This is a genomic window from Aquibium sp. A9E412 (genome assembly GCF_030398335.1).
In the GTDB taxonomy this organism is placed as follows: Bacteria; Pseudomonadota; Alphaproteobacteria; order Rhizobiales; family Rhizobiaceae; genus A9E412.
Map to the genome: position 1 here is coordinate 1 of NZ_JAOAOP010000029.1, position 41,584 is coordinate 41,584.

Here is a 41,584-nt window from a genome sequence, read left to right on the forward strand (position 1 = left end):
GGCGTGCGGCATCGGGCGCTTCGGCGCGCGGCGCTGCCTGCCCGCCGGTCGACTGCGCCGCGCGGCCTGCCGCCGGGGAAAGCGTCTTGCTCTCGGCCGTCCGTGGCGCATCCGCCGGGCGCGGCGTCAGCGTCTCGGCGGGCTCTGCCGGCGCCGTCTCCGACGCCGGTGTGCCGGCGGCGCTCTGGTCGACGAAGGCGTTGCCGGCGAGCGCGATCTCGACCGCGCCGCCGCCGGCGACCTCCACCGTCTCGCCATCGGGCAGCAGCAGCAGCGCGGCGCCGGCATGCGCGGCGAGCGACAGCGCGGCGGCCACGGCCCACTGTCGGGCGGCGATCCTCATGGCCGCCGCCGCTCCGTCACCACCGCGATGTCGGCGATGCCGGCCGCGCGCAGCTCGGCGATCAGCTCGACCAGTGCGACGGCGGGCAGGGCGCGGTCGGGCACCAGCCGGACCGGCGTTTCGCCGTCGCCCGCGCCGCCATGCGCCGCCGCGACCGCGGCGACCGTGGTCGGCCGGCCGCCGATGCGCAGCGCGCCCTCGCGCGTCACGAACAGCGCGTCGGGCGGCCCGGCCGGAGCGGCGTCGGCGGTGTGCGCCGGCTGCACCTCGGGGTCGAGCGGCGGCGCCAGCGTGCCGGCGATCAGGAAGAAGATCAGCATCAGGAAGACGATGTTGATGAGCGCGACGGTGCTCTCGCGCCGCCGGGCGGGCTGCGGGCGCGTGATGCGCATCATGGCGGCTACCGCGCCAGCGACAGCGCGAGGCCGGTCTCGCGCCGCACCGCCTCGATGGCCTCGATCATCGCCTGCGTCGTCACGCCCTCGCGCACCATCAGCACGGCGCTTTGCGCACCGTCGCCCTCGAGCGTGGCGAGCCGGTCGAGCGCGGCGGCGCGCTCGAGGCGGGCGCCGTTCACCTGCCAGCGCCCCGCCTCGAGCACGATCAGCACGTCCGGCGTGGCGGCCGCCGCGCCGCTGCCGGCATGGCCGGCGGCGATCTCGATCTCGGCGAAGCGGGTGAAGGTCGACGACAGCATGAAGAACAGCAGCAGCAGGAAGATGACGTCGATCAGCGGCGTCAGCGACAGCGGCCGGCGGACCGCGCGGGCGCGCTCAAGCCGCATGGCCGGCCGCCTCGCGCTGCGGCGCGGCCGCGGCCTCGGCCGCGCCGGGAACGGCCGTCGCCGACGGCCGGCGGGCCAGCGCCGCGCCCGTCGTTGTCTCGATGGCGACGCGCTCGTTCTCGATGCGCGTCTCGAACACGGTGACCGCCAGCGACACCGGCATCGCCACGCCGAGGCCGACCGCGGTCGTCAGCAGCGCCACCCAGATGCCGCCGGCCAGCATCGACGGATCGACGACGCTGCCGGCCGACTGCAGCGCCTGGAAGGCGTCGATCATGCCGAGCACGGTGCCGAACAGGCCGAGCAGCGGCGCCGTCTGGGCGATCGCGTCGAGCGCCCGCAGGCCGCGCTGCAGGGCGTGCAGCCGGACGGTGGCGAGCCGCGCGGCCTCCTCCTCGATCGCCTGGCGGTCGGCGTCGGCCGCGCCCATGCGCGCAAACACCAGCGCCAAGGCGGCGCCGGCGGGCGAGGGGTCGCGCTCGACGAGGGCGCGCGCCTCGCCGTCGCGCCGCTGCGCCCAGGCGTCGAGCGCGCGCTCGGTCCGGCCGCCGGCGCCGACGCGCTCGCGCAGGAACTGGCCGGCCTTGAGCAGGATCATCGCCAGCGCGAACACCGACAGAAGCACCAGGATGGCGACCACCGGGCCGCCCAGGGCGAAGAGGTTGCCGACGGCGTCGGCCAGGCGGTCGGTCATGGCGGGCTCCCCTGTCAGGCGCCGAAGGCGATGTCGGTGCGGTTTTCGGCGGCCAGCCCGCGGATGCAGGCGTCGGGCGCCAGCCCGTCGCCGTCGCAGGCGGTGGCGTCGTTGATCAGCACGCGGCCGATGCCGCCGCAGTCGAGCTCGGCGAGGTCGAACTGGCGCACCCGCGTGCGCTCGTGCGGCAGGTCGCGGAAGTCGAGCACCATCAGGCGCTCGACCAGGCCGGCCGTGTCGAACAGCGCGACCTCGAAGGCCGCCTTGGCGATGTCGGTGCCGAGCCGGTTGGTCGCGACGAAGGTCAGCCGGCAGCCCGCCGCCGTGCCCTCGAGCGCGTTGAGCTCGAGGGTCAGGCCGGCCGGCGGCCCGCTGTCGGTCGTCGCGTCGGATGCCGCCTCCTGGGCGGCGACGGCGGTCAGCGCCGTCGCCATGGCGGCGAGGGCGGCGAGGAGCCGGCTGGCGTGGCGGGCGGGCATCGCGCTATCCTCCGAACTGCCGCGCCAGCGTGAGCTTGAAGGTCCGGCCTGGCGCGGTGTCGCCGGACAGGTGCTCGCGGTAGGTCGTGTCGAAGACGTTCTCGATTCCGAACTGCACGTCGAGTCCCGCAAGCGGTCCGTCGCTCGGCGTCCAGCTCGCCTGCAGATCGTGCACCATATAGCCGCCGGTCGGGGCGCCGTCACCCCACACCGTGACGGAGGGGTCGGCGACGCGCCGCTGCGGCGCGGCGAAGGTGCCGGTCCAGCTCATCTCGAGATCGCGCTCGGGCAGCCGCGTGCCGAGCGTCAGCACCAGCTCGTCGGCCGGGATCGTGTCGAGATAGGTGCCCGTCCACAGCTCGCCGCGGATCAGGCTGTAGGCGGCGCGCCCGAACAGCCGGTCGCCCTCATAGGCCGCCTCGACCTCGACGCCGCGGTAGTCGGCGTGCGGGGCGTTGAAGTACGGATCGCCGTCATCGGCGCGGTAGATCAGGTCGTTGATGCGGTTGGCGAAGCCGGTGACCTTGAACTGCAGCACGTCGCCGACGGCCGCCACATCGTAGAGCGAGACCGCCGCGCCGAGCTCGAAGCTGTTGGAGCGCTCCGGCTTCAGCCCGACATGGCCGTCGACGTCGTAGAGCTCGTCGAGCACCGGCGCGCGCTGCGTCTGCGCGGCCGAGCCGAACACGGCGAGCCAGTCGTTGAGCTGGGCGTGCGCGGCCAGCTTGGGCGAGAACAGCGTGTAGCGGTTGGCGCGTTCGCCGACGGCGGCCGGCACGTTGTCGCCCGCCGACATGCGGAAGTGGTCGACGCGGGCGCCGGGAATCACCGTCAGCCAGCCGTCATGGACGAACTCCGACTGCACGAAGGCGCCGAAGCTGGTCGCCCGGCCGCTCGGATGCGAGCCGATCGGGTAGGGGCCGGCGATGCCGGGCGGGAAGAAGGGCGGGCCGACGAACTGCGCGTCGGAGACCCGATCCTGCGTCTGCGCCTGGGCGCCGACGGTGAGGAAGTTCTCCCAGCGGTCGCCGGTCATCGTCGCGGTGTTTTCGGCGCGCAGCTGCCAGGTGTCGTAGGCGATGTCCCAGCGGTCGCCGAAGGCGAAGCGCAGGCCCGGCGAGACGTCCGACTGCTCGACGAGGCTGCTCGCATAGCCGCCGGTCAGCGAGAAGTCGATCCACGGATTGTCGATCGGCGTGTAGCTGTAGGCGAAGGTGGCGGTCTGGTCGTTGACAACCCGGTCGGCGGTGCCGAACGCCGTCAGGACGCCGCCCGACAGGCCGGACTGCGAGTAGGGCGCGTCGTCGACGTCGCTGAACCAGCGCGAGTAGCTCGCCTCGAGCCGGTGCTCGCCGAGCGGGCCGAGCGTGAAGACGCCCTTGGCCAGCCCCGACCAGGTGGAAAAGTCGGTGCCGTCGACGGTGTTGCCGCTGCCGTCGACGAAGGCGTCGCTCTGCCGGTGCGTGCCGTTGAGCAGGAAGGCGGCCTGCGCGCCGGCGCGCCAGGCGAGCGTCGAGGAGGTGAGGAAGCCCGCGCCGCCGCCGTTCAGCGTGCCGCCGAGCTTCTGGCGCAGCGCCCAGGTCTGGCCGTCGGTCAGAAAGTCGGCGGGATCCTTGGTGGTCAGGTTGATGACGCCGGCCAGTGCGCCCGCGCCGTAGAGCGTCGAGGACGCCGGTCCGCGCAGCACCTCGATGCGCTTGTAGAGCTCGGGATCGCTGAAGAACGAGCCCATGCGGTACTGCTCGTAGAACTTCGGCGCGCCGTCGACATTGACGATCAGCCGCGGCTCGTCCGACGCGGCGGAGGCGCCGATGCCGCGGATGTTGAAGCTCTCGCCGAGCACGCGCTGCGAGCCGATCGCCTTGACGCCGGGCAACGCGTCGATCGCGTCGCCCACGGTCTCCGGCTGCTCGGCGTCGAGCGCCTCCTGGTCGACGACCGACACCGCCTGCGGCGTCTCGATCGCCACCTTGTCGGCGCCGGCGCCGACGACCAGGCGCTGCAGCAGCGTCACGCGCCCCTGCTTGTCCGCCTCGTTGGTTTCCTGCGCGGCCGCCAACTGCGACCCGACGAGCGCGAGCGTCGCCACGCCGCACAGCAGCCGGCCCCCGTTGCGCATCTTGACCCCCACCATGTCCACACTCCTGACGATCGGGATGTGTGCTGGCTGGCGGGCGGCTCGCTGGCACCGGTTGAACGCTGCGGAGCGGCGAAAAAACATGACACGCCAACTCCGGTATTGCGCTCCCTAATTAACCTGATTAGGACTGTCAAGAAATCGCAGTCACACACCGTCGCCCAGCCAGCCGATGCGAGCCAGGCATCCCAAGGAGGGCACCGTCTCGTGAACAGCCAGAGCTTCATCAACCGCAGCGGGGCGCGGGGGCAAACGGCCGCCGGCGCCATCCGGCCGGCCGAGGCCGGCCCGCGCGTCTACTCCAGCCGCGAGCTCTTCGGCCAGGCGCAGGAGATCACCATCGAGCATGGCGGGCAGGCCTACCGGCTGAAGATCACCCGCCAGGGCAAGCTGATTCTCAACAAGTAGGTGGCGCGATGACGAGCGAGAGCATGTCCGGCCCCGCGGCCATCCGCGCGGCGCGCGCCGCCGATCCCGAGCCGCGCGAGCGCGACTTCGCCGCCCGGCACGGCATCAGCGAGGCCGAGCTGGTCGCCGCCCATTGCGGGCAGGGCGTCACGCGCCTTGAGCCGCGCGTCGACGCCATGCTGAGCGGCCTTGCGGCCGTCGGCACCGTGATGGCGCTGACGCGCAACGACAGCGCCGTGCACGAGAAGATCGGCGTCTACGAGAAGACCGTCTCCGGCAGCGCGGGCACGCTGGTGCTCGGTCCGCAGATCGACCTGCGCGTCTTTCCCAAGGCCTGGGTGCACGCCTTCGCCGTGGAAAAGCGCGTCGAGGGCGCCGTGCGGCACAGCCTGCAGGTCTTCGACGCCGCCGGGACGGCCGTGCACAAGGTGCATCTGCGGCCCGAATCCGACGGCGCCGCCTATCGCCGGCTGGTCGAGACGCTGGCCGCCGCCGACCAGAGCCAGACGCTCGCCGTCGCGCCGGTGCCCGCGCCGAAGCCGGCGCCGGAGCCGTCGGCCGACGTCGCCGTCCTGCGCGCGCGCTGGGAGGCGATGACCGACGTGCACCAGTTCGTCGCCATCCTGCGCGACATGAAGCTGACGCGCCGCCAGGCGGTCGGCCTCGTCGGCGCCGACTTCGCCTGGCGCGTCGAGACCGGCGCGCTGCGCGCCATGATGGAAGGCGCGGTCGAGGCCGCAACGCCGATCATGTGCTTCATCGGCAATCACGGCTGCATCCAGATCCATTCCGGGCCGATCGCCAATGTCCGGCCGATGGGGCCGTGGCTCAACGTCATGGACCCGACCTTCCACATGCATCTGCGGCAGGACCACATCCGCGAGCTGTGGGCGGTGCGCAAGCCGACCGACAAGGGCCACGTCACCTCGCTCGAGGGCTACGACGCGGCCGGGCGCATGGCCATCCAGTTCTTCGGCCAGCGCCAGGAGGGTCAGGACGAACGCGTGCCCTGGCGCCGGCTGGTCGAGGCGCTGCCGCGTTCCGCCGGCTCCGCGGCGGCATGATGGAGGGGCCAGCCATGACCATGACGCAGACCGTCCGCCATGCGCTCCGCCGGCTTTGCGCCGCCGTCGCCGGCGCCGCTCTCGCGACCGGCCTGGCGCTGGCGCCGGCCGCGGCCGAGGAGCCGGCCGTGCCGTTCGCCGACCCTTCGCGGCTGGTGACGATCGGCGGCGCGCTGACGGAGATCGTCTATGCGCTCGGCCGCCAGGAGCTGCTGGTCGCGCGCGACACGACGAGCACCTTTCCCGAGGCCGCCGCGACGCTGCCCGACGTCGGCTACATGCGCGCGCTGTCGCCGGAGGGCGTGCTGTCGGTCGACCCGACGGCGATCCTGGCGCTGGAGGGCAGCGGCCCGCCCGAGACCGTCGCCGTGCTCGAGCAGGCGCGCGTGCCGCTGCGGCTGGTGGCCGAGCGCTACGACCGGGCCGGCATCCTCGACAAGATCCGCATCGTCGGCGCGGCGATCGGTGCCGAGGACGCCGCGGCGGCGCTGGCCGGCGAGGTCGGCCGCGCGCTCGACGCCGCGCGCGCCATGACGACCGGCCTCGACGAGCGACGCAGCGTGCTGTTCGTGCTCAGCCTGCAGGGCGGCAAGGTGCTCGCCGCCGGCAGCGGCACAGCCGCCGACGGCATGATCCGCCTCGCCGGCGCGCAGAACGCGATCACCGGCTTTGCCGGCTACAAGCCGCTCACCGACGAGGCGGTCGTCACCGCCGCGCCGGACGCGATTCTGATGATGGCGCGCGGCGACGGCGAGGGCGTGACGCGCGACGCGGTGCTGGCGCATCCCGCACTTGCCGCCACGCCGGCCGCCGCGGCGGGCCGCATCCTGCGCATGGACGGGCTCTACCTGCTCGGCTTCGGGCCGCGCAGCGGCGCCGCCGCCGCCGAGCTTGCCGCAAGGCTCTACGGCGACGCGCTGGCAGCGCCGGCGGACGGCGGGGCGGCGACCCGATGAGTGGTCATGCGACGCTGCGGCGCTGCCGCGTGCCGACGGCCGCGCCGACCGATCCCGTGGCAGGACGATCCTGCGATGCACGGTAGCCTGCCGCGCCCGGCGCGCACGACGCGCCGGCGGTCCGCCGCCGGCGCCGGCGACCGCTCGGCCCGTGCCCGCTTGACGCTCGTCGTGCTCGTCGCGCTGCTGGCGGCGAGCGCGCTGCTCGGTCTCGGCCAGGGCGCCTCGGGCGCCTCGGCGCTGCGCGTGCTGGTCGATGCGCTCGCCCCCGGCGGCATGCCGGTCGCCGCGCAGGACCGCGTGATCGTGCTCGACATCCGTCTGCCGCGCGTCGCGCTCGGCATGCTGGTCGGCGCCGCGCTCGCCGTGTCCGGCGCGGTGATGCAGGGCCTGTTCCGCAACCCGCTGGCCGATCCCGGCCTGGTCGGCGTGTCGGCCGGCGCCGGGCTCGGCGCCATTCTCATGATCGTGCTGGGCGGCGGCGTCCTGGCGCCGGTCGCGGCCCTGCTCGGCCTCTATGCGCTGCCGCTCGCCGCCTTCGCCGGCGGCCTCGGCACCACGGTGCTGCTCTACCGCGTCGCCACGCGGCGCGGCCAGACCTCGATCGCCACCATGCTCCTGGCCGGCATCGCGCTGGCCGCCCTGGCCGGCGCGTTCTCCGGCATGCTCGTCTATCTGGCCGACGACCGCGAGCTGCGCGACCTCACCTTCTGGGGGCTCGGCTCGCTCGCCGGCGCGACGTGGAGCAAGCTGGCGGCGGCCGCGCCGGTCGTGCTGCCGGCGCTCCTCGCCGCGCCGTTCCTGGCCCGCGGCCTCAACGCGCTGGCGCTCGGCGAGCCGGCCGCGCACCATCTCGGCGTGCCGGTGCAGCGTCTCAAGAACGCCGCGGTGGTGGCCGTGGCCGCCGCGACCGGCGCGGCGGTCGCCGTTTCCGGCGGCATCGGCTTCGTCGGCATCGTCGTGCCGCATCTGCTGCGCCTGTTGATCGGCCCCGACCACCGCTACCTGCTGCCGGCCTCCGCGCTGCTCGGCGCCAGCCTGCTGGTCGCCGCCGACACGGTGAGCCGCACCGTCGTGGCGCCGGCCGAACTGCCGATCGGCATCGTCACGGCGGCGCTCGGCGCGCCGTTCTTCCTGTGGATCCTGCTGCGCCGGCGCGGCGTGCTCGACCTGTGAGAGGGCGATGATCGAGACCCGCGACCTTGCGGTGACCATGGGCCGCGCACGCATCCTGTCGGGCGTCGATTTTGCCGCAAAGGCCGGTGCGGTGACGGCGGTCGTCGGGCCCAACGGGTCCGGCAAGACGACGCTGCTGCGCGCCCTGTCGGGCGACGTCGCGCACACCGGCACGGTGACCATCAACGGCCGCGCGCTCGCCGCGCTGAAGCCCTGGCAGGCGGCCGCGCTGCGCGCCGTGCTGCCGCAGCACACGCCGCTCGCCTTTCCCTTCACCGTCGGCGAGGTCGTGCGCCTCGGGCTGACCGGCGGCGACGCCGGCGCGGCCGGCGCGGCGCTGCCCGAACGGGCGCTCGCCCGCGTCGATCTCGCCGGCTATGCCGGCCGGCTCTACCAGGAGCTGTCGGGCGGCGAGCAGCAGCGCGTGCAGCTCGCCCGGGTGCTGTGCCAGGTCTGGCAGCCGGTCGCCGGCGGCGCGCCGCGCTGGTTGCTGCTCGACGAGCCGGTCTCCAGCCTCGACATGCGCCACCAGCTCCTGGTGATGCGCATCGCCGCCGACTTCGCCGCCGCCGGCGGCGGCGTCGTCGCCGTGCTGCACGACCTCAACCTGGCGGCCATGTTCGCCGGCCATATCGTGATGATGAAGCAGGGCGCCCCGGCCGCCGCCGGCCCGCCGCGCACGGTGCTCTGCGACGCGGTCCTGGCGCGCGTCTTCGACTGTCCGCTGGCCGTCGGCCGGGTACCCGACGACGGCACCCCCTTCGTGCTGCCGCAGGCGGCCGGCTGAGGCACGCTGCGGCCGGGCGTGCTCGCCCGGCCTCAGGCGCGCGCGTCGGGCTCGATGCGCACCGGCACGGCCTTGCCGGCCGGCGTCTTCGACAGCTTGTCGTGGTGGCCGATCGGCACCAGCACGTTGCATTCGGGAAAATACGACACCACGGTGCCGCGCGGCAGGTCGTAGGGGATGACCTTCATGCCGCTCAGGCGCCGGTCGCGGCCGTCGTCGAAGTCGCAGACCAGGGTCACGCTCTGGTCGCGTTCGAGCCCGGCCTCGGCGATGTCGGCCTCGTTCATCAGCACCACCTCGCGCGTGCCCTCGACGCCGCGGAAGCGGTCGGAATAGCCGTAGACGGTGGTGTTGAACTGGTCGTTCGAGCGCACGGTGACGAGCCGGTAGCGGCCCGGCCGGTCGCCGAAGTCGAGCGCGTCGAGGCGCTCGGGCGTCGTGAAGACGGCCTTGCCGCTGTCGGTGTTCCACTTGCGGTAGTGGGCGCCGATCTCGCGATAGAAGCCGCCGGGCTGGTGCAGCCGTTCGTTGAAGTCCCTGAAGTCGTCCGGGTAGGTCTGCTCGATCAGCGCGCGCACCGTGCCGTAGTCGGCGGTCCACGCGTCCCACGTCACCCTGGGGTTCGGCTTCAGCGTCGCCTTGGCCATGCCGGCGACGATCGCCAGCTCGCTCTTCAGCGTGTCGGCGGCCGGCGTGCGGTGGCCGATCGAGCCGTGGATCATCGCGAAGCTGTCCTCGATGCTCACCGCCTGCGGGCCGCTCTCCTGGATGTCCTCCTCCGCGCGGCTCAGGCACGGCAGGATGTAGGCCGCCTTGCCGGGAAACAGGTGCGAGCGGTTGAGCTTGGTCGAGATCATCACCGTCAGCTCCTGTCGCGGCCAGGCGCGCTCCATCAGGTCGCGGTCGGGCACCGCGCGCAGCAGGTTGCCGCCGAGGCTGATCGTCGCCTTGACGCGGCCGTCGGCCATGCCCTCGACCGCGTCGACGATGTGCATGCCGTCCTTTTGCGGCGGCTCGAAGTCGAACAGCGCGCGCAGCCGGTCCATCGGGATCAGCGCCGTCTTCTCGGCGATGCCGACGGTGCGCTGGCCCTGCACGTTGGAATGGCCGCGCACCGGCGTGATGCCGGCGCCCTTGCGGCCGATATTGCCGCGCATCAGCATCAGATTGGTCAGAAGCGCGATGTTGAGCCAGCCATGCGCCTGCTGCGTCAGGCCCATGCCGTAGGCGGCGATCACCTTGTCGGTCGACATGTAGGCGCGCGCGGCCTCGCGGATCGCCGCCTCGCCGAGCCCCGAGGTGCGTTCGATGTCGGCCCAGTCGGTCTCGCGCAGCTCGGCCGCGAAACCCTCGAAGCCGGTGGTGTGCTCGGCGATGAAGGCGGCGTCGAGCACCCGCGCGCCGCCGTCCCGCCGCGCCGCGTCGTCGGCCTCGAGCACCGCCTTGCACAGCCCCATCAGCGCGCCGATGTCGCCGCCGGCCTTCACCTGGTGGTACTGGTCCGAGATCACCGTCTCGTCGCCGGTCACCATGGCGCTCAGGTCCTGCGGGTCGACGAACGACACCAGGCCCTGCTCGCGCATCGGGTTGAAGGTGATGATGCTGCCGCCGCGGTCCTTGAGCGCCTTCATCGGGTGCAGGAAGCGCGGCGAGTTGGTGCCGGGGTTCTGGCCGAAGAACATGATGAGCTCGGTCTCGTCCAGGTCCTCCCACACGATGGTGCCGACCGGCGAGCCGATCACCCGCTTGAGCCCGACGCTCGTCGTCTCGTGGCACATGTTGGAGCTCTGCGGCAGGTTGTTGGTGCCGTAGAGCCGGGCGAACAGCGCATAGAGATAGGACGCCTCGAGCCCGGCATGGCCGGAGGAATAGAACACCGCGCTGTCCGGCTCGATCCGGTTGAGCGCCGCGGCGATGCCGGAGAACGCCTCCTCCCAGCCGATCTCGACATAGCGGTCGGTGTCGGGATCGTAGCGCATCGGCGCGGTCAGCCGGCCTTGCGCCTCGAGCTCGTGGTCGGTGCGCTCGCGCAGCGCGCTCACCGTGTGCTCGGCCAGGAAGGCGGGCGTGCAGCGGTGGCTGGTCAGCTCCCACAGCGTCATCTTGGCGCCGTTCTCGCAGAACTCGAAGGGGTGGTAGTTGGCCGGTTTCGGCCAGGCGCAGGACATGCACATCAGGCCGCCGGGCTTGTTCTGGCGGCGCAGCGTGTCGAGCGCGCCGGGCGCGGCCGCCGCGTTGCGCGCGATGCGGCCGATGCCGCGCAGGGACCCCCAGCCTCCGGCAGGGCCCGATTCCTTGGGCAGGTCGCTGGTGCTCATGGCGTTCGCCTTCCGTGCGGGTGGGCAGCGTGAAGACGAACAACCGGGGCGGCGGCCGAATGTTCCTGGGCGCGCGGCCTGCCGGGCGGTTTTTTCGACCGGCCGGCGGCCCGCGCCGGCGGCTTGGAGCCGCTCTGCTTTTCGCGGAATCGCAGAACGGCTCCGGCTTACTGTCTTGACGCGTCTGCGAAAGGCGAAGCGGTTTCCGCTTCGCCTGGAACGCGTCAGCGGCCGAGCGCCAGCAGCAGCCCGGCGGTCAGCCGGCCGCGCTCGGCCAGGCTGGAGGCGAGGATGTGCTCGTCGAGCGTGTGCATGCCGGCGCCCGCCGCACCGAGCGAGCACAGCGAGGCGATGCCGAGCGCGCCGGTGAAGTTGGCGTCCGAGCCGCCGCCCGAGGAGTGGGCCGACAGCGGCTGGCCGAGCGCCGTGGCGATGCCGCGCGCGGTCTCGAACAGCGCCATCGTCTCCGGCCGGCCGTTGGCCCACAGCGGCCGGGCGACGGTCTGCCGCACGGCGAAGGCGACGCCGTCGCGGGTCCCGGCGGCCGCCAGCAGGGCCTGGCTGCCGCGCGCCAGCGCCGCCTCGGTCTTGGCCATGCTGAGCACCTGGGCGCTGGCCTGCGCCGGCACGCAGTTGACCCAGCGGCCCGACGACAGGTCGTTGACGGAAAAGGTGCACTCCTCGTCGGTCATCGCCTCGATCTCGAGGATGCGGCGGCACATCTCGCGCACCGCCGAGGCGCCGTCCTGCGGCTTGATGCCGGCGTGCGTCGGCGTGCCGCGCGTCTCGATGGCGTAGCGCGCGATCGCGTAGCGCCCGGTGGTCACGCCGTTGCCGGCGAGCGCCGGCTCGGGGCACAGCACGTAGCGGTGGCGCAGCGCCTCCGCCTCGATCAGTGCGCGCGAGGTCGGCGAGCCGAGCTCCTCGTCGGGCGTGAACAGCACGGTGACGGGCAGCGGCGTGCGGTGGCCGGCCGCGGCGAGCTGGCGCAGCGCCTCGAGCGCGATGTAGTTGCCCGCCTTCATGTCGAGGATGCCCGGCCCGTAGACGCGGTCGGCCTCGCGGCGGAACGGGTTGCGCGCCAGCGTGCCGACGGGATGCACCGTGTCGAAATGGCCGGAGATCAGGACGCCGGGCGCGCCGGCGTCCGGGTGCGGCAGGCGGGCGCGGACCGAGGGGCCCATGCCGTCGCGACCCGGCACCATCTCGACCTGGGCGCCCATCACCGCCAGCTCGTGCGCGACCAGGCGCATCATGCGCGCCACCGCTTCGGCGTCGAGCGAGGGGCTCTCGCAGCGCACCCAGGGCTCGATCCCCGCCACCATCGCCTCGGTGTCGAAGGGCAGGGCGGCCGCGATGTCCGCGGCGCTGCCGGCCGCCGGCGCCGCTGCGGGAGAACTCGCCATCGTGTCTTACTCCGTCTTTGTGGTGGTGTTGGTTGCCGTCCGCGGCTCGTCGCCGCTATCGGGCACGCGCCGCGGATCGTGGCTGCTCAGCCGCTCCATGGCGTCGGCGATGTTGAGCTGCTGCGACAGCGCCGGGTCGAACAGCGCCCGGTGGAAGCTCAGTTCCATGTCCTGCACGTATTCGCCCGCCTCGCGCACATGCTCGCGCATCAGATGCACGGCCTGCTCGGCGTCGCGGCGCTCGAGGGCGGCGACGATCTCCTCGTGCGCGTGGATCACGTGGTCGGCGAACGGCTCCATCTTGCCGTGCGCCACCGCCTTCGGCGTCACCATCGAGTAGAGCGCGTGGTTCATGAACACGCAGAAGAAGCGGAAGAAGGCGTTCGGCACGCGATGGGCGATGATCTGGTGGAACTGGATCTCGGCCGCCCGGTGGCTGGCCGCGTCGACGGCGCCGCTGCGGCCGTGGTCGCACACCGCGATCGTGCGGCGCATGGCGGCGAAGTCGGCGGGCGTCAGATGGTCGATCGCCGCGCGCACCATCAGCGGCTCGAGCATCAGGCGCACCTCGTAGATCGCCCGCGCGTCGAGCTTCTGGAAGCAGAAATAGGTGGTGAGAAGCCGCATCGCCCGGTCTTCCGGCACCTCGGTCAGCCGCGCGCCGCCCTTCGGCCCGGTCACCATGGTCACCAGCCCCTGCACCTCGAGCGACTTCAGCGCCTCGCGCAGCGTGCCGCGCGAGCAGCCGAAGATCTCCAGCAGCTCCTTTTCCTGCGGCAGGCGGTCGCCCGGCTGCTTGCCGGTCAGCAGGATCCAGCGCAGCAGCTCCTCGGCGATCAGGTCCGACCGCTTCGCCTTGTGCCGTGCCGATGCGAGTGCGCGGGGCGCTGTGCCCATGAATCCGGTCTCCTTTCGCGGCCGACGCCTGGCCCACGCTAGCCGCCTCGTGCCGGCAAAGAAAGCCTCTCCCTCATATTAATCCTATTTATTATAATAAATGTTGACTCGGCGCCCGCTCGCAGGTCAACATTCGCGGCGTTCGGAAAGGCGGGAGGAGCCGGGCCAGGCATGCATGACGGGCGGCGCAAACAGGACGCGACGGGTGTGCGCATCGACGGCGTCAGCAAGGCCTTCGGGTCGCGCGCCGTGCTGCGCGACTGCTCGCTCGACATCGAGGCGGGCACCTTCGTGACGCTTCTCGGCGCGTCCGGCAGCGGCAAGACCACCCTGTTGCGCATCATCGCCGGCTTCCTGTCGGCAGACCGCGGCGACATCCTGTTCGACGGCCGCTCCATGCGCGGCGTGCCGACCCATAGGCGCCGCCTCGGCATGATGTTCCAGAGCTACGCGCTGTTTCCGCACATGAGCGTCTTCGACAACGTCGCCTATGCGCTGCGCATGCGCGGCGACACCGATCGGCTGGCGGCGCGGGTGGGCGAGGCGCTCGAGCTCGTGCGGCTCGAGGGCTATGCGCAGCAGCGGCCCGACCGGCTCTCCGGCGGCCAGCGCCAGCGCGTCGCCATGGCCCGCGCCGTGGTCGCCAATCCGCCGCTTCTGCTGCTCGACGAGCCGCTGTCGGCGCTCGACAAGGAGCTGCGCGAGCAGTTGCAGGTCGAGATCAAGACGATCCATCGAAGTGCCGGAACCACCTTCATCAACGTCACGCACGACCAGGGCGAGGCGCTCGGCATGTCGGACTCCGTCGTCGTCATGGGCAACGGCGTCATCCAGCAGGCGGCGAGCCCGCAGGAGCTGTGGAACCGGCCGGTGAGCGCCTTCGTGGCGCGCTTCCTCGGCGGCTCGAACCTGCTGCGCGCCGAACGCCGCGGCGCCGAGGCCCGGCTCGCCGACGGCACGGTCATGAAGGTGCACGGACCCGCGCCCGACGGGCCGGTCGAGCTCGCCGTGCGGCCCGAGCTGGTGACGATCGGCGAGGGGGCCGACGACGGCGCCAACGCGGTGCCGGCCACGGTGCGCGAGACGATCTTTCTCGGCGAGGCGATCAAGATCGTCGCCGATGTCGCCGGCCACACGCTCGAGGCGCGCGTGCCGGTGGCGCGGGCCGAGGCGGCCCGGCCGGGCGCGCGCCTGGTCTTGCGCTGGCGGCCGGAGGACACGCTCGCCCTGCCGGCCGAGGCGGGCGGGAAGGACGGCGCGGCATGACCGGCCGGCGCGAAGAAAGGTGGATCGTCTTCGCGCTGCTGCTGCCGGCGCTCGTGCTCTACGGCGCGTGCTTCATCTGGCCGACCGGCGTTCTCCTGTCGCGCAGCGTGACAGAGGCCGGCGAGCTCTCGCTCGTCAACTACCGGGAGCTGTTGGAAACCCCGCTCTATCTCGGCGTGATCTGGACCACGCTGCGCATCTCCGTCGTCACGACGGTCGTCTGTCTGGTGATCGGCTATCCGGTGGCGATGCTGATGGAGCGGGCCGGCCCGCGGGCGCGCATCCTGCTCCTGCTCGCGGTCACGGTGCCCTACTGGCTCGACTACATCGTGCGCACCTATTCCTGGATGGTGCTGCTCGGCCGCTACGGCTTCGTCAACCAGGTCCTGATGTGGCTCGGTCTGGTCGACGTGCCCTATTCGCATCTCAGCTCCGAGCTCGCGGTGCTGGTCGGCACGATCCAGGTCATGCTGCCGCTGATGATCCTGGCGCTGTTCGCCGCCATGACGCGGATCGACCGCACGCTGATGGACGCGGCCGCCGCGCACGGCGCCTCGGCATGGCGCGCCTTCCGCACGGTCTACCTGCCGCTGTCGATGCCCGGCGTCATCGCCGGCGCGCTGCTCACCTTCGTCAACACGGTGGGCTTCTACATCACGCCGGCGCTGCTCGGCGGGCCGCGCCAGACGATGATCTCGCAGAGCATCGAGACGCTGGCCGCCAAGCTGTTCGACTGGCCGATGGCGGCGACCGTCTCGGTCGTGCTGCTCGTCATCAGCCTGGCGATCCTGGTGGTCTTCAACCGGTTCTTCGGCCTCGAGCGGCTGGCGGGAGGCGACCGGTGATCTCGCGCACCGAAGCCCGCGTGCTGTGGTTCTGCGCCACGGTGGCGCTGTTCTACCTGCTGTTCCCGGTCGTCGTGGTGATGACCGTGTCGTTCAGCTCGAGCAAGTTCCTCGACTTTCCGCCGCCCGGCTACTCGCTGCAGTGGTACCGGGCGCTGCTCGACGAGGGCTGGCTGTCGTCCTACTGGATCACCTTTCAGGTCGGCACGCTGACGGCGCTGTTCTCGACCCTGGTCGGCGTTCCCGCCGCCTTCGCGCTCGCCCGCTACGATTTTCCCTTCCGGCGCAGCTTCGAGGCGCTGCTGCTGGCGGCCATCATCGTGCCGCCGATCATCAAGGCGATCTCGCTCTATCTCTTCTTCGCGCCCATCGGGCTGGCGAACACGGTGCTCGGCCTGGTGCTCGGCCACACCGTCACCGGCGTTCCCTACGTGGTGATCAACCTGCTGGCCACGCTCAAGGGCTACGACCGCGACCTTGAGCGCGCCGCCCAGGCGCACGGCGCCACGCCCCTGCAGGCGATCCGCACGGTGACGCTGCCGGTGCTGGCGCCCTCGGTGCTGGTCGGCGCCGTCTTCGCCTTCCTGCAGTCGGCCCAGGAGCTGCTGGTCGCCCTCTTCCTGCTCGGCACCGTGGAGAAGCCGCTTGCGGTGCGCATGTGGGAGGGCGTGCGCATCTCGCTCTCGCCGACCATCGCGGCGGCGTCGGGAACCCTCGTCGTGCTGGCGCTCGCCGCGCTGGCCGTCGTCGCGCTCGCGCTGCGCAGCCGCCGCCGGGCGCCCGCATAACCATAAGCTGGAAGCAACCGAAAGGAGTGGACGATGCTGGACAGAAAGGAACAGGAGCGGGCCGCGCGCACCCTGCGCAAGGTGCTCGACGACACGCGCGGCCAGTCGCGCAGGCAGTTTCTCGCGAGCCTCGGCAAGGCGGCGGCCGGCTCGGCGCTGCTGACGACCTTCCACGGCATGCTCGCCACGCGCGCGGCCGCGCAGGAGACCGCGCCCGTCACCACCATGGGCTGGGGCGGCGAGTGGGACGAGCGCATCGCCGCCGCCTACTACGAGCCGTTCACCGAACGGTCGGGCACGCCGGTCCGGGTCATCCCCTATTCCACGCCCAAGGTGCTGGCCATGCACGAGGCGGGCGCGATGGAGATCGACTTCCTGCTCGGCGCCGGGCTCGACACGCCGATGCTGATCGAGCGCGGCGTCACCGAGCCGATCGACTGGAGCGTCGTCGACAAGAGCGCGCTGACGCCGAACCAGCTCGCCTATGGCGACCACGCCATCGGCGGCAGCACGCTGTCCTACGTGATGGCCTACAACACCCGCCGCTGGCCGGGCGACGACCATCCGAAGAGCTGGGCCGACTTCTGGGACGTCGAGCGGTTCCCCGGGCCGCGCGCGCTCGGCCGCTACACCGCCTATCCGACGCTCGAATTCGCGCTGCTCGCCGACGGCGTGCCGAAGGAGGAGCTCTATCCGCTCGACCTCGACCGCGCGTTCGCCAGCCTCGACCGCATCAAGCCGCACATCTCGAGCTGGTGGGAGACCGGCGGCCAGCAGCAGCAGCTCATGGAGGACATGGAGGTCGACCTTCTCTATGTCTGGAACGGCCGCGGCACGGTCACCATCCGCGACAACGGCGCGCCGTTCGCCTTCATGTGGACCGACGCGGCCTATCAGGGCGAGGTCGAGGCCTGGCTCGCCATGAAGGGCGGACCGAACCCGAAGGGCGCCATGCGCATCCTCGACTGGCTCGGCCGCGCCGAGCCGCAGGCGGCGTTCGCGCGGGTGATGTACTACGGACCGACGAACCTCAAGGCCTACGACCTGCTGGAGCCCGATCTGGCGGCGATCCTGCCGTCGTCGCCGCAGAACCTGCCGCAGCAGTTCGCGATCGACTGGGGCTGGTGGGGCGAGAACTTCGACACCGCCCAGCGCCGCTTCGAGGAGTGGCTGCAGGCCTGACCGCGGTTCTGCGTGCGGCGCCTCCCGGCGGCCTCGCACGCAGCGCTTGCTTGCCGGCCGCGCGCCCCTGCCGCGGCCGGTCCTTCCCCCGAACACGGATGACTGGACGATGCGCTCGACCGACTACAACGGCCTGGCTCCCGGCGCCTTCGAGGCGATGGTGGAGGGCGAGCGCCAGCTCGCCTTCGCGCCCGCAGAATACGCCGACCGGCTCGCCCGCGTGCGCCGCCTGATGGCGGATGCGGGCGTCGACATGCTCTGGATCACCACGCCGGAGCACATCTGCTGGCTGCACGGCTTCTTCGCGAGCTGGTACAAGGCCAACGCGCCGATGCGCTATCCGCAGTGCTACGGCACCGCGGTGCATGTCGACCACGACCACGTCATCCATTTCGACAATCCGACCGAGATGCCGGTGCTGTCGCGCGTCTCGGTGTGCGAGGACGCCGTGTGGTTCCGCTCGCGCACGGCGCGCGACAACATCCCGCTGGTGATGGGCGAGCTGGCCGCGCGCGGCTGGCTCGGCGGCACGGTGGCGATGGAGAAGTGGAGCTACCTGCCCAACCCGACCGTCTCGACCATGTTCGAGGGGGCGTTCGCCGCCCAGGGGGCGCGCGTCGTCGACGGCAGCGCCATCGTGCGCCGGGCGCGGCGGGTGAAGTCGCCGGCCGAGATCGCCAAGCACGAGCAGGCCGCGCGCTACGCCGACATCGGCATCGAGACGATCCGCCGCGAGCTCAGGCCGGGCATGACCGAGCTCGAGCTGTTCGGTCTGGTGACGGCGCAGATGATGAAGGCGGGCAGCGAGTTCCCGGCCCTCATCCCGATCTTCAACGCGCTGCCGGTGCGCGACGGGCGGCCGGTCTCCTCCGGTCACTCGATGGCCGGACGCGCGACGATCGAGAAGGGCCAGTTCCTCTGCGCCGACCTGTGCGGCGTGCACGACCGCTACCACACCAACGTCATGCGCGGCGTCTATCTCGGCGATCCGCCGGCGGCGATGGTGCGGCAGTACGAGAAGGCGGCGAAGGTGTTCGACCTGTTCCGCAGCGAGGTGCGCGCCGGCATGACCGTCGGCGCGGTCAACGCGCTGGTCCGCGAGGCGCTCGGCGGGCTTGGGCTCGACGGCGCCGAGGGCTGGGTGCTCGGCTACGAGCTCGGCCTGTCGCTGCCGCCCGACTGGGTCGGCGAGTTCTACTTCCACTACCAGGACGACGCCCATCTCGACCGCGTCTTCGAGGCCAACATGGTCACCAATCTGGAAAGCCTGTTCAACACCTGGCTGATCGACACGCTGGTCTACGAGCCGGATGGCTGCCGGGTGCTGTCTAAGACGCCGATCGAGCTGATGGCGACCGGCTGAGGCCGGCCGCGCCGGCCGGTCAGCCCGCCGCGGCGATGCGCTGGCCGTCCCCGTCGAACAGGTGGCAGGCCGCGCCGTCGAAGGCGAGGCGCACGGCCGCGCCCGGCGCGATCGCCGTGTGCCCGGTCTTCACCAGGACCGGCGCCGGCAGCGCCGCGCTGGTGCAGTAGACCAGCGTCTCGGCGCCGAGATGCTCGACCACGTCGACCTTCGCCGCGATGCCGTCCTCGCCGGAGACGAGCGCCACGTTCTCCGGCCGCACGCCGAGCCGGACCGGCGCGCCGGCCGCTGCCCGGTGCGCCGGGATGGCGACCGTCGCGCCGCCGTCGAGCGCCACCGCGGTCGTCGCCGCGTCGCTCGCCGCCGCGTCGCTCGCCGCCACCTGTCCGGCGAAGATGTTGATGCGCGGCGCGCCGATGAATTCGGCGACGAACTGCGAGGCGGGCCGGCTGTACAGCTCCATCGGCGCGCCCATCTGCATGATGCGGCCGTCCTTGAGCACGACGATGGTGTCGGCCATCGTCATCGCCTCGATCTGGTCGTGCGTGACGTAGATCATCGTGCTGCCGAGCGACTGGTGCAGCTTGGCGAGCTCGACGCGCATCTCCGCGCGCAGCGCGGCGTCGAGATTGGACAGCGGCTCGTCGAACAGAAAGACCTCGGGCTGGCGCATCAGCGCGCGGCCGATGGCGACGCGCTGGCGCTGGCCGCCGGACAGCTGGCCGGGCTTGCGGTCGAGCAGCTCGTCGAGCTGCAGCATGGCGGCGACCTCGGCCGCCCTGGCGCGCCGCTCCGCGCGGCCGACGCCGCGCAGCCGCAGGCTGAACGACATGTTCTCCCACACGCTCATGTGCGGATAGAGCGCGTAGGACTGGAACACCATCGCCGCGCCGCGGTCGGGCGCGGGCACCTCGTTCATGCGCCGCGCGCCGAAGCGGATCTCGCCGGCGTTGACCGCCTCGAGCCCGGCGATCACGCGCAGCAGCGTGGACTTGCCGCAGCCCGACGGTCCGACGAAGGCGACGAACGCCTTGTCGGCGATCTCGAGCGAGATGTCCTTCAGCACCTCGTGGGCGCCGAAGCTCTTGCGGATGCCGTCGAGCGTGACGCTCACCATGATGCCGCCGCCCGCCTCACCTGACCGCCACGATCTGGATCTCGATGAGATCCGTCGGCTCGGCCAGCCGCGCCTCCACGCAGGCGCGCGCCGGCGCGGCCCCCTCGGGCACCCAGGCGTCCCAGACCGCGTTGACCGCGTGCCGGTTGCGGATGTCCGACAGCCAGATCATCGCCGAGACGATGCGGCTGCGGTCGGAGCCGGCCTCGGCGAGCAGCGCATCGAGCTTGTCGAGGATGTTGCGGGTCTGGCCCTCGAGATCGAGCGTCCGGTCGGACGCGATCTGGCCGGCGAAATAGAGCATCGTCGCGCCGGCCGGCGCCTCGACGACCTGGCTCATGCGCTTTCCGGTCTGGTGGCGTTTCAGCACGCATTTCCTCCTGGCTTGGCTGCGGACGGCACGGACCCGCTCACGACGCCGCCCCGGCGGCCGGCGTCAGCCCCTCGGCGCGCATGATGTCGGCCACCTTCTGCGACAGCACCGCGACGGTCCGGTCGCGCGCCGCCCGGCCGGCCTCGAGATCGGCCTTGCTCGGCTCGCCGTTGATGCCGCCGGACTGCGGATGGATGGCGTGGCGCGAGCGCAGCTTGTACCAGGGCTTGTCGATCTTGAAGTCGACGGCACGCTCGGGGTGGTAGACCGCGCCGGTCACCGCGGCGACCTCCGTCTCGCCCTTGTCGGCGTGGTGGATGCCGGCGATGCCGGCCTCGGTCCACCAGTTCCAGCAGGCCAGCCGCGCCTCGGGATAGCGTTCCCAGATGGTCCAGAACGCCGCTTCGCAGGGCGCCTTGTTGGCGCCGTGGCCGCTCAGGAAGATCAGCCGCTGGAAGCCATGCAAGCAGAACATGCCGCCGAGCTCGGCGATCACCGTGGTGAAGGTCGACGGGCTGAGGCCGATGGTGCCGGGATAGTCACGCATCTCGTCGGCGAAGCCGTAGGGCAGCCCGGGCGCCAGGACGGCGCCGGTGCGCTCGGCGATGGCGCGCGAGAAGTACTCCGCGGTGTCGATGTCGACGCTGAGCGACAGATGCGGGCCGTGCGCCTCGATCAGGCCGATCGGCACGATGACCGGCAGCCGCCGGTCGAGCGCGTCGACCTCGTGGTTCGTGAGACGTTTCCATTCGATCATGGGGCGGGTCTCCGTTTGCACTTTTGTGCTTTCGTATCTACACAAGTTGACATCATGCCGCATCACCGCGCGGCCGCCCCGCACCGGCCTTGCCGGCGCGCGCCAGCACGGCGCGCATCGTCGCCTCGTCGGTAACCAGCACGTGCGGCAGACCGGTGCGCAGCGCGCCGGTGATCACGTCCACCTTGCCGGCCCCGCCCGAGGCCAGGACCAGCGACTTCATCGCCCGCAGATCGGCCAGGCCGGGGCCGACGAGCTGGCGGTTGACCGGGTGGTCGACCGGCGCGCCGTCGATGTCGATGAACGTTCCGAGCAGGTCGCCGACCGCGCCCGCGGCCGTCAGCTCGGCGGCGCTCACGCCGCGCGGCAGCGCGTGCCGCACGAGCAGCGACGCGGGGCTCATGTCGCCGGCGGCGAAGCAGGCGACGTCGGCGCTGAGGATCAGCTCCAGCACCGCGGCGAAGAACTGCTGGCCGGTCAGCACGTAGCGCGCCTCCGGCGTGTCGGCGTAGATCGGCGCCGTCATGTAGTACCGTTCTGCCTTGAGCAGGCGGCCGAGTTTGCCAATGATTTCAATGGCATTTTCCTCGGAGGAGCGGGGCAGGGCGCCGAGCAGCGTGACGATCTTGCTCTCCGGTCGCGGGCATGGCTTGAGGAAGCGCAGCATCTCGCGCATCGTCTGCCCCCAGCCGATGCCGAACACCGTCTTGGCCGGATCGGCGACCTGCTCCGACATGTAGCGGGCGAGACCGGCGCCCACCATGGCGTGGGTGCCGTCGGCCGAAACCGGGCTCGGCACCACGACCGCATTGCGCAGGCCGAAGGCGGCGACCGCCTCGCGCTCGAGCGCCACGCAGTCCGCCAGCGGCGCCGTCACCTCGACGCGCACCAGCCCCTGGTCGCGCGCCTCGGCGAGCATCCGGTTGACCCGGAAGCGCGACACGCCGAGCGCCTCGGCGACGTCGGCCTGCTTGCGCTCCTCGATGAAGTAGAGCCACGCCGCGCGCAGCATAAGCGCCTGCTCGTGGTCGGCCAGGTCGGCCTCGCTCGGCATGCCGTCGGCGGCGGCGGAGGGGGTGGGGTGCAAGGCGGCCTCGGGTGCTGCGGCAATTTTTGTTGATGAACAATTACAAATGTGCTAGCCGTCTGTCAATCATGGACGGTGCCGCGGTCCGGCGCGCGGCACCCGGGCCCACAAACCCGCGGGCCCACAAAATAGCCGTTCGATGGAGGTGAAATTGAAGGCATCCACCAGACTGCTCACCGCGGCGGCGTTCGCCATCGCCCTGCCGACGGCGGCCAGCGCCCAGACCGAGATCAACATCGTCGCGTTCGCCCCCGGATTCGCCTGGGCCGACATGTTCGGCCCCTCGGGCACCGACAAGACCGACAAGCTGCGCGCCTTCGAGGAGGCGACCGGCATCACCGTCAACATCGAGTTCGCCGACGAGGAGACGGCGCGCCAGAAGGTGCTGCTCGACCTGGTCAACCAGACCGGCACCTACGACCTGGTGATGCTCGGCTCCGACGGCGCCGTGCAGACCTTCAGCTATGCCGGCTATCTCGAGCCGCTCGACGACCTGCTGTCGACGGCGACGGAGTATTTCGATCCCGAGGCGGTCTACCCGCAGTTCCTCGAGGCCAACCGCGTCGACGGCAAGCTGTGGGCCTTGCCCTACTACTCGTTCGGCGCCGGCGTCATCTACCGCAAGGACATCTTCGAGCGCTACGGCATCGCCGAGTTCCCCGAGACCACCGAGGCGCTGGCCGGCGCGCTCGACACCATCAAGGCCGGCCTCGAGAAGGACGGCATCACCGACGTCTACCCGCTGACCATGCGCGGTGCGCCCGGCGAGGAGCCGAGCCTCGACCTGAGCGGGTTCGTCTACGCCTATGCCGGCTATCCCGCCTGGTTCGAGGGCGGCGCGACGACGCCCGAGGAGATCAGGGCCAACGACGCCCGGCCGATCTTCACCGGCGAGTTCCGCGAGGGCTTCGAGGCCTTCGTGGAATGGTCGCGCGAATACGGGCCGCCCGGCATCGCCACCCACACCTGGGTCGACATGATGAACCTCTACGGCGCCGGCCAGGCGGTCGTTCTCATGCCTTCGGCGATCAACGGCTTCGCCGCGCTCGGCGGCACCGAGAACACCGACGTCGCCGAGCACACGGCCTTCGCGCCGTCGCCGGCCGGCCCCTCCGGCCTGCCGGTGCAGAGCTTCTGGACCTTCTCGGTCGGCGTCAGCGCGTTCTCCGACAACAAGGAGGCCGCCTACAAGACGCTCGCCTTCCTGACCGGCGAGCAGGCCATGCAGGGCTTCGCCGAAACGATCGGCTGGCCCTACAGCACCTTCCCGGCGATCACGCGCGGCGAGGTGCTGGGCGAGAAGTGGCCGGCCGAGATGCTCGACCAGATCGAGGCGAGCTACGAGCAGGCCGATCCGCACTACTTCCCCTACATCCCAGAGCTCAACGCGTTCATGGAGCGCATCGGCACCGCCGCGTCGGAGGCGATCTCCGGCTCCAAGACGGTGGACGAGGCGCTTGCCGAGCTGCAGGCCTGGGCCGAGGAGCGCATGGAGCGCGCCGGCTACTACGAGTAGCCGGCACCGAACCGCCGCGGCCGGGACCGGCGTCCCGGCCGCGGCATCCTCTTGAAGTGTAGCGGCCGAACGCGCGGGGCGGGCATGGCGTTGAGCTGGCGGTTCTGGTTCCTGGCACCGATGGTGATGGCGCTCGCCACCGTGGTGCTGTTTCCCACGGTCTACCTGTTCTGGATGAGCACCCAGCACTGGCTGGTCACCGATCCGCAGCGCTTCTTCGTCGGCACCGACAATTTCCAGCGCCTGCTCGCCGGCGCCGATTTCTGGCAGGCGCTGCGCGTCACCGCCGCCTATCTCGTGCTCAGCACCGTCATCATGCTCGGCCTCGGCCTCGGCATGGCGCTCACCTTCGCGCGCGCCGGCCGCGGCTGGATGCGCGCCATCGTGGTCATGCCGCTCGTCATCCCGCCGGTCGTCGCCGGCTTCACCTGGCGCTTCCTGCTCAACGGCGAGATCGGCTTCCTCGGCGCCTGGCTGCTGCCGGCCATCGGCCTCGAGCTCAACCCGCTGGCCGAGCCGCGCGCCGCGCTCGTCTCGGTGGTCATCGCCGACGTGTGGAGCCGCACGCCCTTCATGTTCCTGATCCTGCTCGCCGCCCTGCAGTCGATCCCGCGCGATTTCTACGAGGCCGCGCGCATGGACGGCGCCAACCCGTTCCACGAGTTCTTCTTCATCACCCTGCCGCTGCTCAAGGGGGCGCTGTTCGTGGCGATCCTGTTCCGCATCGTCGACGCCATCAACACCTTCGAGCTGATCTACGTGATGACGCGCGGCGGGCCCGGACGGGCGACGCAGATCCTGTCGATCTTCGGCTGGCGCACCGCCTTCCAGGAGCTCGACTTCGGCCAGGCCGCGGCGCTCGGGGTGGTGCTCCTGTTCATCTGCCTGGCCGGCGCCATGCTTTTGTTCCGCCGCTTCGTGCAGCGCGACCTGGAGGCGGGCGCATGAGCGCGCCGCGCCGCTACGGCCGCTGGCTGGCGCTGATCCGCGCGGGCTTTCTCGGCGTCGTCTTCGTCTTCGTGGTCTTCCCGCTGGTCTGGCTGGCGCTCGCCTCCCTGAAGACGCGCGCCGCCGCGCTCGAGGTGCCGCCGGCGCTGGTCTTCACGCCGAGCTTCGAGGCCTATGAGAAGATCTTCGCCAGCGGCCTCGTCGGCGCCTTCGCCAACTCGCTGACGATCGCGCTGACCAACGTGGCGCTGTCGCTGGCGATCGGCCTGCCGGCGGCCTATGCGCTGGCCCGCATGCGCGGCGCGGTGCAGCAGAACCTGAGCTTCTGGGTGCTGTCGATCCGCCTGGCGCCGCTGTTCTCGATCATTCTGCCGCTCTACGTGCTGTTCAAGGCGCTCGGCCTGCTCGACACGCGGATCGCCGTGGCGATGGCGCACCTGACGCTCACCCTGCCGCTCGCCGTCTGGCTGCTGATGACGTATTTCCGCGCGATGCCGGTCGACCTCGACGAGGCGGCCATGCTCGACGGCGCCAAGCGCTGGCAGACGCTGCTGCTCGTCATCGTGCCGATCAGCCGGCCGATGATCGCCTCGGTGGCGGTGATCGTCTTCATCTTCTCGTGGAACGAGTTCCTGCTCGCCTTCTTCCTGACCGCCCGCGACGCGCAGACCGTGCCGGTGGTGGTGGCCGGGCTCGCCGGCACGATGAGCTTCGACTGGCCGCTGATCGCGGCGATCTCCATCGGCTCGATGGTTCCCGCGCTCATCTTCGTCGGTTTCGCCCAGCGCCACATCGTCGAGGGGCTGGCGAGCGGCGCGGTGAAATAGGAGCGGAGCGATGGCCGGCGGCGCGGCGAAGCACATCGCGATCACCGGCGCGGCCGGCGGCATCGGCGCGGCTCTGGTGCGCCGCTTCCTCGCGCTCGGCTGGCGCGTCGCGGGCATCGACCGCGCGCCCTTCGCCGACGACGCGACGGCGGCGCCCGGCTTCCGCGCGCTTGCCGCCGACGTCACCGACGAGCAGGCGATGGAAGACGCCTTCGCAGCGGCTGCGGCGGATGCGCCGCTCGGCGCCGTGATCGCCAACGCCGCGGTGACCGACATCGACCACCACGAGGCGCTCGATCTGCCCTATGCCACCTGGCAGCGCGTGCTGAGGGTCAACGTCGACGGCGCCTTCGTCACCGCGCGCAGCGCCGCGCGCCACATGCGCGCCACCGGCGGCGGCAACATCGTCTTCGTCACCTCGTCGCTCGCCATGCTTGACCAGGCGCGTGCCGGCGACGCACCCTACTGCACGTCGAAGGCGGCGGTGGAGATGCTGGCGCGGGTGCTGGCCATCGAGCTGGCGCCGCACGGCATCAACGTCAACACGCTGTTTCCCTCGGTGATGATCGACAGCGGCTTCTTCGCCCACCTTACGCCGCACGAGCGCGCCCGGCTGGCACCGCCGTCGCTGCTCGACGAGACGGCGGCCTTTCTCGCCGGGCTGCCGGCCGGTGCGGCGAGCGGACGCGCGCTCGACCAGAAGCGCTGGGACGGCGATGCCGCCTACCGGGCGGCGTGGGAGGCGCTGCGATGACGACCTGGATCGATGCCCGCGAGGCGACGCTGCCCGAGATCGCCGCCTTCGCCGAGCGCTACCCCTTCGCCATCCTGCCGGTCGGCTCGTTCGAGCAGCACGGCCCGCACCTGCCGCTCGACACCGACAATCGGATCGCCGAACGCATGGCGCTGGAGACCGCGCGGCGCAGCGTGGGCATGGTGCTTCCGGTGCTGAACGTCGGCTACGCCTGGGTCTGGCGCGGCCATCCCGGCACGCTCACCTTCCGCTTCGACACCTACATGGCGATCGTCCGCGACATCGCCGAGAGCCTCGCCGGCTGGGGCGTCAAGGCGCTGTTCGTGCTGTCGGCGCACGGCTCGAACCCGCAGCTGGTCAAGCACGCCATCCGCGAGCTGATCCACGAGCGCCACGACATCCGCGTGCTGAACAGCCTCTATCTCGGCCTCGACACGATGCTCGCCGAGGCGCAGTCGCACCGCTGGGCCAACGACATCCATGCCGAGGAGATCGAGACGGCGCTGATGCTGGCGATCGCGCCCGAGCTCGTTCACATGGAGCGCGCGGCGGCCGACTACCCGCCGGTGCCGGACGACTACGGCCGCTCGGAGCTGTCCATGGGCCACATCATGCGCTCCGGCGTGTTCGGCGATCCGACCCAGGCGACGGCCGAGAAGGGGCGGCGCTGGCTGGAGACGGGCGCCGCGCGCACGGCCGAGCTGTGGCTCGGCTATCTCGCCCGGCACGGTCTCTACCGCCCCGAGGGCGCATGACGGCGCGGCGCGGCCATCTCGGCATCGACCTCGGGACCTCCGCCGTCAAGGTGCTGGTGCACGACGCGGCCGGCGCCGTCCTCGCCAAGACGCAGCGCGGCTATCCGACGCGCGCGGTGCGGCCCGGCTGGGCCGAGCAGGCGCCGTCCGACTGGTGGCGCGAGACCGCCGCCGCCGTCGCCGAGGCGGTGCGCGCGGCCGGGGCCGAGATCGTCTCGGTCGGCCTGTCGGGCCAGCTCAACGGCTTCGTGCTGCTCGACGGGGCCGGCGCGCCGCTCGGCGATGCGATCATCTGGCTCGACCTGCGCGCCGCCGACGAGGCGGGCCGGCTCGCCGCCGGCGCGCAACCGCCCTTCGAAGCGGCGACCGGCAACGAGCTGAGCGCCATCGCGGTGTTGCCCAAGCTCGCCTGGCTGCAGGCCCGCGATCCGGCCCTCCTGGCCCGCGCGCACCGCATCGCGCTTGCCAAGGACTATATCCTGCTGCGGCTGACCGGCGTGCTGGCGACCGACCCGTCCGACGCCGCCTCGACCGCGATGACGCCGCGCGGCGGGCGCGCCTGGGCGCCGGAGCTGTGCGCGCTGGCGCCGGTCGAGCCGGCGCTGCTACCGCCGATCCTGCCGTCGGCCGCCGTGGCCGGACAGGTCAGCCCGGCGGCCGCCGCGGAGACCGGGCTGGCGGCCGGCACGCCGGTCGCGACGGGGGCGGGCGACGTCGCCGCGCTCGCCGTCGGCTGCGGCATCGTGCGGCCCGGCCGCACGGCGATCACGCTCGGCACCGCCGGCCACGTGGTGGCCGAGGTGGCCGGCGAGCCGGCGCGCCGGCGCGGCCTGTGGCGCATTCCCCATGCCGTGCCGGGCCGCGAGCTGTGGCTCGGCCTCATCATGAGCGGCGGGCTGAGCCTGCGATGGCTCCGCGACGTGCTCGGCGCCGGCGCGCCGCCGCCCGACTACGCGGTTCTCGACCGGCTGGCCGGCGCGACGCCGGCCGGCAGCGAGGGCGTGACGTTCCTGCCCTTCCTGGAGGGGGCGGCGACGCCGCACAACTGGCCGGACGCGCACGGCATGCTGTTCGGCCTCGCCTCCTCGCATGGCAGCGGCCATGTGGTGCGGGCGGTGCTCGAGGGCGTCGCCTTCAATGCGCGCGAGTGCATCGAGGCGCTTGCCGAGGCCGGCGTCGAGAGCGGCGAGATCCGCCTCGCGGAAGGCGGCGCGCGCTCGCCCGTTTGGTGCCAGGTGCTCGCTGACGCGCTCGATCGGCCGGTGCGGCTGATCGGCGATGGCGACACCTCCGCGGCCGGCGCGGCGATCCTCGGGCGGGCGGCGCTGGCCGGCGGAGACGTGGCCGCCATCGCCGAACAGGTCGTCCAGGTCGACCGCGTGTTCGAGCCGCAGGCGGCGGCCGTCGCCGCGCTCGACGAGGCCTATGCGCGCTATCGCGCCATGTGCGCCCTGCTGGCCTCGCGCCGCACCGGCTGAAGCGCGAGAGCGCGGCCGCCGGCCACGCCGCGCCGCCGCCGCGCCTCTTTCGTCCAAGGAACCTTCGCCGGGCCGCTGCCGTTGCGTCGGATCATGCCACACGGGAGATCACCGATGCGAAAGACGATTCTCGCCTTGTCGATTGCCACCTTCGCCGCCACCGGCGCCGCCGCGCAGCAGGCCGGCACCGACTTCAGCAACCTGATCCGCGCCGACGACATCATCGACGGGCCGATCTACACCACCAACGCGGCCGAGGACGAGCTGTCCTGGGACGCCGACACCACCTATGACGAGGTTGGTGCCGACTGGAACAGGATCGGCGAGATCGAGGACGTGATCCTCGACCGCGACGGCAATTTCGCCGGCATCGTCGGCGAGATCGGCGGCTTCCTCGACATCGCCGACAAGCATGTCTTCCTCAAGGTCGAGGACGTCCGTCTGGTGCCGGTCGACGACGATGACGACTACGCCTACGTGACGCGCTACAGCGAGGAGCAGCTCGAGGCGCTGGAGAGCGTCGAAGAGGGCTGGTGGGACTGAGCCGCGCGCAGCGCGCCGCCGGCCGGCCGTTCCGGGCGGCCTCTTTCGGACCGCGTCGCAGCCCCGCTGCGGCGCGGTCCTGTCTCGTCCCGTGCCGCCCGCCGGGCTCAGTAGGAGCGCGGCAGGCCGAGCACGTGCTCGGACAGATAGCTGAGGATGAGGTTGGTGGAGATCGGCGCCACCTGGTAGAGGCGCGTCTCGCGGAACTTGCGCTCGACGTCGTACTCCTCGGCGAAGGCGAAGCCGCCGAAGGTCTGCACGCAGGCCTCGCCCGCCGCCCAGGCCGCCTCGGAGGCGAGCAGCTTGGCCGTGTTGGCCTCTTCGCCGCAATCCTCGCCCGCCTCGAACAGCGCCGCCGCCCGCTGCACCATCAGTTCGGCGGCACGCATCTGCGCATAGGCGCGGGCGATCGGAAACTGCACGCCCTGGTTCTGGCCGATCGGCCGGCCGAAGACGCGCCGCTCGCCGGCATAGGCGGTGGCCTTGTCGATGAACCACTTGGCGTCGCCGATGCATTCGGCCGCGATCAGGATGCGCTCGGCATTCATGCCCGACAGGATGTAGCGGAAGCCCTTGCCCTCCTCGCCGATCAGGTTGCCGGCCGGCACCCGCACGCCATCGAAGAAGACCTCGGTCGTCGAATGGTTCATCATCGTGCGGATCGGCTTGATCGTCATGCCCGCCTCGAGCGCTGCGCGCATGTCGACGATGAAGACCGACAGCCCGTCGGTGCGCTTGGCCACCGCCTCCTTCGCCGTGGTGCGGGCGAGAAGCAGCATCAGGTCGGAATGCTCGGCCCGCGAGGTCCACACCTTCTGGCCGTCGACCACGTAGACGTCGCCCTCGCGCCGCGCGAAGGTCTTGATCGAGGTGGTGTCGGTGCCGCTCGTCGGCTCGGTCACGCCGAAGGCCTGCAGCCGCAGCGCGCCCGAGGCGATGTCGGGCAGATAGGCCTGCTTCTGCGCCTCGCTGCCGTGCCGCAGCAGCGCTCCCATGATGTACATCTGTGCGTGGCAGGCCGCGGCGTTGCCGCCGGCGCGCTGGATCTCCTCCAGGATCGCCGCGGCGGCCGACAGCGGCAGGCCGGAGCCGCCATAGGCCTCGGGAATGAGCACCGAAAGATAGCCGGCATCCGACAGCGCCTCGACGAAGGCGCTCGGATAGGCGTTCTCGCGGTCGAGCCGGCGCCAGTAGTCGGGCGGGAAGGTCTCGCACAACCGGCGCACGCTGTCCCGGATCTGGGCGATCTCTTCGCCCTGCGGCAGGTCCCTGATGGTCATCGCTCTTCCCTCGTCATGCGGCCTCGCGCGCGGTGCGCGACCGCCATGGAGCACGCTGCGGCGGCGACGGCAACCTTTGTTCGCCGCCGGCAGCCGCCGGCGCCCGGGGGACTTGCCGGAACCCGCCCGCCGCTGCCACCTTCGCGAAGCGCGACCGGCGGGAGGCCGCAGCCGAACGCGGCCGCGCGCGGCATGCAAGGGGGATGAACGATGGGCACGAGCACGGCAAGGCACGGACGCATCGCCGGCGCACCGGCGCTGGCGGCGGGCGGCGCGCTGCTTCTCGCGCTGGCGCTGCCGGCCGCCGCCGCGCCGGCAACCGCGGACGCCGGCGTCGCCGACTGGCTGGAGAACGCGCTGCACTGGATCACGCGGGCGATCGAGATCGCCGGCATCGCCGCGATCGTCGTCGGCGCGAGCATCGCCACCGGGCGCTATGCCCGCGCGGCATGGCGCGGCGCGGCGGGCGACGAGGCCTATCACGGCTTTCGCGCCGGGCTGGGCCGGGCGATCCTGCTCGGGCTCGAGTTCCTCGTCGCCGCCGACATCATCGCCACGGTGGCCATCGAGCCGACTCTCGACAGCCTGGCCGTGCTCGCCGGCATCGTGCTGATCCGCACCTTCCTCAGCTTCGCCCTGCAGATCGAGATCGAGGGTCGGCCGCCCTGGCGCAAGCGGCCGGCAGCCGGCGACCGCGCCGCCTCCTGACCGGGCCACGTCAGCCGCGCGGCGGGCGCAGCAGATAGACGACGATCCAGATCGGCACGACGATCAGCGAGCCGAGCACGAGATTGGGCACCGCCCATTGCAGGCCGCGCCGCAGCAGCGCCAGCGCGCTCTCCGGCGTCAGCCCGACGCGCGCCAGCAGATCGGCCGCCGACAGGCCGAAGGCCGACAGAAGCGCGCCGGTGATCAGCGAGACCACCGCGATCTTGAAGAGCCCCGTGACGAACCTGAGCACCCGGCTCCCCCTTCGCCAAGCACGCCGCGACGCCCGCCGGCGGGCATGGCATCGCGGCCCCTGTTGCCGTCGCGCACCCGCGGCGCCGGACCCGGTCGAGCCGGCCGGCGCGGTGGCGCGCCTCCTGTTGTAGCCGATGCCGCGGCCGCGTTGAACATGCCCGAGAGCATGCTCGCGGGCGCCGCCGCAGCCGCTGGCCCCGGTCTGCCGCCCCCGCTGGCCCGTTCCGCGAAGCCGGCAAAGAGTCTAGGGGAAGATGCCGCAACGTCTGCTTCGCACCGGAATCGCCCTTGACCGTCACCGTCGCTTCCGCCGTTCTCCTTGCCGCGCTTCTGCATGCGAGCTGGAACGCCATCCTGCGCACGACGGCCGACCGCATGGCGACGCTGGCGCTGCTCACCGGCTCCTCGGGCCTCGTCGCGCTGGTCGGGTTGTTCTTCGTGCCGGTGCCGCCGGCGGCCGCCTGGCCGTGGCTCATCGCCTCGGTGGTGCTGCATCTCGGCTACAACATCTTTCTCGCCGCCGCCTATCGGCACGGCGAGCTCGGCAAGGTCTATCCGCTCGCCCGCGGCACGGCGCCGATGCTCACCCTGCTCGCCGGCTTCCTGCTGCTCGGCGAGACGCTGACGCCGCAGGCCACGGCCGGCGTCCTGCTGCTCGGCCTCGGCATCGCCGTGCTGACCTTCGAGCGCGGCTGGCGGGTGCTGGTGCAGGCGCCGCAGGGCACCGCCTTCGCGCTGATCACGTCGCTGTTCATCGCCGCCTACTCGATCGCCGACGGCGTGGGCGCGCGTGCGGCCGGCAATCCGCATGCCTACACGCTGTGGCTGTTCGCCCTCGACGGCCTGCCGCTGGCGCTGTTCGTCATCACCACGCGCGGCCGCCGCACGGTCGAGACGGTGCGCCGCAACTGGCTGACCGGCAGCCTGGCCGGCATGCTGTCGATGGGCGCCTACTGGATCGCCATCTGGGCGATGACGCTGGCGCCAATCGCGCTCGTCGCCGCGCTGCGCGAGACCAGCGTGCTGTTTGCCGTGGCGATCGGCGTCATCTTCCTGAAGGAGCGGCTGACGCCAATGCGCGTCGTCTCGATCCTCACCGTGCTCGCCGGCCTGGCGCTGATGCGGCTGTAGCGTTTCCAGGGCGTCCAACGGATAGGTCCGGCCGATCCGCACCGCCGCGCGAGGCGGACCGGCTTCACGTGCCGCATCGCCGGCCGGACGGCCCGGCCGGCAATGCGGGCACATTGCGCGCGGGGCCTACCGCGCGGCGAAGTGCCGGCTGACGATGCTGGTCGTCTCGCCTTCGAACACGCTGCGGCCGCCGACGATGGTCTCGAGCACCTTGATGTCCTTGATGGCGTCGGGATCGGCATGCCCGACCGACAGCGGATTGTCGGACAGGATGACGAAGTCGGCCAGCTTGCCCGGCTCGATCGTGCCCTTCACGTCGTCCTCGAAGACCTGCCAGGCGGCGTCGACGGTGATCGCCTTCAGCGCGTCGAGCGGATCGATGCGCTGCCCGGCGCCGATCGTCTCGCCGCCGGCCGACACGCGGTTGACCGACGACCACAGCATCTGGATGCCGTCGATCGGGGTGACCGGCGTGTCGGTGTGGGTCGAAAACCGCAGGGCGCGGTCGCGCGCGCCGGCGAGCGGGCTCATGTGGGCGGCCCGGTGCGGCCCGAAGAACACGTTCTTGTGCCTGTCGCCCCAGTAGAAGGTGTGGCCGATGAAGAAGCTCGGCGTGATGCCGAGCGCGGCCATCTGGTCGAGCTGGTCGGGCCGGGCGAACTGGGCGTGGATGACGCCGTGCCGCGCGTCGTCGCGCGGGAAGGCGCGTTGCGCCGCCGCGTAGCCGTCGATGACGTCCTGGATGCCCTGGTCGCCGTTGCCGTGGATCGTCATCTGGTAGCCGTCGCGGTGCAGCGTCTCGACGATCTCGAAGAAGGCGGCGCGGTCGTTCCAGTAGGGAAAGCCGCTGTAGCCCGCCTCGTCCTCCTCGCGCAGCGTCGTGTAGGGCTGCGTGAAGTGCGCGGTGTAGCCCTGCGGCGAGCCGTCGATGGTGAACTTAACGGGTCCCTGGGTGAGCATCAGCCGGCCGTCGCTGACGTCGGTGCCCGACGTGACGGCCGGAAAGGCGCGCACCGCCTCGACGCTGCGCACGCGCGGCCAGTAGTTCACCCGCACCGTCTGCTCGCCCGCTTCGAGCGCGGCCCGGAACAGGGCGAGCTGGTCGGGCGAGACGAGGTTGTCGGAGGCGGTGGTGAAGCCGGACGCGGCCCACATGTCGGACGCCGCGCCGATGGCGGCCACCCAGTCGGCGGTGTCGGGCGCCGGCGCCAGCGCGCGCAGCAGGCCGTTGGCGTTGCCCTCCATGACGCCGGTCGGCTCGCCCTGCGCGTCCTTGCGGATGCGGCCGCCGTCCGGATCGGCGGTCTCGGCGGTAATGCCGGCGCGCGCCAGCGCGGCCGAGTTGCCGACGGCCAGATGGCCGGAGATGTGGGTGATGACGACCGGCACCTCGGTGGAGACGCGGTCGAGATCGGCGCGCGTGGGGTGGCGCTTCTCGGCCAGCAGCGTGTCGTCGTAGCCCCGGCCGAGGATCACCGCGTCGCCGTCCGCCGCGCCGGCAGCCCTGCCAAGCCGGTCGACCAGGTCGTCGATCGAGGTCACGGTGCCGATCGGCGGCGGGTTGAGGTCGACATAGCTCAACGCGCTCATGCCGGCCCCGAGAAAGTGGCCGTGCGCGTCGATGAAGCCGGGCAGCAGGGTGCGTCCCTCGAGGTCGACCATCTCGGTCTCCTCGTCGGCCATCGCGCGCACGCTCTCCAGCATGTCGACGGCGATGATCCGGTCGTCGCGCACCGCGACCGCCTCGGCGAACAGCGCGTCCGCCTTCATCGTCACGATGGGGCCGCCGAAATAGATGGTGTCGGGGGCGTCCGCGGCGGCCGGCGAACCGGCGAGCAGAAGGCCGCCCAGCACGGGTCCGGCCAGCGTTTTCATCGACATGATTCCTCCTCTTCAAACAGAGGCCCGACAGGGCCGCGGTTCTCGCCGGCCATGCTGAAGGGGCGGGGCGGCCGAGGTATAGCCAGTCGCGGTGATCGATGATTCCAGTGTGGCGGGAGGCCTGTGCAGCGCGCCTTGGCGCGCATCTGGATGCGGAGCTTGTCCGCCGCTGGACCAAGACCCGTCGGGGTCAGTCCGGCGGGCCGAGCGGCGGCACCGGCGAGATGAACGGCTCGCTCCACGAGCCGCCGACGAAGAAGGCGGCCTCGGGTTCCGGCGGCGGTGCCGCGCCGTCGCCTTCGGCGGTGACGGGGCCGACGGTGCCCGACAGCGCGATGCCGCGCCCGGCGAAGGGGATGAGGCCCGACAGCGCGATCATGCGGCCGCCCGAGCGCGCCTCGGCGCGGTCGATGCGGGCGATGCCGTTCGACAGCGAGGCCTTGATCTGCGCCGTCTCGATGGGCAGCGCGCCCTCGGCGATCTCCGACAGGGCGAAGAAGCCGGCCCGTCCGCTGCGCGCCAGGAAGGCGGCGAGATCGAGCCCGGCGATCTCGCCGGCGCCGAGGCTGGCGGAGACCGAGCCGTCGGCGTTGCGCATGATCGTCTCCCAGCTCGTGCCGCTGCCCTTGAGGATCAGCGAGACGGTGGAGCGCGCGCGCGGCACGACGCGGGTGACGCCGAGCTGGCGTGCGAGCTGGCCGCCCTCGATGTCGGTCGCCACCAGGCGCAGCTCGACCTTGCTGTCGCGCCCGGCGCGGTCGACGCGGATGCCGAACTGCACCGTGCCGCCGAAGGCGGTGGCGTCGGAGATGTCGAAGGTGGCGAGCCCGCCGCGCACCTGCGCCGTCGCCGCCACGTCGGTCAGGTTGGCCGAGCCGACGCCGGCGCGGGCGGCCGACAGCCTGAGGTCGATGTCGAACTGGCGCGGCTCCGGCGCCTCGAAGGCCAGCGCGTCGCGGCTGCCCGCCTCCGGCAGCGGCGTGAAGGTCGACAGGAGCGAGCGCAGGTCGAGCGACTGGAAGGCGAGCGTGCCGCTGATCGCCGGCATCGGTGCGCCGAGCGTCACGTCGAGCACGCCGCTGCCCGGATTGCCGTCGAGCGCGATCTCAGCGTTCTCGAACTTCAGCCGGCGCGCGCCGCCCACCACCTTGCTGCGCATCTCGACCGCGCCGATCGCCGAGCCGGGCGAGATGTCCGAGCGCGTCCATTCCAGGAGCCGGCGCAGCGACGGCGAGGCCATCGCCAGCGCGCCGTCGAGGAAGGCGTCGTCGGAGATGTTGGCGATGCCGTTGAAATCGGCGCTGACCGGGGCGGCCTCCAGTGACAGGGTGACCGGTGCGTTGCCGCCGGCAAACAGCAGCAGCGGCTCGGCCGCGCTCGCCTCGATCGTCACCGCCTCGCCGTGCCAGATGCCGCTGCCGGCAAAGCTCGCCGCGCGGTTCAGCGCGGGCCAGGTCAGCGTGCCGTTCAGCCCGCTGACGAGCGCTTCCTCCGCATGTTCGCCCGCCGCCACGATGCGCCCGTCCTGAAGCTCCACCGTGCCGAACGGGTCGTCGGGCAGCGCCGCGGTCTTGGGCTCGGCCGGATCGGCGGCGAGCACCGCGCGGGCCATGCCGATCGACTGGGCGATCTTGCCGCCGCCGGGCGAGGCCGGCAGCGGGAACGGCCCGCCGGTCTCAGCCACGCGCACCACCGGGCGCACCAGCTTCAGCCGGGTGAACACCACCTCGCCGCGCAGCGCGGCGAGCGCCGACAGGTCGATCTCGATCTCCTCGGCCTCGATGACCGGCGCGCCGGCGCGGTTGCCCCACTCGGTGAAGGTGACGTTGGCGAGCCGGGCGCGGAAGGTCGGCCACACCAAGAGCTCCGGCGCGTCGCCGAGCTGGACGCGGTAGCCGCTCCAGGTGCCGATCTGCTGGGCGATGCGGTCGCGCACGATCTGCGTGGAGGCGAAGAAGGGCAGCGCCGCGACGAGCAGCAGGCTCGCCACCAGGACGATGCCCAGTGCCCATATGCCGCGTCTGGCCGCCGTTCCTGGCATCGCTACCCGCTGTGATCGACGCGCCGGGCGCCGGAGCATCGGTTTCGAAGGCTGGCGGCCGCGTCCCGGACGGATCCGGTGCGCCTGCACGGTCGCCAACCGCCCTCCTGCGCCCCGGCGGGCGCGGCGGTCCGGCGTCCCGCCGCCGTTGCGTGTCCTCGGTTTAAACCAGCCATGGTGCATTTCAAGCCTTTGTGGCCGCGCCATGGCCGAGCGCTCGGCCCGCGTGCCTTGCCGAGCCCGTGCGCAATGGGCATAACGGCACGCGCCAGCCAGAGGAGGATGTTGATGGACCGGACCGAACCGTTGTGGAGACCGTCGCGCGAGGCCGTCGAGGCCGCCGCCATGACCGGCTTCATGGCCGCTGCCACCGAGGCGTCGGGACGCACCATCGAGGACTATCAGGCTTTCCACCGCTGGTCGGTCGACGAGCGCGAGGCCTTCTGGGACCTGGTGTGGGACCGCTGCGGCGTGATCGGCGACAAGGGCGCGCGCGTGCTGGTCGACGGCGACCGCATGCCCGGCGCCGCCTTCTTCCCCGACGCGCGGCTGAACTTCGCCGAAAACCTGCTTTCCACGCGCGGTGCCGGCGAGGCGATCGTCTTTCGCGGCGAGAACAAGGTCGAGCGGCGCCTGTCGTGGAACGAGCTGCACGCGCTGGTCTCGCGCCTGCAGCAGCTCTTCCGCGCGCATGGCGTGAAGGCGGGCGACCGTGTCGCCGCCATGCTGCCCAACATGCCCGAGACGGTGGCGGCGATGCTGGCGGCGAGCGCGATCGGCGCCATCTGGTCGTCCTGCTCGCCCGACTTCGGCGTTGAGGGCGTGCTCGACCGCTTCGGCCAGATCGAGCCGGTCGTCTTCCTGGCGCCGGACGGCTACTGGTACAACGGCAAGGCGATCGAGGTCGCCGACAAGACGGCCGCCGTTCTCGAACGGCTGCCGAGCGTGCGCCTGGCGCTCGTCGTCGACTATCTCGGCACCGCCGAGGATGTCGCCGGCACGCTCGAGCGCGGTGTCGCGCTGGAGGCGGCGGTGGCCGAATACGAGCCGGCGCCGGTCGCCTTCGAGCGGCTGCCCTTCGCGCATCCGCTCTACATCCTGTTTTCCTCCGGCACGACCGGCATTCCCAAGTGCATCGTGCATTCGGCCGGCGGCACGCTTCTCCAGCATCTCAAGGAGCACCGGCTGCACGCCGACCTGCGGCCGGGCGACCGCTTCTTCTACTTCACCACCTGCGGCTGGATGATGTGGAACTGGTTGGTCTCCGGCCTCGCCTCGGGCGCCACGCTGCTGCTCTACGACGGCTCGCCGTTCCATCCCGACGGCAACGCGCTGTTCGACTTCGCCGCGGCCGAGGGCATGACCTTCTTCGGCACCTCGGCCAAGTTCATCGACGCCGTGCGCAAGGCCGGCCTCAGGCCGCGCGACACGCACGACCTGTCGCGCGTGCGCGCCATCGCCTCGACCGGCTCGCCGCTGGCGCCGGATGGCTTCGCCTTCGTCTACGACGCGATCAAGCCCGACGTGCATCTGGCGTCGGTCTCCGGCGGCACCGACATCGTCTCGTGCTTCGTGCTCGGCGTGCCGATCCTTCCGGTGTGGCCGGGCGAGATCCAGGGGGCCGGCCTCGGCATGGCCGTCGACGTGTGGGACGACGCCGGCCGCCCGTTGCGCGGCGAGAAGGGCGAGCTCGTGTGCACGCGCGCCTTTCCGGCCATGCCCATCGGCTTCTGGAACGATCCCGACGGCGCCAAGTACCGGTCGGCCTATTTCGAGCGCTTCGACAATGTGTGGTGCCACGGCGACTTCGCCGAATGGACCGAGCATGGCGGCATGATCATCCACGGCCGCTCCGACGCCACGCTCAATCCCGGCGGCGTGCGCATCGGCACCGCCGAGATCTACAACCAGGTCGAGCAGCTCGACGAGGTGATCGAGGCGATCTGCATCGGCCAGGAGTGGGACGGCGACGTGCGCGTGGTGCTGTTCGTGCGGCTGGCCGATGGCGTTGCGCTCGACGAGGCGCTCGAAAAGAGGATCCGCGGCAAGATCCGCTCCGGCGCCAGTCCGCGCCATGTGCCGGCCCGCATCGTCGCCGTCGCCGACATCCCGCGCACCAAGTCGGGCAAGATCACCGAGCTCGCGGTGCGCGACGTGGTGCACGGCCGGCCGGTCAAGAACAAGGAGGCGCTCGCCAACCCCGAGGCGCTGGCGCTGTTCGCCGACCGCCCCGAGCTGCAGCGCTGAGCCGCGGCAAGGCCGCCGCGCCGTGGTTAACGAAGCGTAGCATGGAAATTTACCGCGCCTTCAACTGTGGTACCCAAAGGTAAATTTTTCCCGCTGCGGGTAAGGTTTTGGTAACGGATCGGGCCCGATAGTCGTGGCCGACGCGACACCGGCCCGCCACCGGCCGGCAGCAGCCCAGGAGTTTTTTCCGAACCCTCGTTCTGACAGCCAGACCGACTTCTCGAAGCGCCCTTTCGGGCGCTTTTTTTTGTCCGCGCTTCTTCTCCTGGCGGGTTCCCGGGCACGCGGGGGAGCCGGTCGGCGGCGCTGCGGCGCGGGCAAAAAAAGGCCCGGTCCGCGAGGACCGGGCAAGATGCAGGCGGGCCGGGGGGAAGCCGGCAGGTGGGAGTAGGTCGCCTGCATGGGGGAGACCGTGGGGGCAGGGCACACTCAGGGCTTGCGGATCACCGTCTCGCAGCGCTGGCGCGCCTGCACCAGCGCCTGCAGCCGCAGCGTCGGGTCGACCGTCAGCGGCAGGCTGCGGGCGTGCTCGACGTCCTCGCGCAGCAGGCCGATGTCGGCCAGCTCCCAGTCGGAAAGCTCCTGCAGGTAGCGGACGTGGCCGCGGTTGCGCCACAGCCGGCGCAGGCGCGCCACGGCGTAGACGAGGCGCGACACCGCCGGGCCTTCGAAAAGGCCCGAAACCGTTCTGCCGATGCCGTCGATGGTCGCCATGACCTGTCTCCCGGCCGGAGCGTCGCGCGCCCGGCGCGCCGGGATCGGCCGGCCGGGGGATGACGCCGCGTTGCTGTCGAAGTCACCATCGCACCGGTGTATTGATTAGTCGAACGAATGTTTCTAATGTCTAGGATCAATATCGGTGATGGAAAAAAATGCCCGCGCCCCTCGACCTCGACCAGCTCGCCACCTTCGTGGCGATCGCCGACACCGGCAGCTTCACCCGCGCGGCGGAGGAGGTGCACCGCACCCAGTCCGCCGTGTCCATGCAGATGCGCCGGCTGGAGGAGCGCGTCGGCAAGCCGCTCTTCCACAAGGACGGCCGCGTCAACCGGCTGAGCGAGGACGGCGAGCGGCTGCTCGCCTATGCGCGGCGCATGCTGCGGCTCAACCGCGAGACGCTCGCCGCCTTCGACGACGACAGCCTGGAGGGCCATCTGCGCATCGGCATGCCGGACGACTACGCCGAGCGCTTCCTGCCCGAGATCATGGCCCGCTTCGCCCGCTCCAATCCGCGCGTCGAGATGACCGTGCTGTGCGAGCCGACGGAGAACCTGGTCGAGCATGTGCGCCGCGGCCAGGCCGACATCGCGCTGGTGACCTACGACCTGCACCGCGAGGAGGCGGAGATCGTGCGCAAGGAGCCGCTGCTGTGGGTCACCTCGGCGCACCACACCACGCATGAGCGCGAGGTGCTGCCGCTCGCCTTCGGCCGGCCGAGCTGCGTGTGGCGGCGCGTCGCCTGCGAGACGCTGAGCGCGCACGACCGCGACTACCGCATCCTGTTCACCAGCCTGTCGGGCACGGTGATCGGCGCGGCGGTGCTGTCGGGCCTGGCCGTCTCGGTGCTGCCGGAATGCGCGCTGCGGCCCGGCATGCGCGTGCTCGGCGACGCCGACGGCTTTCCGCGCCTGCCCGACTGCCACATCGGCATCCTGCGCGGCCACACCGGCCGGCCGGAGCTGGTCGCCGCGCTCGCCCGCCACATCGCCGAAAGCCTCGACAACGTGTCGGTGCCGGTCGAGGCGGCCGAGGCGGGCGGCTTCGATTTCGGCGCCGCCGCCTTCCGCCGCTCGCGGCGGCTGCGGCCCGGCCACGTGCTGCCGGGCTGGTGACGGCGGCCGCGCGCGGCTTGACCGCGCCGGGCCGAACCGCCTCAATCGCAGCCATGGACAGGTCGGAACCGCGCGATTCGCTGAGCAACGTGGCCGAGTATTCGGTCAGCGAGATTTCCGTCGCGCTGAAGCGCACGGTCGAGGACACCTTCGGCCATGTGCGCGTGCGCGGCGAGGTCTCCGGCTATCGCGGGCCGCACTCCTCGGGGCACGCCTATTTCGCGCTCAAGGACGACCGCGCCCGGCTCGAGGCGGTGGTCTGGCGCGGCACCTTCTCGCGGCTGCGCTTCAAGCCGGAGGAGGGCATGGAGGTGATCGCCTCCGGCCGGCTGACCACCTATCCCGGCTCCTCGAAATACCAGATCGTCATCGACAGCCTGGAGCCGGCCGGCGCCGGCGCGCTGATGGCGCTGCTCGAGGAGCGCAAGAAGGCGCTCGCCGCCGAGGGCCTGTTCGATGAGGCGCGCAAGCGGCCGCTGCCCTTCATGCCGCGCGTCATCGGCGTCGTCACCTCGCCGACCGGCGCGGTGATCCGCGACATCATCCACCGCATCGCCGACCGCTTTCCCGTGCATGTCGTGGTGTGGCCGGTGCGCGTCCAGGGCGAGACGACCGGCGCCGAGGTGGCCGCCGCGCTCGCCGGCTTCGACGCCGCCGACGGCGCGGCGGTGCCGCGCCCCGACCTCGTCATCGTGGCGCGCGGCGGCGGCAGCCTGGAGGACCTGTGGGGCTTCAACGACGAGGCGGTGGTGCGCGCGGTCGCGGCCTGCTCGATCCCGGTGATCTCGGCGGTCGGCCACGAGACCGACTGGACGCTGATCGACCTCGTCGCCGACCGCCGCGCGCCGACGCCGACCGGCGCGGCCGAGATGGCGGTGCCGGTGCGCGCCGACCTCGAGGCCTCGCTCGCCCGCCTCGGCGCCCGGCTCAAGGGCGCGGCGAGCCGCAGCACCGACCGCAAGCGCGAGGCGCTGCGCGCCTGCGCCCGCGCGCTGCCGTCGGCCGACCAGCTTCTGGCGCTGCCGCGCCGTCGCTTCGACGAGGCGGCCGGCCGGCTCGCCCGCGCGCTTCAGACGAGCACCCAGCGCAAGCGCGCCGAGCTCAACGGGTTGCGGCTGGCGCCGGCGGCGCTCGCCCGCCGGCTCACCGAGGCGCGGCGCC

At 71.8% G+C, this 41,584-nt stretch carries 39 protein-coding genes and 1 pseudogene; 22 read left to right on the forward strand and 18 right to left on the reverse strand.

Going from position 1 to position 41,584, the window contains the following annotated elements; translation table 11 throughout:
* The 6 genes and pseudogenes from N1F89_RS11910 to N1F89_RS11935 form a co-directional block, all read right to left on the reverse strand.
* Positions 1-343: pseudogene (locus N1F89_RS11910) on the reverse strand (hypothetical protein); the annotation flags it as partial.
* Positions 340-738, reverse strand: coding sequence for a biopolymer transporter ExbD (locus N1F89_RS11915; RefSeq protein ID WP_290084315.1), 399 nt, complete (start codon positions 736-738; stop codon positions 340-342). The gene N1F89_RS11915 and the pseudogene N1F89_RS11910, both read right to left, overlap by 4 nt.
* A 5-nt stretch (positions 739-743) precedes the next feature.
* On the reverse strand, positions 744-1,127 hold the full coding sequence (locus tag N1F89_RS11920; RefSeq protein ID WP_290084316.1) for a biopolymer transporter ExbD: 384 nt from the start codon (positions 1,125-1,127) through the stop codon (positions 744-746).
* Positions 1,117-1,821: a MotA/TolQ/ExbB proton channel family protein gene (locus N1F89_RS11925; RefSeq protein WP_290084317.1), complete on the reverse strand. Its 705-nt coding sequence runs from the start codon at positions 1,819-1,821 to the stop codon at positions 1,117-1,119. Before N1F89_RS11925 ends, N1F89_RS11920 begins: the two co-directional genes overlap by 11 nt.
* A gap of 14 nt (positions 1,822-1,835) precedes the next feature.
* Positions 1,836-2,300: a hypothetical protein gene (locus N1F89_RS11930; protein WP_290084318.1), complete on the reverse strand. Its 465-nt coding sequence runs from the start codon at positions 2,298-2,300 to the stop codon at positions 1,836-1,838.
* Between the two features lie 4 nt (positions 2,301-2,304).
* A complete protein-coding gene (locus N1F89_RS11935; protein ID WP_290084319.1) occupies positions 2,305-4,434 on the reverse strand; it encodes a TonB-dependent receptor in 2,130 nt (709 codons plus the stop codon).
* Positions 4,435-4,644: 210 nt separating this feature from the next.
* On the opposite strand from N1F89_RS11935, the gene N1F89_RS11940 reads away from it, so the two are divergent.
* The 5 genes from N1F89_RS11940 to N1F89_RS11960 all read left to right on the forward strand — a co-directional run bounded on the left by N1F89_RS11940 (position 4,645) and on the right by N1F89_RS11960 (position 8,828).
* The gene (locus N1F89_RS11940; protein ID WP_354670323.1) at positions 4,645-4,845 is read left to right on the forward strand and encodes a hemin uptake protein HemP; all 201 of its coding nucleotides are present in this window, start codon (positions 4,645-4,647) and stop codon (positions 4,843-4,845) included.
* 23 nt (positions 4,846-4,868) lie between these two features.
* Positions 4,869-5,909: a ChuX/HutX family heme-like substrate-binding protein gene (locus N1F89_RS11945; protein WP_290084320.1), complete on the forward strand. Its 1,041-nt coding sequence runs from the start codon at positions 4,869-4,871 to the stop codon at positions 5,907-5,909.
* A 14-nt stretch (positions 5,910-5,923) separates the two neighbouring features.
* Complete coding sequence (locus N1F89_RS11950) at positions 5,924-6,865, forward strand: ABC transporter substrate-binding protein (protein WP_290084321.1); 942 nt, start codon at positions 5,924-5,926, stop codon at positions 6,863-6,865.
* A 75-nt stretch (positions 6,866-6,940) separates the two neighbouring features.
* Positions 6,941-8,041 (forward strand): iron ABC transporter permease, encoded by a 1,101-nt coding sequence (locus N1F89_RS11955; protein WP_290084322.1) that lies wholly within the window; start codon positions 6,941-6,943, stop codon positions 8,039-8,041.
* Between the two features lie 7 nt (positions 8,042-8,048).
* Entirely contained in the window at positions 8,049-8,828 is a 780-nt protein-coding gene (locus tag N1F89_RS11960) for a heme ABC transporter ATP-binding protein (protein ID WP_290084323.1), read from the forward strand.
* A 32-nt stretch (positions 8,829-8,860) separates the two neighbouring features.
* Here N1F89_RS11960 and N1F89_RS11965 read toward each other — a convergent pair whose 3' ends face one another.
* The 3 genes from N1F89_RS11965 to N1F89_RS11975 form a co-directional block, all read right to left on the reverse strand.
* A complete protein-coding gene (locus N1F89_RS11965; RefSeq protein ID WP_290084324.1) occupies positions 8,861-11,146 on the reverse strand; it encodes an FdhF/YdeP family oxidoreductase in 2,286 nt (761 codons plus the stop codon).
* 224 nt (positions 11,147-11,370) lie between these two features.
* Positions 11,371-12,552: a M20/M25/M40 family metallo-hydrolase gene (locus N1F89_RS11970; protein WP_290084325.1), complete on the reverse strand. Its 1,182-nt coding sequence runs from the start codon at positions 12,550-12,552 to the stop codon at positions 11,371-11,373.
* A gap of 6 nt (positions 12,553-12,558) precedes the next feature.
* Positions 12,559-13,449: an FCD domain-containing protein gene (locus N1F89_RS11975; protein WP_290084326.1), complete on the reverse strand. Its 891-nt coding sequence runs from the start codon at positions 13,447-13,449 to the stop codon at positions 12,559-12,561.
* A gap of 171 nt (positions 13,450-13,620) precedes the next feature.
* Between N1F89_RS11975 and N1F89_RS11980 the strand changes: the two genes are divergently transcribed.
* The 5 genes from N1F89_RS11980 to N1F89_RS12000 all read left to right on the forward strand — a co-directional run bounded on the left by N1F89_RS11980 (position 13,621) and on the right by N1F89_RS12000 (position 18,893).
* A complete protein-coding gene (locus N1F89_RS11980; RefSeq protein WP_290084327.1) occupies positions 13,621-14,715 on the forward strand; it encodes an ABC transporter ATP-binding protein in 1,095 nt (364 codons plus the stop codon).
* Positions 14,712-15,560 (forward strand): ABC transporter permease, encoded by an 849-nt coding sequence (locus N1F89_RS11985; protein ID WP_290084328.1) that lies wholly within the window; start codon positions 14,712-14,714, stop codon positions 15,558-15,560. The genes N1F89_RS11980 and N1F89_RS11985 overlap by 4 nt, the downstream gene beginning before the upstream one ends.
* Entirely contained in the window at positions 15,557-16,348 is a 792-nt protein-coding gene (locus N1F89_RS11990; protein ID WP_290084329.1) for an ABC transporter permease, read from the forward strand. The genes N1F89_RS11985 and N1F89_RS11990 overlap by 4 nt, the downstream gene beginning before the upstream one ends.
* Before the next feature lie 33 nt (positions 16,349-16,381).
* The gene (locus N1F89_RS11995) at positions 16,382-17,530 is read left to right on the forward strand and encodes an ABC transporter substrate-binding protein (RefSeq protein WP_290084331.1); all 1,149 of its coding nucleotides are present in this window, start codon (positions 16,382-16,384) and stop codon (positions 17,528-17,530) included.
* A gap of 109 nt (positions 17,531-17,639) precedes the next feature.
* Positions 17,640-18,893: a Xaa-Pro peptidase family protein gene (locus N1F89_RS12000; RefSeq protein ID WP_290084333.1), complete on the forward strand. Its 1,254-nt coding sequence runs from the start codon at positions 17,640-17,642 to the stop codon at positions 18,891-18,893.
* 19 nt (positions 18,894-18,912) lie between these two features.
* Here N1F89_RS12000 and N1F89_RS12005 read toward each other — a convergent pair whose 3' ends face one another.
* The 4 genes from N1F89_RS12005 to N1F89_RS12020 are packed head-to-tail and all read right to left on the reverse strand — an operon-like array spanning position 18,913 to position 22,227.
* The gene (locus N1F89_RS12005; protein ID WP_290084354.1) at positions 18,913-20,013 is read right to left on the reverse strand and encodes an ABC transporter ATP-binding protein; all 1,101 of its coding nucleotides are present in this window, start codon (positions 20,011-20,013) and stop codon (positions 18,913-18,915) included.
* 13 nt (positions 20,014-20,026) lie between these two features.
* Positions 20,027-20,380, reverse strand: a complete 354-nt coding sequence (locus tag N1F89_RS12010; RefSeq protein ID WP_290084334.1) for a RidA family protein — start codon at positions 20,378-20,380, stop codon at positions 20,027-20,029.
* 40 nt (positions 20,381-20,420) lie between these two features.
* Complete coding sequence (locus tag N1F89_RS12015) at positions 20,421-21,140, reverse strand: creatininase family protein (protein WP_290084335.1); 720 nt, start codon at positions 21,138-21,140, stop codon at positions 20,421-20,423.
* A gap of 52 nt (positions 21,141-21,192) precedes the next feature.
* Positions 21,193-22,227, reverse strand: a complete 1,035-nt coding sequence (locus tag N1F89_RS12020; RefSeq protein ID WP_290084336.1) for a sugar-binding transcriptional regulator — start codon at positions 22,225-22,227, stop codon at positions 21,193-21,195.
* Between the two features lie 151 nt (positions 22,228-22,378).
* Between N1F89_RS12020 and N1F89_RS12025 the strand changes: the two genes are divergently transcribed.
* The 7 genes from N1F89_RS12025 (at position 22,379) to N1F89_RS12055 (ending at position 29,048) form a co-directional block, all read left to right on the forward strand.
* A complete protein-coding gene (locus tag N1F89_RS12025) occupies positions 22,379-23,743 on the forward strand; it encodes an extracellular solute-binding protein (protein WP_290084337.1) in 1,365 nt (454 codons plus the stop codon).
* Positions 23,744-23,827: 84 nt separating this feature from the next.
* The gene (locus N1F89_RS12030) at positions 23,828-24,691 is read left to right on the forward strand and encodes a sugar ABC transporter permease (RefSeq protein ID WP_290084338.1); all 864 of its coding nucleotides are present in this window, start codon (positions 23,828-23,830) and stop codon (positions 24,689-24,691) included.
* Positions 24,688-25,518 (forward strand): carbohydrate ABC transporter permease, encoded by an 831-nt coding sequence (locus tag N1F89_RS12035; RefSeq protein ID WP_290084339.1) that lies wholly within the window; start codon positions 24,688-24,690, stop codon positions 25,516-25,518. Before N1F89_RS12030 ends, N1F89_RS12035 begins: the two co-directional genes overlap by 4 nt.
* 10 nt (positions 25,519-25,528) lie before the next feature.
* The gene (locus N1F89_RS12040) at positions 25,529-26,272 is read left to right on the forward strand and encodes an SDR family oxidoreductase (protein ID WP_290084340.1); all 744 of its coding nucleotides are present in this window, start codon (positions 25,529-25,531) and stop codon (positions 26,270-26,272) included.
* Positions 26,269-27,027 (forward strand): creatininase family protein, encoded by a 759-nt coding sequence (locus N1F89_RS12045; RefSeq protein WP_290084341.1) that lies wholly within the window; start codon positions 26,269-26,271, stop codon positions 27,025-27,027. The genes N1F89_RS12040 and N1F89_RS12045 overlap by 4 nt, the downstream gene beginning before the upstream one ends.
* Positions 27,024-28,505: an FGGY family carbohydrate kinase gene (locus N1F89_RS12050; protein WP_290084342.1), complete on the forward strand. Its 1,482-nt coding sequence runs from the start codon at positions 27,024-27,026 to the stop codon at positions 28,503-28,505. The genes N1F89_RS12045 and N1F89_RS12050 overlap by 4 nt, the downstream gene beginning before the upstream one ends.
* A 114-nt stretch (positions 28,506-28,619) precedes the next feature.
* Positions 28,620-29,048: a PRC-barrel domain-containing protein gene (locus N1F89_RS12055; protein WP_290084343.1), complete on the forward strand. Its 429-nt coding sequence runs from the start codon at positions 28,620-28,622 to the stop codon at positions 29,046-29,048.
* A 107-nt stretch (positions 29,049-29,155) separates the two neighbouring features.
* On the opposite strand, the gene N1F89_RS12060 is transcribed toward N1F89_RS12055, so the two are convergent.
* Positions 29,156-30,328 (reverse strand): acyl-CoA dehydrogenase family protein, encoded by a 1,173-nt coding sequence (locus N1F89_RS12060; RefSeq protein ID WP_290084344.1) that lies wholly within the window; start codon positions 30,326-30,328, stop codon positions 29,156-29,158.
* Positions 30,329-30,538: 210 nt separating this feature from the next.
* Here N1F89_RS12060 and N1F89_RS20700 point away from each other — a divergent pair, with 210 nt between their 5' ends.
* Complete coding sequence (locus tag N1F89_RS20700; RefSeq protein ID WP_354670324.1) at positions 30,539-31,036, forward strand: DUF1622 domain-containing protein; 498 nt, start codon at positions 30,539-30,541, stop codon at positions 31,034-31,036.
* Between the two features lie 10 nt (positions 31,037-31,046).
* Here the strand turns inward: N1F89_RS20700 and N1F89_RS12070 are convergent, their stop codons facing one another.
* Entirely contained in the window at positions 31,047-31,289 is a 243-nt protein-coding gene (locus N1F89_RS12070) for a DUF6460 domain-containing protein (protein WP_290084345.1), read from the reverse strand.
* 290 nt (positions 31,290-31,579) lie between these two features.
* On the opposite strand from N1F89_RS12070, the gene N1F89_RS12075 reads away from it, so the two are divergent.
* Positions 31,580-32,422: a DMT family transporter gene (locus N1F89_RS12075; protein ID WP_290084346.1), complete on the forward strand. Its 843-nt coding sequence runs from the start codon at positions 31,580-31,582 to the stop codon at positions 32,420-32,422.
* Between the two features lie 126 nt (positions 32,423-32,548).
* Here the strand turns inward: N1F89_RS12075 and N1F89_RS12080 are convergent, their stop codons facing one another.
* Entirely contained in the window at positions 32,549-34,303 is a 1,755-nt protein-coding gene (locus N1F89_RS12080) for an amidohydrolase (RefSeq protein WP_290084347.1), read from the reverse strand.
* A gap of 190 nt (positions 34,304-34,493) precedes the next feature.
* On the reverse strand, positions 34,494-36,293 hold the full coding sequence (locus N1F89_RS12085) for an AsmA-like C-terminal region-containing protein (protein WP_354670325.1): 1,800 nt from the start codon (positions 36,291-36,293) through the stop codon (positions 34,494-34,496).
* A gap of 339 nt (positions 36,294-36,632) precedes the next feature.
* Here N1F89_RS12085 and N1F89_RS12090 point away from each other — a divergent pair, with 339 nt between their 5' ends.
* Positions 36,633-38,591: an acetoacetate--CoA ligase gene (locus N1F89_RS12090; protein WP_290084349.1), complete on the forward strand. Its 1,959-nt coding sequence runs from the start codon at positions 36,633-36,635 to the stop codon at positions 38,589-38,591.
* A 429-nt stretch (positions 38,592-39,020) separates the two neighbouring features.
* Here the strand turns inward: N1F89_RS12090 and N1F89_RS12095 are convergent, their stop codons facing one another.
* Complete coding sequence (locus tag N1F89_RS12095) at positions 39,021-39,305, reverse strand: DUF1127 domain-containing protein (RefSeq protein WP_290084350.1); 285 nt, start codon at positions 39,303-39,305, stop codon at positions 39,021-39,023.
* A gap of 158 nt (positions 39,306-39,463) precedes the next feature.
* Between N1F89_RS12095 and N1F89_RS12100 the strand changes: the two genes are divergently transcribed.
* Together N1F89_RS12100 and xseA are read left to right on the forward strand one after the other, a co-directional pair.
* The gene (locus tag N1F89_RS12100) at positions 39,464-40,423 is read left to right on the forward strand and encodes a LysR substrate-binding domain-containing protein (RefSeq protein ID WP_290084351.1); all 960 of its coding nucleotides are present in this window, start codon (positions 39,464-39,466) and stop codon (positions 40,421-40,423) included.
* Positions 40,424-40,476: 53 nt separating this feature from the next.
* A partial coding sequence (gene xseA, locus N1F89_RS12105; RefSeq protein ID WP_290084352.1) for an exodeoxyribonuclease VII large subunit occupies positions 40,477-41,584 on the forward strand: 1,108 nt, incomplete at its 3' end.

Coding starts and splice junctions, on each gene's coding strand:
- N1F89_RS11915 (WP_290084315.1), bottom strand. CDS start 738: ATGATGCGCATCACGCGCCCGCAGCCCGCCCGGCGGCGCGAGAGCACC.
- N1F89_RS11920 (WP_290084316.1), bottom strand. CDS start 1,127: ATGCGGCTTGAGCGCGCCCGCGCGGTCCGCCGGCCGCTGTCGCTGACG.
- N1F89_RS11925 (WP_290084317.1), bottom strand. CDS start 1,821: ATGACCGACCGCCTGGCCGACGCCGTCGGCAACCTCTTCGCCCTGGGC.
- N1F89_RS11930 (WP_290084318.1), bottom strand. CDS start 2,300: ATGCCCGCCCGCCACGCCAGCCGGCTCCTCGCCGCCCTCGCCGCCATG.
- N1F89_RS11935 (WP_290084319.1), bottom strand. CDS start 4,434: ATGGTGGGGGTCAAGATGCGCAACGGGGGCCGGCTGCTGTGCGGCGTG.
- N1F89_RS11945 (WP_290084320.1), top strand. CDS start 4,869: ATGTCCGGCCCCGCGGCCATCCGCGCGGCGCGCGCCGCCGATCCCGAG.
- N1F89_RS11950 (WP_290084321.1), top strand. CDS start 5,924: ATGACCATGACGCAGACCGTCCGCCATGCGCTCCGCCGGCTTTGCGCC.
- N1F89_RS11955 (WP_290084322.1), top strand. CDS start 6,941: ATGCACGGTAGCCTGCCGCGCCCGGCGCGCACGACGCGCCGGCGGTCC.
- N1F89_RS11960 (WP_290084323.1), top strand. CDS start 8,049: ATGATCGAGACCCGCGACCTTGCGGTGACCATGGGCCGCGCACGCATC.
- N1F89_RS11965 (WP_290084324.1), bottom strand. CDS start 11,146: ATGAGCACCAGCGACCTGCCCAAGGAATCGGGCCCTGCCGGAGGCTGG.
- N1F89_RS11970 (WP_290084325.1), bottom strand. CDS start 12,552: ATGGCGAGTTCTCCCGCAGCGGCGCCGGCGGCCGGCAGCGCCGCGGAC.
- N1F89_RS11975 (WP_290084326.1), bottom strand. CDS start 13,449: ATGGGCACAGCGCCCCGCGCACTCGCATCGGCACGGCACAAGGCGAAG.
- N1F89_RS11980 (WP_290084327.1), top strand. CDS start 13,621: ATGCATGACGGGCGGCGCAAACAGGACGCGACGGGTGTGCGCATCGAC.
- N1F89_RS11985 (WP_290084328.1), top strand. CDS start 14,712: ATGACCGGCCGGCGCGAAGAAAGGTGGATCGTCTTCGCGCTGCTGCTG.
- N1F89_RS11995 (WP_290084331.1), top strand. CDS start 16,382: ATGCTGGACAGAAAGGAACAGGAGCGGGCCGCGCGCACCCTGCGCAAG.
- N1F89_RS12000 (WP_290084333.1), top strand. CDS start 17,640: ATGCGCTCGACCGACTACAACGGCCTGGCTCCCGGCGCCTTCGAGGCG.
- N1F89_RS12015 (WP_290084335.1), bottom strand. CDS start 21,140: ATGATCGAATGGAAACGTCTCACGAACCACGAGGTCGACGCGCTCGAC.
- N1F89_RS12030 (WP_290084338.1), top strand. CDS start 23,828: ATGGCGTTGAGCTGGCGGTTCTGGTTCCTGGCACCGATGGTGATGGCG.
- N1F89_RS12035 (WP_290084339.1), top strand. CDS start 24,688: ATGAGCGCGCCGCGCCGCTACGGCCGCTGGCTGGCGCTGATCCGCGCG.
- N1F89_RS12040 (WP_290084340.1), top strand. CDS start 25,529: ATGGCCGGCGGCGCGGCGAAGCACATCGCGATCACCGGCGCGGCCGGC.
- N1F89_RS12045 (WP_290084341.1), top strand. CDS start 26,269: ATGACGACCTGGATCGATGCCCGCGAGGCGACGCTGCCCGAGATCGCC.
- N1F89_RS12050 (WP_290084342.1), top strand. CDS start 27,024: ATGACGGCGCGGCGCGGCCATCTCGGCATCGACCTCGGGACCTCCGCC.
- N1F89_RS12055 (WP_290084343.1), top strand. CDS start 28,620: ATGCGAAAGACGATTCTCGCCTTGTCGATTGCCACCTTCGCCGCCACC.
- N1F89_RS12060 (WP_290084344.1), bottom strand. CDS start 30,328: ATGACCATCAGGGACCTGCCGCAGGGCGAAGAGATCGCCCAGATCCGG.
- N1F89_RS20700 (WP_354670324.1), top strand. CDS start 30,539: ATGGGCACGAGCACGGCAAGGCACGGACGCATCGCCGGCGCACCGGCG.
- N1F89_RS12080 (WP_290084347.1), bottom strand. CDS start 34,303: ATGTCGATGAAAACGCTGGCCGGACCCGTGCTGGGCGGCCTTCTGCTC.
- N1F89_RS12090 (WP_290084349.1), top strand. CDS start 36,633: ATGGACCGGACCGAACCGTTGTGGAGACCGTCGCGCGAGGCCGTCGAG.
- N1F89_RS12095 (WP_290084350.1), bottom strand. CDS start 39,305: ATGGCGACCATCGACGGCATCGGCAGAACGGTTTCGGGCCTTTTCGAA.
- N1F89_RS12100 (WP_290084351.1), top strand. CDS start 39,464: ATGCCCGCGCCCCTCGACCTCGACCAGCTCGCCACCTTCGTGGCGATC.